The 55,854-nt window shown below is 60.1% G+C and carries 52 protein-coding genes and 2 pseudogenes (2 of these 54 only partly in view); 29 read left to right on the top strand and 25 right to left on the bottom strand.

The genetic code is table 11. The annotated features are described in order from the left end of the window. Positions 1 to 214 carry the 5' portion of an SDR family oxidoreductase gene (locus CLU84_RS04195; RefSeq protein WP_233210074.1) on the bottom strand. The gene continues 662 nt to the left of window position 1, outside the view, so the window shows 214 of its 876 coding nt (coding positions 1–214); it begins with the start codon at positions 212 to 214; its stop codon lies off the left edge, out of view. A 169-nt stretch (positions 215 to 383) separates the two neighbouring features. Here CLU84_RS04195 and CLU84_RS04190 point away from each other — a divergent pair, with 169 nt between their 5' ends. Then, on the top strand, positions 384 to 1,430 hold the full coding sequence (locus CLU84_RS04190; RefSeq protein ID WP_099736076.1) for a CDP-6-deoxy-delta-3,4-glucoseen reductase: 1,047 nt from the start codon (positions 384 to 386) through the stop codon (positions 1,428 to 1,430). Positions 1,431 to 1,550: 120 nt separating this feature from the next. Beyond that, positions 1,551 to 2,519 (top strand): tripartite tricarboxylate transporter substrate binding protein, encoded by a 969-nt coding sequence (locus CLU84_RS04185; protein WP_199173683.1) that lies wholly within the window; start codon positions 1,551 to 1,553, stop codon positions 2,517 to 2,519. A 117-nt stretch (positions 2,520 to 2,636) separates the two neighbouring features. On the opposite strand, the gene folK is transcribed toward CLU84_RS04185, so the two are convergent. The 4 genes from folK to hda are packed head-to-tail and all read right to left on the bottom strand — an operon-like array spanning position 2,637 to position 6,170. Continuing rightward, positions 2,637 to 3,152, bottom strand: a complete 516-nt coding sequence (gene folK, locus CLU84_RS04180; RefSeq protein WP_099736074.1) for a 2-amino-4-hydroxy-6-hydroxymethyldihydropteridine diphosphokinase — start codon at positions 3,150 to 3,152, stop codon at positions 2,637 to 2,639. Continuing rightward, on the bottom strand, positions 3,145 to 4,713 hold the full coding sequence (gene pcnB / locus CLU84_RS04175; protein WP_099736073.1) for a polynucleotide adenylyltransferase PcnB: 1,569 nt from the start codon (positions 4,711 to 4,713) through the stop codon (positions 3,145 to 3,147). The genes folK and pcnB overlap by 8 nt, the downstream gene beginning before the upstream one ends. After that, positions 4,710 to 5,414, bottom strand: coding sequence for an HAD family phosphatase (locus CLU84_RS04170; RefSeq protein ID WP_099736072.1), 705 nt, complete (start codon positions 5,412 to 5,414; stop codon positions 4,710 to 4,712). The genes pcnB and CLU84_RS04170 overlap by 4 nt, the downstream gene beginning before the upstream one ends. Positions 5,415 to 5,471: 57 nt before the next feature. After that, positions 5,472 to 6,170 carry a DnaA regulatory inactivator Hda gene (hda, locus tag CLU84_RS04165; RefSeq protein ID WP_199173682.1) on the bottom strand — a complete coding sequence of 233 codons (699 nt, stop codon included), beginning with the start codon at positions 6,168 to 6,170 and terminating at the stop codon, positions 5,472 to 5,474. Positions 6,171 to 6,530: 360 nt separating this feature from the next. Between hda and purM the strand changes: the two genes are divergently transcribed. After that, entirely contained in the window at positions 6,531 to 7,583 is a 1,053-nt protein-coding gene (gene purM, locus CLU84_RS04160; protein WP_099736070.1) for a phosphoribosylformylglycinamidine cyclo-ligase, read from the top strand. A gap of 37 nt (positions 7,584 to 7,620) precedes the next feature. Continuing rightward, on the top strand, positions 7,621 to 8,679 hold the full coding sequence (locus tag CLU84_RS04155) for an AI-2E family transporter (protein WP_099736069.1): 1,059 nt from the start codon (positions 7,621 to 7,623) through the stop codon (positions 8,677 to 8,679). Between the two features lie 4 nt (positions 8,680 to 8,683). Here the strand turns inward: CLU84_RS04155 and CLU84_RS04150 are convergent, their stop codons facing one another. Together CLU84_RS04150 and murJ are read right to left on the bottom strand one after the other, a co-directional pair. Then, positions 8,684 to 9,532 (bottom strand): SirB1 family protein, encoded by an 849-nt coding sequence (locus CLU84_RS04150; RefSeq protein ID WP_099736068.1) that lies wholly within the window; start codon positions 9,530 to 9,532, stop codon positions 8,684 to 8,686. A 104-nt stretch (positions 9,533 to 9,636) separates the two neighbouring features. Continuing rightward, positions 9,637 to 11,202 carry a murein biosynthesis integral membrane protein MurJ gene (murJ, locus tag CLU84_RS04145; RefSeq protein WP_099736067.1) on the bottom strand — a complete coding sequence of 522 codons (1,566 nt, stop codon included), beginning with the start codon at positions 11,200 to 11,202 and terminating at the stop codon, positions 9,637 to 9,639. Positions 11,203 to 11,464: 262 nt separating this feature from the next. Between murJ and rpsT the strand changes: the two genes are divergently transcribed. The 3 genes from rpsT (at position 11,465) to CLU84_RS04130 (ending at position 15,272) form a co-directional block, all read left to right on the top strand. Continuing rightward, complete coding sequence (rpsT, locus tag CLU84_RS04140; protein ID WP_099736066.1) at positions 11,465 to 11,758, top strand: 30S ribosomal protein S20; 294 nt, start codon at positions 11,465 to 11,467, stop codon at positions 11,756 to 11,758. 321 nt (positions 11,759 to 12,079) lie between these two features. Further along, a complete protein-coding gene (mqo, locus tag CLU84_RS04135) occupies positions 12,080 to 13,780 on the top strand; it encodes a malate dehydrogenase (quinone) (protein ID WP_099736065.1) in 1,701 nt (566 codons plus the stop codon). 115 nt (positions 13,781 to 13,895) lie between these two features. Next, positions 13,896 to 15,272 carry an MATE family efflux transporter gene (locus tag CLU84_RS04130; protein ID WP_099736064.1) on the top strand — a complete coding sequence of 459 codons (1,377 nt, stop codon included), beginning with the start codon at positions 13,896 to 13,898 and terminating at the stop codon, positions 15,270 to 15,272. An 86-nt stretch (positions 15,273 to 15,358) separates the two neighbouring features. On the opposite strand, the gene CLU84_RS04125 is transcribed toward CLU84_RS04130, so the two are convergent. Then, positions 15,359 to 15,685 carry a DUF3579 domain-containing protein gene (locus CLU84_RS04125; protein WP_099736063.1) on the bottom strand — a complete coding sequence of 109 codons (327 nt, stop codon included), beginning with the start codon at positions 15,683 to 15,685 and terminating at the stop codon, positions 15,359 to 15,361. 238 nt (positions 15,686 to 15,923) lie between these two features. On the opposite strand from CLU84_RS04125, the gene CLU84_RS04120 reads away from it, so the two are divergent. The 5 genes from CLU84_RS04120 to CLU84_RS04100 all read left to right on the top strand — a co-directional run bounded on the left by CLU84_RS04120 (position 15,924) and on the right by CLU84_RS04100 (position 19,555). After that, a complete protein-coding gene (locus CLU84_RS04120; protein ID WP_099736062.1) occupies positions 15,924 to 17,120 on the top strand; it encodes an aspartate aminotransferase family protein in 1,197 nt (398 codons plus the stop codon). 18 nt (positions 17,121 to 17,138) lie between these two features. Continuing rightward, the gene (gene argF / locus CLU84_RS04115; RefSeq protein ID WP_099736061.1) at positions 17,139 to 18,062 is read left to right on the top strand and encodes an ornithine carbamoyltransferase; all 924 of its coding nucleotides are present in this window, start codon (positions 17,139 to 17,141) and stop codon (positions 18,060 to 18,062) included. A gap of 38 nt (positions 18,063 to 18,100) precedes the next feature. After that, complete coding sequence (locus CLU84_RS04110; RefSeq protein ID WP_099736060.1) at positions 18,101 to 18,355, top strand: hypothetical protein; 255 nt, start codon at positions 18,101 to 18,103, stop codon at positions 18,353 to 18,355. Positions 18,356 to 18,478: 123 nt separating this feature from the next. Next, complete coding sequence (locus tag CLU84_RS04105; RefSeq protein WP_099736059.1) at positions 18,479 to 18,844, top strand: YkgJ family cysteine cluster protein; 366 nt, start codon at positions 18,479 to 18,481, stop codon at positions 18,842 to 18,844. A gap of 147 nt (positions 18,845 to 18,991) precedes the next feature. Continuing rightward, a complete protein-coding gene (locus CLU84_RS04100; protein ID WP_099736058.1) occupies positions 18,992 to 19,555 on the top strand; it encodes a dihydrofolate reductase family protein in 564 nt (187 codons plus the stop codon). Between the two features lie 62 nt (positions 19,556 to 19,617). Here CLU84_RS04100 and CLU84_RS04095 read toward each other — a convergent pair whose 3' ends face one another. The 3 genes from CLU84_RS04095 to CLU84_RS04085 are packed head-to-tail and all read right to left on the bottom strand — an operon-like array spanning position 19,618 to position 22,148. Continuing rightward, positions 19,618 to 19,812 carry a hypothetical protein gene (locus tag CLU84_RS04095; RefSeq protein WP_099736057.1) on the bottom strand — a complete coding sequence of 65 codons (195 nt, stop codon included), beginning with the start codon at positions 19,810 to 19,812 and terminating at the stop codon, positions 19,618 to 19,620. Between the two features lie 27 nt (positions 19,813 to 19,839). Continuing rightward, entirely contained in the window at positions 19,840 to 21,816 is a 1,977-nt protein-coding gene (locus CLU84_RS04090) for a ferrous iron transporter B (RefSeq protein ID WP_099736056.1), read from the bottom strand. Continuing rightward, positions 21,813 to 22,148 carry a FeoA family protein gene (locus CLU84_RS04085; protein ID WP_099736055.1) on the bottom strand — a complete coding sequence of 112 codons (336 nt, stop codon included), beginning with the start codon at positions 22,146 to 22,148 and terminating at the stop codon, positions 21,813 to 21,815. Before CLU84_RS04085 ends, CLU84_RS04090 begins: the two co-directional genes overlap by 4 nt. Positions 22,149 to 22,389: 241 nt before the next feature. On the opposite strand from CLU84_RS04085, the gene CLU84_RS04080 reads away from it, so the two are divergent. Then, a complete protein-coding gene (locus CLU84_RS04080; protein WP_099737851.1) occupies positions 22,390 to 22,710 on the top strand; it encodes a YkgJ family cysteine cluster protein in 321 nt (106 codons plus the stop codon). A gap of 31 nt (positions 22,711 to 22,741) precedes the next feature. On the opposite strand, the gene CLU84_RS04075 is transcribed toward CLU84_RS04080, so the two are convergent. Beyond that, on the bottom strand, positions 22,742 to 23,473 hold the full coding sequence (locus tag CLU84_RS04075; RefSeq protein WP_099737850.1) for a Stp1/IreP family PP2C-type Ser/Thr phosphatase: 732 nt from the start codon (positions 23,471 to 23,473) through the stop codon (positions 22,742 to 22,744). A 231-nt stretch (positions 23,474 to 23,704) separates the two neighbouring features. On the opposite strand from CLU84_RS04075, the gene CLU84_RS04070 reads away from it, so the two are divergent. The 5 genes from CLU84_RS04070 (at position 23,705) to kynU (ending at position 28,698) form a co-directional block, all read left to right on the top strand. Further along, a complete protein-coding gene (locus tag CLU84_RS04070; RefSeq protein ID WP_099736054.1) occupies positions 23,705 to 24,328 on the top strand; it encodes a LysE family translocator in 624 nt (207 codons plus the stop codon). A gap of 9 nt (positions 24,329 to 24,337) precedes the next feature. Next, positions 24,338 to 25,129: an AraC family transcriptional regulator gene (locus tag CLU84_RS04065; protein ID WP_099736053.1), complete on the top strand. Its 792-nt coding sequence runs from the start codon at positions 24,338 to 24,340 to the stop codon at positions 25,127 to 25,129. Between the two features lie 99 nt (positions 25,130 to 25,228). Further along, positions 25,229 to 26,608: an amino acid permease gene (locus tag CLU84_RS04060; RefSeq protein ID WP_099736052.1), complete on the top strand. Its 1,380-nt coding sequence runs from the start codon at positions 25,229 to 25,231 to the stop codon at positions 26,606 to 26,608. A gap of 78 nt (positions 26,609 to 26,686) precedes the next feature. Next, entirely contained in the window at positions 26,687 to 27,319 is a 633-nt protein-coding gene (gene kynB / locus CLU84_RS04055; protein WP_099736051.1) for an arylformamidase, read from the top strand. Positions 27,320 to 27,390: 71 nt separating this feature from the next. Then, entirely contained in the window at positions 27,391 to 28,698 is a 1,308-nt protein-coding gene (gene kynU, locus CLU84_RS04050; RefSeq protein WP_099737849.1) for a kynureninase, read from the top strand. 70 nt (positions 28,699 to 28,768) lie between these two features. Here kynU and CLU84_RS04045 read toward each other — a convergent pair whose 3' ends face one another. Next, positions 28,769 to 30,169: an L-lactate permease gene (locus tag CLU84_RS04045; RefSeq protein ID WP_099736050.1), complete on the bottom strand. Its 1,401-nt coding sequence runs from the start codon at positions 30,167 to 30,169 to the stop codon at positions 28,769 to 28,771. A gap of 108 nt (positions 30,170 to 30,277) precedes the next feature. Here CLU84_RS04045 and CLU84_RS04040 point away from each other — a divergent pair, with 108 nt between their 5' ends. Continuing rightward, positions 30,278 to 30,853 carry a helix-turn-helix domain-containing protein gene (locus tag CLU84_RS04040; protein WP_099736049.1) on the top strand — a complete coding sequence of 192 codons (576 nt, stop codon included), beginning with the start codon at positions 30,278 to 30,280 and terminating at the stop codon, positions 30,851 to 30,853. Here the strand turns inward: CLU84_RS04040 and CLU84_RS04035 are convergent, their stop codons facing one another. Continuing rightward, complete coding sequence (locus CLU84_RS04035; protein WP_099736048.1) at positions 30,854 to 31,828, bottom strand: DNA-3-methyladenine glycosylase 2; 975 nt, start codon at positions 31,826 to 31,828, stop codon at positions 30,854 to 30,856. It lies immediately after the preceding gene. Positions 31,829 to 31,936: 108 nt separating this feature from the next. Beyond that, complete coding sequence (locus tag CLU84_RS04030; RefSeq protein WP_099736047.1) at positions 31,937 to 32,809, bottom strand: methylated-DNA--[protein]-cysteine S-methyltransferase; 873 nt, start codon at positions 32,807 to 32,809, stop codon at positions 31,937 to 31,939. Between the two features lie 145 nt (positions 32,810 to 32,954). On the opposite strand from CLU84_RS04030, the gene kynA reads away from it, so the two are divergent. Continuing rightward, positions 32,955 to 33,830, top strand: coding sequence for a tryptophan 2,3-dioxygenase (gene kynA, locus CLU84_RS04025; protein WP_099736046.1), 876 nt, complete (start codon positions 32,955 to 32,957; stop codon positions 33,828 to 33,830). A 187-nt stretch (positions 33,831 to 34,017) separates the two neighbouring features. Then, on the top strand, positions 34,018 to 35,211 hold the full coding sequence (locus CLU84_RS04020; RefSeq protein ID WP_099736045.1) for an MFS transporter: 1,194 nt from the start codon (positions 34,018 to 34,020) through the stop codon (positions 35,209 to 35,211). A gap of 73 nt (positions 35,212 to 35,284) precedes the next feature. Here CLU84_RS04020 and CLU84_RS04015 read toward each other — a convergent pair whose 3' ends face one another. The 3 genes and pseudogenes from CLU84_RS04015 to CLU84_RS04005 form a co-directional block, all read right to left on the bottom strand. Further along, complete coding sequence (locus tag CLU84_RS04015; RefSeq protein WP_099736044.1) at positions 35,285 to 36,475, bottom strand: FAD-dependent monooxygenase; 1,191 nt, start codon at positions 36,473 to 36,475, stop codon at positions 35,285 to 35,287. A gap of 122 nt (positions 36,476 to 36,597) precedes the next feature. Continuing rightward, a complete protein-coding gene (locus CLU84_RS04010) occupies positions 36,598 to 36,888 on the bottom strand; it encodes an H-NS family nucleoid-associated regulatory protein (protein ID WP_099736043.1) in 291 nt (96 codons plus the stop codon). A 1,351-nt stretch (positions 36,889 to 38,239) separates the two neighbouring features. After that, positions 38,240 to 39,158 (bottom strand): annotated as a pseudogene (locus CLU84_RS04005) (IS5 family transposase). Between the two features lie 138 nt (positions 39,159 to 39,296). On the opposite strand from CLU84_RS04005, the pseudogene CLU84_RS04000 reads away from it, so the two are divergent. Beyond that, positions 39,297 to 40,150 (top strand): annotated as a pseudogene (locus CLU84_RS04000) (symmetrical bis(5'-nucleosyl)-tetraphosphatase). 59 nt (positions 40,151 to 40,209) lie between these two features. Here CLU84_RS04000 and CLU84_RS03995 read toward each other — a convergent pair. The 3 genes from CLU84_RS03995 to CLU84_RS03985 all read right to left on the bottom strand — a co-directional run bounded on the left by CLU84_RS03995 (position 40,210) and on the right by CLU84_RS03985 (position 43,195). Continuing rightward, positions 40,210 to 41,631, bottom strand: coding sequence for a DEAD/DEAH box helicase (locus CLU84_RS03995; protein ID WP_099736042.1), 1,422 nt, complete (start codon positions 41,629 to 41,631; stop codon positions 40,210 to 40,212). A 211-nt stretch (positions 41,632 to 41,842) separates the two neighbouring features. Further along, a complete protein-coding gene (locus tag CLU84_RS03990; protein ID WP_099736041.1) occupies positions 41,843 to 42,724 on the bottom strand; it encodes a neutral zinc metallopeptidase in 882 nt (293 codons plus the stop codon). A gap of 141 nt (positions 42,725 to 42,865) precedes the next feature. Next, entirely contained in the window at positions 42,866 to 43,195 is a 330-nt protein-coding gene (locus CLU84_RS03985) for a hypothetical protein (protein WP_099736040.1), read from the bottom strand. 167 nt (positions 43,196 to 43,362) lie between these two features. Between CLU84_RS03985 and CLU84_RS03980 the strand changes: the two genes are divergently transcribed. The 3 genes from CLU84_RS03980 to nadB all read left to right on the top strand — a co-directional run bounded on the left by CLU84_RS03980 (position 43,363) and on the right by nadB (position 47,229). Then, positions 43,363 to 44,322 carry a delta(1)-pyrroline-2-carboxylate reductase family protein gene (locus CLU84_RS03980; RefSeq protein ID WP_099737848.1) on the top strand — a complete coding sequence of 320 codons (960 nt, stop codon included), beginning with the start codon at positions 43,363 to 43,365 and terminating at the stop codon, positions 44,320 to 44,322. Between the two features lie 225 nt (positions 44,323 to 44,547). Beyond that, positions 44,548 to 45,693 carry a quinolinate synthase NadA gene (gene nadA, locus CLU84_RS03975; protein WP_099736039.1) on the top strand — a complete coding sequence of 382 codons (1,146 nt, stop codon included), beginning with the start codon at positions 44,548 to 44,550 and terminating at the stop codon, positions 45,691 to 45,693. 9 nt (positions 45,694 to 45,702) lie between these two features. Then, positions 45,703 to 47,229 carry an L-aspartate oxidase gene (nadB, locus tag CLU84_RS03970; protein WP_099736038.1) on the top strand — a complete coding sequence of 509 codons (1,527 nt, stop codon included), beginning with the start codon at positions 45,703 to 45,705 and terminating at the stop codon, positions 47,227 to 47,229. 67 nt (positions 47,230 to 47,296) lie between these two features. Here nadB and dcd read toward each other — a convergent pair whose 3' ends face one another. The 3 genes from dcd to CLU84_RS03955 form a co-directional block, all read right to left on the bottom strand. Continuing rightward, on the bottom strand, positions 47,297 to 47,863 hold the full coding sequence (gene dcd, locus CLU84_RS03965; RefSeq protein WP_099736037.1) for a dCTP deaminase: 567 nt from the start codon (positions 47,861 to 47,863) through the stop codon (positions 47,297 to 47,299). Between the two features lie 63 nt (positions 47,864 to 47,926). After that, the gene (gene guaD / locus CLU84_RS03960; RefSeq protein WP_099737847.1) at positions 47,927 to 49,219 is read right to left on the bottom strand and encodes a guanine deaminase; all 1,293 of its coding nucleotides are present in this window, start codon (positions 49,217 to 49,219) and stop codon (positions 47,927 to 47,929) included. A gap of 340 nt (positions 49,220 to 49,559) precedes the next feature. Then, positions 49,560 to 50,456 carry a LysR family transcriptional regulator gene (locus CLU84_RS03955; protein WP_099736036.1) on the bottom strand — a complete coding sequence of 299 codons (897 nt, stop codon included), beginning with the start codon at positions 50,454 to 50,456 and terminating at the stop codon, positions 49,560 to 49,562. 109 nt (positions 50,457 to 50,565) lie between these two features. Between CLU84_RS03955 and glaH the strand changes: the two genes are divergently transcribed. After that, a complete protein-coding gene (glaH, locus tag CLU84_RS03950; RefSeq protein WP_099736035.1) occupies positions 50,566 to 51,489 on the top strand; it encodes a glutarate dioxygenase GlaH in 924 nt (307 codons plus the stop codon). 100 nt (positions 51,490 to 51,589) lie between these two features. After that, positions 51,590 to 52,831, top strand: coding sequence for an alpha-hydroxy acid oxidase (locus tag CLU84_RS03945; RefSeq protein ID WP_099736034.1), 1,242 nt, complete (start codon positions 51,590 to 51,592; stop codon positions 52,829 to 52,831). Positions 52,832 to 52,877: 46 nt separating this feature from the next. Here the strand turns inward: CLU84_RS03945 and CLU84_RS03940 are convergent, their stop codons facing one another. After that, the gene (locus CLU84_RS03940) at positions 52,878 to 53,777 is read right to left on the bottom strand and encodes a LysR family transcriptional regulator (RefSeq protein WP_099736033.1); all 900 of its coding nucleotides are present in this window, start codon (positions 53,775 to 53,777) and stop codon (positions 52,878 to 52,880) included. A gap of 150 nt (positions 53,778 to 53,927) precedes the next feature. On the opposite strand from CLU84_RS03940, the gene dkgB reads away from it, so the two are divergent. Together dkgB and CLU84_RS03930 are read left to right on the top strand one after the other, a co-directional pair. Beyond that, the gene (dkgB, locus tag CLU84_RS03935) at positions 53,928 to 54,731 is read left to right on the top strand and encodes a 2,5-didehydrogluconate reductase DkgB (RefSeq protein ID WP_099736032.1); all 804 of its coding nucleotides are present in this window, start codon (positions 53,928 to 53,930) and stop codon (positions 54,729 to 54,731) included. Positions 54,732 to 54,760: 29 nt separating this feature from the next. Further along, positions 54,761 to 55,854, top strand: partial view of an MFS transporter gene (locus tag CLU84_RS03930; protein WP_099736031.1) — the 5' portion only. Its footprint extends 79 nt past the window's final position; 1,094 of the gene's 1,173 nt are visible here — the first part of the coding sequence; its start codon is at positions 54,761 to 54,763; the stop codon falls past the right edge of the window.

Raw genomic sequence — 55,854 nt, 5'->3', positions numbered from 1 at the left:
GCGCAGGCGGAGGAGCCAGATGCAGCACCCGCGTGGCGATGCCAGCCAGCCGGCGCAAGCTACTCATGTCATCCAGATCACCCCACAGCGGCAAGACGCACTGCGCCCGCAACTGAGCGGCACGCTCTGGATTGCGGCTCAACGCCAGCACCTTGACTCTGCTGCCGAGCAGCCGGGCCGCCCGCTGGCCGACATCGCCATAGCCAGCGATCAATACACGTTCACGACGAAAGCGCGCTGGTAGCGCACCCAATGGGCTTTGGTTTGAGGGCAAAATCGGGGCCTGCTGCGTACACGAATAGAGGGTCATCCACGCTGCTGCGAATGCAGCAACGCTGGGCAATGACTGCCAGTTACGCCTTCAAGGATACCTATAAAACGCCATGACCGAGATTGCCAACGCTTCGTTTGAAATTACCGTCCAGCCCAGCGGACGCTCTTTTGCCACTCAAGGCGCTGAAACCATTCTGGCCGCAGCGATCCGCACCGGCGTCGGCCTGCCCTACGGCTGTAAAGATGGTGCCTGCGGCTCCTGCAAATGCAAGAAGATCAGCGGCGATGTAAGCCACGGCACGCATTCTGACAAGGCCCTGAGCGCCGATGAAGAAGCCAGCGGCTATGTGCTGACCTGCTGCGCCACGCCCCACAGCGATGTGGTGCTGGAGTCGCGCCAGGTGACCGATGCCAGCTCTTTCCCCATCAAGAAAATGCCCGTGCGCGTGGCCGCGCTGGAGAAAAAATCGCACGACGTGATGCAGGTTCGCCTGCAACTGCCCGCCAGCGAAAAATTCCAGTACCACGCCGGTCAGTACGTCGAATTCATTTTGCGCGACGGTGCCCGCCGTGCCTATTCCATGGCCACCGCCCCTCATGTGCAGGAAACCACGCCCGGCCTTGAACTACACATTCGCCACATGGAAGGCGGTAAGTTCACCGACCATGTCTTTAGCGGCATGAAGGAAAAAGAAATTCTGCGCGTGGAAGGCCCGTTCGGCAGCTTCTTCCTGCGGGAGGATTCAGACAAGCCCATCATCTTGCTTGCCTCTGGCACCGGCTTTGCCCCCATCAAGGCACTGATCGAGCACATGCGCCACAAGGGCATCAATCGCCCCACCACGCTGTACTGGGGTGGTCGCCGCCCTGCTGACCTGTATGACGCCAGCTGGATTGCCGAGCACACTGCCGCCATGTCGCAGTTCAAGTACGAACCCGTGATCTCGGACGCTCTGCCTGAAGACGCCTGGACGGGCCGCACCGGCTTTGTGCATCAGGCTGTAATGGCCGACTTTGCCGATCTGTCCGGTCATCAGGTCTACGCCTGTGGCGCTCCTATCGTGGTGAATTCGGCCCGCGCCGCTTATACCAGCGAACGCGCCCTGCCTGCCGAAGAGTTCTATGCGGATGCATTCACCTCCGAAGCCGACAAGTAAGTACCTTTAATAGCGCGAACCCCGATGCTTTCCATCTTTCATCGGGGTTTACGCGCAAAATTCCTGTTTGAATAACTACCTTGTCTGACAGGGTTGCAATTTTTTGCACAATAGTGAGCTATGAACCGTAGAAACAGCCTTCTCTCGGTCATGGCGGCTGTTGCTGCCATGACCTCCCCCCTCTCCCAGGCCCAAGAAACCATTCGTCTGATCGTGCCTTATGCGCCCGGTGGTCCGCTGGACATCACCTCTCGCGCACTGGCGGAGCGCGTGCGTGATTCGCTGGGCGTTGTCGTCATCGACAACAAGGCTGGCGCGGGCGGCAACATCGGTGCCGACGCGATTGCCAAGGCCCTGCCTGATGGCCTGACCATCGGTCTGGCAGCAACCGCCACCCATGCCGTCAACCCCTGGCTCTATGCCAAGATGCCCTACGACGCAGGCAAGGACTTTGCCGGCATCACCCAGATGGTGCGCGTGCCCAATGTGCTGGTGATGAATGCCGCCAAGGCTACCCAGCTCAACATTCACAACATGGCTGACCTCATCAGCTACGCCAAGAGCCACCCTGGCAAGCTGAACTACGGCAGCGGCGGCAATGGCTCTGCAGGCCATCTGGCCGGTGAAATGCTCAAGCAAAAGGCAGGCATTTTCGCCCTGCACGTGCCTTATCGCGGTGCCAACCCTGCCCAGCTGGCCTTGCTGTCGGGTGAGGTGGACTTCAATATCGACAACCTGGCTGCCGCCGCCCCCAATATCAAGAGCGGCAAGCTGGTAGCGCTGGCCGTAACATCGCTCAACACCTCGCCCCTGCTGCCCGGCGTACCCGCTCTGTCCAAGACCTACCCCGGTTTTGCGATTGACACCTGGTGGGGTCTGGTGGCACCCGCAGGCACACCCAAGCCCGTACTGGACAAGCTGAGCAAGGCCTTCAACGACGCCCTGCAAGCCCCAGAGACCAAGACGCGCTTCAGCACACTCATGGCTGAACCCGTGGGCTCCACGCCAGCCGAGTTCGACAAGTTCATGGCCGCAGAGCGCGCCAAGTATCAGCCCATCGTCAAGGCCTCTGGCGCCAAGGTTGACTGAGTCAATCTAGCGATACGTTGATACAAAAAGCCCCGGCAGCAGCGATGCTCCGGGGTTTTAATGTTTCAGACCTCTAGCGCTTAATAAATAAGCGCTAGCAGCTATCAAAACAGTAGTTTATTTTTGCCACCAGCCTTGCGACTGGCTGCGTTCAATACCCTGATCGGCCACGGCCTGTAGCTGCTCGGCGCTCACACACTGAGGTGCAATTTCAGCCAGCGGCACCAACACAAAAGCGCGCTCCCACATGCAGGGGTGGGGCACGATCAGCACCGGATCCTCCGAGCGCCATTCGCCCCAAAGCTCGATATCCAGATCCAGCGTGCGTGGCGCGTTGCGGTAGGGACGCTCGCGTCCGGCCTGCAACTCAAGTGCTTGCAGCGCTTGCAAAAACGCCAGTGGTGCCTGCTGGGTACGCACCAGCGCCACAGCGTTCAGATAATCCGGCCCTGACGAATCAATGGGCTTGGTGCTGTAGAGCGAAGAAACGGCCAGCAACTGCGTCTGCGCCAGTTGGGCCAGGGCTTGCACGGCCCAACTCAGCGTTTGCTGCGCATCCCCCAGATTGGCCCCCAGACCAATGGCCACCGTATCAGCTGCCAAGGCAGCCAAAGCGGAGTCAGGCTTATTCATCACCACCGGTGGTTGCGCTGCCTGCTGCGGGCTTGCGGCGGCGACGGCGGCGCTTTTTAGGCGCATCGCCCTCATTGACTTCACTCGCGACTTCTTCCAGCGGACTGCTCGCGGCCTCGCCTTCGGCTTTTTTCTTCGCCACTCGGTGCACCTTGGGCGCTGCCTGCTGCTGGGTACGCTGGCGGGCACGCTGCTCATCGCGGGCCTGAGCAATCAAGTCAGCGCGGCGGGCATCATCGGCGTGCTGGAATTCCTGCCACCAGCTGGCCAGGCTCTCTTCCACCTCACCAATGTCGGCACGCAAGCGCATAAAGTCAAAACCAGCGCGAAAGCGCGGCTGCGCCACCATGGAGTTAGGCGTTGCACCTGTGCGCTTGTCAAAGCGGGGCTGCATGACCCAGATTTCGCGCATGTCCGCAGCCAGCTTGCCGCGGCCCGACACATCGCCAATGCGCTGGTCAAACACTTCGTCAATCGACTCCTGCAGCGCGGGGAAGGGGTGATAGCCCTTACCCAGTCGCTTTTCCCAGCCTTGCTTGACGTCTTGCCACAGCACGCAGGCCAGCAAGAAGCTGGGGGCCACCGGCTTGCCTTCGGCGACACGGCGGTCGGTATCCATCAGCGCGGCTTGCACAAACGGGTGGTCGGCACGCTCCATCACCACATCCAGCAGCGGATAGATGCCGCGCGACAGGCCCAGCGCCTTGAGCTGCTCCACCGATGCAATGGCGTGGCCAGTTTGCAGCAGCTTGAGCATTTCGTCGAACAAGCGGCTTTGCGGCACTTCCTGCAGCAGCGGCTCGCATTCAACCAGCGGCTTGGCGGTCTTGGCTTCAAGCTTGAAGTCCTTGCTGCTCAGCTTTGCGGCAAAACGCACCGCGCGGATGATGCGCACCGGATCTTCGCGGTAACGCGTAGCCGGGTCGCCAATCATGCGCAACACCTTCTTCTTGGCGTCTGCAATACCGCCGTGATAGTCGACCACGATTTGTGTCTCGGGGTCGTAATACATGGCGTTGATGGTGAAGTCACGGCGCGTGGCGTCCTGGTCCTGCGGACCCCAGACGTTGTCGCGCAGCACGCGGCCGCTGGCGTCCACGGCATGCTTCATGCCCGCCAGCTCGTTCTTGCTGGTACGTTCATTGCCGCTGACTTGCTCGGCCGCGCTGTTATCCAGAAAGGCGCGGAAGGTCGAGACTTCGATAACCTCGTTTTCACGACCACGGCCATAGACTACGTGCACGATGCGGAAACGCTTGCCGATGATGAAGGCTCGGCGAAACAGGTTTTTGACCTGCTCGGGCGTGGCGTTGGTCGCCACGTCAAAATCCTTGGGACGCAAGCCCAGCAACAGATCGCGCACGGCACCGCCCACCACATAGGCTTCAAAACCTGCATGTTTGAGGGTCTGCACGACATCTACGGCGCGGCGATCCACCAGGTTAGGGTCGATGCCGTGCACTTGCACCGGCACTTCATCACGTTTGCCAAACTTGGGCTTGCGCGAACGGGGGGCCGCCGGGGCTTTGCCCAGGAGCTTGTCAATAATGGTCTTGATCATGGTGCTTCGCTAAATAGGTCCACGATGCGCCAGCCGCGTTCCTCGGCCAGGGAACGCAAGCGCGCATCGGGGTTGGTGGCCACAGGGTGATCCACTTTTTCAAGCAGGGGCACATCGTTCATGGAGTCGCTGTAGAAAGTCGCTTCCACGTCTTCCCAGCGCAGGTTTCGCTCTGCCAGCCATTCGGTCATGCGCACAACCTTGCCTTCGCGCATATTTGGAATGCCGGCAATTTCGCCCGTAAACCAGCCCTTGGCATCGCGCACCAGCTCGGTGGCAAGCAGGTGCTGCACGCCAAAAGCCTTGGCAATCGGGCCAGTCACAAACTCATTGGTGGCCGAGGTAATGACCACGGTATCGCCCGCATTCAGGTGTTTTTGCACCAGTTCAATGGCAGCAGGCTTCATGGCTGGACGGATCACTTCGTCCATAAAACGCTGATGAGCGGCAGTCGATTCCGCTTCGCCATGCTCGACCACGGCAGCCGTGGCAAAGCGCACATAGTCGGGAATATTGAGCTGCCCAGCCTGATAGTCTTCAAAAAAAGCATCGTTCTGGCGACCAAAGGCCTCCTGATCGCACCAGCCAATAGCGATGGAGAACTCGCCCCAGCCGTGGTCAGAATCCAGCGGCAGCAAGGTGTGGTCCAGATCAAAAAGGGCCAGCTTTGGCTTGTTCGGCAATTCAGAAGCAGTCGACATGCAAATCCAACAAAAAGGGCTGTGGCATGGCCAAAGCGGGGAGCAAGGCACTCGGCTTCACTCAGTTTCCAGCATGGTTTTGAGCAGCGGGATGGTGATGGCGCGTTTGCTGCGCAATGCAAAGCCGTCCAACATGTCCAGCAGTTGCATCAAAGATCCCAGATCGCGTGAGAAGCGCCTGAGCATGTAATCCATCACGTCGTCACTCAGAAACACACCGCGGGCATCGGCTTCCTGTCGCAGCACGGCGCGGCGTGCGGGTTCATCGAGCAAATGCAGCTGATAGACATGGCCCCAGCCAAGGCGGGTGCGCAGGTCTTCACGCAGTTTGAGGTCAGCCACTGGCAATTGTCCGGCACCCAGCACCCAGCGCGGCAAGCCGGTCGCAGGGCTTGTGGCATTCACAAACCAGTTGAAGGCCCGCGCCTGCTGAAAAGGGGTGTAGATGTCCACATCATCCATGAGCACGGCAATCCAGCGCTCATCAAACGCTGGAGGAAATGGAGTGGAGGCATCCATCCAGCCCACCATGGCGCCCTGCTCGCGCAGCGCTTCACGCACAGCCTTGAGCAAATGACTTTTTCCTGACCCCGCCTCACCCCAGAGGTAAGTGGGTACTGGCGTTCTTGTTTTTTGAAGCTGACCATCGCCCACCCAGTGACGCAGATGGTCAATCAGGGCAGCGTTGGGGCCCACAAAAAAACGCGACAAGGTCGGGCCGGGAGCCGTGCTGATATCCAGAGCCAGTTGCTTCATCTGCGGCATACGCGCAGCGCCCCCTTTCCTGGGCATTCAACAGCCCATGCGGCGAAATCTGGCAGGAGATTTATCAGCATCAATGTGAAGGAGACGGTGGCCTGGATATGCACTCCAATCAAGCCCCGCAAAAATGCACTGGCCCGATCGCGCGGTAACAAAAGCACTAATTTTAGTCTGCACTGGCAGCCCCTGAGCCAGTTCAGGCTGATTTTGCCTACTGCCGTTGTTGTAGTCAGGCTATGAATGCTCCAGCAAAACCCTTTGGCGCATGTCGGCCCGCACCCGAGAACAAGGTAAGCGCCGTAGAATCCCGGGGTTTCCCGCCCATGCAGGGCGCTCCCCGCACCGGACCCATCGATGAGCTCTTCAGCATCCTCCTCTACCCCCATTTCCTACAAAGACGCAGGCGTTGATATCGACGCTGGCGACGCACTGATTGAGCGCATCAAGCCTCTGGCCAAGAAAACCATGCGCGATGGCGTGATGGCTGGCATCGGCGGCTTCGGCGCGCTGTTTGAAGTGCCCAAGCGCTACAAGGAACCCGTGCTGGTCTCCGGCACCGACGGCGTGGGCACCAAGCTCAAGCTGGCCTTCGAGTGGAATATGCACGACACCGTGGGCATCGACTTGGTGGCCATGAGCGTGAACGACGTGTTGGTGCAAGGCGCCGAGCCCCTGTTCTTCCTCGACTACTTTGCCTGCGGCAAGCTGAATGTGGATACGGCTGCTGCCGTGGTTGGCGGTATCGCCAAGGGCTGCGAGCTGTCTGGCTGCGCACTGATCGGCGGCGAAACCGCTGAAATGCCCGGCATGTACCCCGACGGCGAATACGACCTGGCAGGTTTTGCGGTTGGCGCTGTCGAAAAGTCCAAGATCCTGACCGGTCAGAACGTCAAGCCTGGCGACGTGGTGCTGGGCCTGGCCTCGCACGGCGTGCACTCCAACGGTTTCTCGCTGGTGCGCAAGTGCATCGAGCGCGCTGAAGCCCAAGGCTCCGTGCCCGAGACTCTGGACGGCAAGTCTTTCAAGGCCGCCATCATGGAACCCACCCGCCTGTACGTAAAGAACGTGCTGGCGGCGCTGGACAAGCACCCCATCAAGGCGCTGGCCCACATCACCGGCGGCGGTCTGCTGGAAAACATTCCCCGCGTGCTGCCCGAAGGCACTGCCGCTCACCTGACAGCCGGTAGCTGGCCCCAGACTGAGCTGTTTGCCTGGCTGCAAAAGACAGCTGGCATTGACGATATCGAAATGAACCGCACGTTCAACAATGGTATCGGCATGGTGGTTGTGGTGGCCGCAGAAGACGCAGCCGCTACAGCAGCCACTCTGGCCGAGCTGGGCGAGAAGGTCTACACCATCGGCGCCATCGCAGAAATTGGTGCAGGCAAGCCGGTTGAAGTACGCTAAGCACATCTTCAATACAGCCCCTCTACCCCGAGCTTGAATGACGCAGCATTTGCCAGCCCCCATCACGACGCAACCGGGTCCTTCGCCCAAGGTCATATTGGCCAGTTACTTGTTGATGGGAGCGGCACTGCTGCTCGTCATGCATCAGGGGATACTCCCCGGCCTGCTGTGCGTGTGCGTGGGCTTCATGCTTACCCGCGCACTGTCTCGCCTGCTGTCTCGGGCCAATCCTCGCGCCTTTCACAGCAACCAGCTCCCTCGCTGGACCCAGGTGGTCGCAACCACCATCGTGATTCTGGCGCCGCTGGCCTTGCTTAGCGGCGCCCTGTCACACACCCGCACCTACATCACCGAAGCGCCAGCCCAGTACAAGGAACTACTGGACTACCTGGCAACCACGGTGCTTGAGCTGCGCGAAAAGCTGCCTTCAGACATTGCTGATCAACTGCCTGACGGCGCCCAAGACATTCAGCGCAAGCTGGCCACTTACCTGGCCGCCAAAGCCGGCGTGCTGGCCAATGCGGGCCGCGCCTGGCTCACCGGCCTGCTCTACGCCTATGTGGGCCTGATCATTGGCGCGCTAGCCGCCGTACGCCCCATTACCGCGCGCCGCCCCCCACTGGTCTGCGCGCTGCAGCAGCGCATAGGCCACTTTGCGCTGGCCTTCAAGCAAATCGTGGCGGCCCAGTTCTGGATTGCGGCCTTCAACACTTTGCTTACCTCCATCTTTCTGCTGGTCATCCTGCCGATCTGGAAGCTGCAACTGCCCTACACCCCGGCCCTGATCACCCTGACGTTTGTAGCCGGACTGATTCCCATCGTCGGCAACCTGCTGTGCAACGCCGTGCTGACGCTGGTGGGCTTGTCGGTCTCGCCCGTTGCTGCTGCAGCATGCCTGGGCTTTCTGATCCTGATTCACAAGGCCGAATATGTCATCAACGCCAAAGTAGTAGGCACTCGCACCCATATGGGCGTATGGGAGCTGCTGGCCGTGATGTTTGTGGCTGAATCCGTTTTTGGCCCCGCTGGGCTGGTGGCTGCCCCGCTGTTCTACGCCTACCTCAAGAAAGAGCTGGAAGCTGCGCAGCTGGTATGAGCCATCAACCCGCTTGACGCAGTCTGGCAATAGCCTTGGCGATCAAATCAGCCTCCAGCCCATGCGCAACAAGCGCATAGCGCTCCAGATCCAATAGCGCTCTTGCAGGCACTCCCCATTGGGCATACGCCATACCCCGGTCTCGGTACAGCTCATCGCGCTCAGGCTGCAGCAAGATCAGGCGATTGAGCACAGCCACCAACATGGCCCAGTCTTTTTGGGCATGGTGAATTTCCTGCAAATTGCGCAACATGCGCCCCATCACATCGCGCGGGTGGGCAGCCTGTAGGTACAGACCTAGCGGCGGCGCATCTTCAGGCGTAATGCCTGTTTGATCGAGAAAGGGCTGCAGCCGCTCTGCCAGCGCATTGGCTGAATAAGAGTCGCCCGTCAGAGGGTCTTGCACCACCTGCCCCTGCGGCAAACGCACCTTGACCAGAAAGTGACCGGGAAAGCTGATGCCTTCTACCGGTAAATCAATGCTGTTCGCCAGCTCCAGCCAGATCAGCGCCACACTGATGGGAATGCCGCGCCGCGTTTGCAACACATGGTGGATATAGCTGTTGGCGGGGTCGTAATAGTTATTGAGGTTGCCCGCAAAGCCCAGCTCACCATAAAAGAATTTGTTGAGTGCACTGAGCTTGCGCAAGCCATCATCCTCGCCAGCCAGACGCTGCACCAGCCGCACCTGCAGGCGGTCTAGCTCGGCCTGCGCGGATTGCAGATCCAGGTCAGGCTCGGCATCTTGCGCAATGCTGATGGCCGCCTCCATCAATGCAAAGTTATCGTCGCTTTGCACCAGAGACGCAAAATAATTCAGGGCAGTGGGGTACTCGTCAATCGTCCAGCTCATAAGCGGCTTTGTAAGCCGCTTATGAGCGAGTTGCAAGCGAAATTCCCTTGATACGCCGATAAACCGTGCGCAAGCCGCTCACATTTTCATGGACAGCTGAACCTTTAACGGCGCAGCAACTGGCGCAGATTCAGCCCCGACAGCATCAGCACGCCAAAGTACAGCACGGCAGCTCCAGCCATCAGGGCGGCCAGCAGGCCAGCACGCAGCAAGCCATTGCTGCGCAGACCCACCCAGTCAAAATGCTGGCTGCCCCAAAGCAGCAGCACAGCCAGCAGCACGCTGGCAGCAATCACCTGTGCAATAAACTTCAGCCAGCCGGGCTTTGGCTTGTAGGTGCCGCGGTGCAGCAGGCCGATCAGCAGCCAGGTGGCATTGATCAATGCCGCAAGGCCAATGGACAAGGCCAATCCCGTGTGCTTGAGCCAGGGCACCAGCGCCAGATTCAGCAGCTGGGTGATGATCAGCACCACCACCGCAATCTTCACGGGGGTGCGAATATCCTGACTGGCGTAATAACCTGGCGCCAGTACCTTGATGGCGACCAGACCCAGTAAACCAGCTCCATAGCCCATCAAGGCCAGCGCAATCTGCCCCACATCGCTGTCATGCAGCGCACCGCGATGGAACAGCGTGGCCACCAGCGGCGTTGCAAACGTGAGCAAGCCCACTGCGCAAGGCACGGCCAGCAACACGACCAGACGTAGACCCCAGTCCAACATATTGGAGTAACGCTCGTCATCGCCCGCAGCCTTGGCAGAAGCCAGCTGCGGCGTCAGCACCACGCCCAGCGCCACGCCCAGCAAGGCCGTGGGAAATTCCATCAAGCGGTCCGCGTAGAACAGCCAGGTCACGCTGCCCGGTGCCATATAAGAGGCAATCTGGGTGTTGATCATCAGCGAAATCTGCGCCACGCCCACACCCAGCAAGGCCGGTCCCATCAGCGACAGAATGCGGCGCACACCGGCTTCATCCCATGCGGCGCGAATAGCCGCAGGCGCAAAACCAATGCGCGGCATGAGCGACATGGCGCGCAGCGCAGGAATTTGCACCGCCAGTTGCAGCACACCGCCCAGCATCACACCGCCAGCCATGGCATAAATCGGCTCAATGCCCTGCTTTTGCAACCAGGGCGCACCAATCAGCGCTGCCGCAATCATGCTCAGATTCAGCAACACAGGCGTAGCCGCTGGCACGGCAAATTTCTTCCACGTATTGAGAATGCCCGCCGAAAGCGCCACCAGTGACATGAAGCCGATATAGGGGAACATCCAGCGCGTCATCACCACGGCAGCGTGATAACCATCAGGGGACTGACGCATGCCGCTGGCCAGCAGCCACACCAGCAGTGGAGCACCCACCACGCCAAGCACGCAGACGACGAGCAGCGACCAGAACAATATCGTGGCCACATGCCCGATCAGCTGGCGCGTAGCCTCCTCGCCATTTTTGGTCTTGCTGGCGGCCAGCACAGGCACAAAGGCCTGACTGAAAGCACCTTCGGCGAACAGACGCCGGAATAGATTGGGAATTCTGAAGGCGACATTGAACGCGTCTGTGAGCGCATTGGCTCCGAACATGGAGGCCATGAGCAGATCACGCACCAGCCCCGAAATACGGGAGGCCAGCGTCATCAGGGATACGGTGGAGGCGGCTTTGAACAGTGACACGCAGCGAAGTGTATGCGTTCACGCCAGCGACTGCAGGCCGATTTGTGGTGCTTTTCACTCTGTAGCAAACATGCAGATCCGAAGCAGACGACATCTCGCCAGTCAGACATGCCGCAAACCAGTGATGCCAAGCAAGGGCCGCCTCGTAACGATGACATTGCCCCTCCCGCGAAGCAGGAGGGGAAGAAGCCGCGAAGCGGCACAGGGAGTGATACAATCCATGGCTTTGCTGACATCATCCTCAGACACAAGGAAATAAATCATGGCAACTAAAGCCAAAAAGAACCCCCGCCTGGCTTCTGGCCGCAAGCGCGCCCGCCAGACAGTCAAGCTGAACGCTGCGAACACTTCGCTGCGTTCCAAGTACCGTACTGCTGTCAAGAATGTCGAAAAGGCTGTTGTGGCCGGCGACAAGACCAAGGCAGCTGAACTGTTTGCCAAGGCTCAGTCCGTGATCGACCTGATCGCCGACAAGGGCATCTTCCACAAGAACAAGGCAGCTCGCGATAAGAGCCGCCTGTCCGCCAAGGTCAAGACCCTGGCTCTGGCTGCTTAATACCAGCCTCCCCCAAGCACGGATGACTTCGGTCATCTGCCGTTTGTAATGGGTGCGCTGTCAGCAAAAACATCAAAACCGCCTTCGGGCGGTTTTTTTGTTGCCCGCAATTTTTCTGCTTTTCAGACGCAGTCATCACTCTCTTCTCCGCCCCTGGCTGACGCCTCTAATACCAATTGATTAGCGTCAATTTTCGACTTCCCTAGGACAATCCCTAGCTCGGAGAGTCTTATGTCTTCTACAGGAATTGCTCTCCACACCGCCGCAAAAAGTCTGCTGCCTGCCCGCAGGCTTTTTCTGTAGTCAAGCCTAGAAGAAGTCATGAAAAAATCGATCAAAGCAGGACTAGGTGCCGTCGCGGCCCTGGTTCTGGTCACGCTATTATTTTTATTTTGGCCACTGTTCCCCCGCTCGGTCCCCAAGGCCGAGAACGAGCAACCCGTGGATGTGGTGATGGTTGGTGCCGGCGTGATGAGCACTACGCTGGCCACATACCTGCAGGAGCTGCAGCCCGACTGGAAAATCGAGGTCTTCGAGCGCCTGGACGGTGTGGCCCTGGAAAGTTCCAATGGCTGGAACAACGCTGGCACGGGTCACTCGGGCTTTGCCGAACTGAACTACACCCCCCAGCTACCCGACGGCAGCGTGGAAACCAAGCGCGCAGTGGGCATTGCCGAGCAGTTTGAAGTAACGCGTCAGTTCTGGGCTCACCAGGTCGGCCGCGGCTTCCTGCAATCACCCGAGACCTTCGTGAATGCCACGCCGCACATGAGCTTCGTCTGGGGTGACGACAATATCGCCTTCCTGAAGAAGCGCCAGCAGGCCCTGATCCAGAACCCCTTGTTCTACGGAATGCAGTATTCCGAGGACCAAACACAGATCAAGAAGTGGGCCCCACTGATGATCGAAGGGCGCGACCCAAGCCAAAAAATCGCCGCCACCTACATGCCTCTGGGCACCGACGTGAACCACGGCGTCTGGACCGAGCAGCTCATGGCCTCGCTGCAGAAGAGCCCTAACTTCAGCCTGCACCTGCAAAGCGAAGTCACGGCCCTGCGCCAGAATGCAGACAAGACATGGAACGTGACCGTGGCCGATCTGGCCAACGGCCGCAAGGAAAAGACCGTCAAGACCAAGTTTGTGTTCGTGGGCGCCGGCGGTGCCGCACTCAAGTTGCTGCAGGCCTCGGGCATCCCCGAATCCAAAAACTACGCCGGTTTCCCCGTGGGCGGCCAGTTCCTGGCCATCGAGAACCCCGAGCTGGCAGCCCGCCATGACGTGAAAGCCTACGGCATCGCCTCTACCGGCTCCCCTCCCATGTCGGTGCCTCACCTGGATGCCCGCAAGCTCGACGGCAAGCCCGTGGTGCTGTTTGGCCCGTTTGCACTCGCAACGACCAAGTTCCTCAAGAACGGCTCCTGGTGGGATCTGTTCTCCTCGGTCAATCATGACAACCTGATGGGCATGCTGCGCGTGGGCATCCACAACCTGGACCTGGTCCAATACCTGATGCAACAGGCCGAGCTGACCGACGAAGACCGCCAGGCCGTGCTGGCCCAGTACTTCCCCCATGCCAAGCGCGAGGACTGGAAGCTGGTCACCGCTGGTCAACGCGTGCAGATCATCAAGCGCGATTCCGAAAAGGGTGCCGTGCTGCAGTTCGGCACCGAAATCGTGGGCTCCGAAGACGGCAGCATCGCCGCCTTGCTGGGTGCCTCGCCCGGTGCGTCGACCGCTCCCCACATCATGCTGAACCTGCTCAAGAAGTCCTTCCCCGAGCAGATGGCCAGCGCCGACTGGAAGAGCCACATCCAGCAGATCGTCCCCTCGTATGGCCGCAAGATCAATGAAGACGCGACTTACACCAACGAGATCCGCCGCATGACCAGCTCGGCCCTGAAGCTGCCTTATGTGGACGTGCCTGCCGATCTGGGCAAGAAGGCCGAAGCGGCTACCGCTCCCGCCCCTGCCGCTGCCCCCCAGAACCCCACACAGCTGAACAAGGAAATGCAGGCGCTCTAAGCCCTGCTCCTACCGCACCGGCCCCGCCGGTGCCAACCCCGCCGGCCCGTGCCGTGCGGGGTTTTTTCTTGGGGCATAGCCTCCGCCCCTTGGCCAAATCGGCCTTCCCGCCCTCATGATCCGCCCTCTGACCCACGCCCCCATTGGCCGCACATTGCTGCACTTTTCCCTGCCCTTGTGGGGCGGGTACGTGCTGCAATCGCTCAACACCTCGGTCAATGCGTTCTGGATCGGGCACCACCTGGGCGAAGCCGCCTTGTCTGCGGCCGTGCATGCCAACAACCTGCTGTTTGTGTTGATCGCTCTGGTCTTCGGCATCAGCCAGGCTACCAATTTACTGGTGGCCCGCGCCGTGGGTGCAAACCGTTGGTCACTGGCGCGCCGCATCACAGGCACCAGCGCCAGCCTGTTTCTGGGAGCCTCCCTGATCATGGCAACCCTTGGCTGGCCTCTGGCTACACCCCTGCTTCACATCCTGGGGGCTGAACCCGCCACCGCAGCCCTGGCCGTGGACTATCTTCGTGTGTTGTTTCTGGCACTGCCGCCCATGCTGCTGCTGATCTTCGTGGCTGCCGTGCTGCGTGGCACCGGCGACAGCCGCACGCCTTTTTTAGTCCTGCTGGCCGTCGCTCTGGGCGATGCTGCACTCAACCCACTGTTTATCTTCGGCACAGGCCCCCTGCCCGGCATGGGCATGGCTGGCTCGGCTCTTGCCACCCTTGTAGCAAACAGTGTGGGCCTGCTGGGCCTGCTGGCCTGGCTACGCAGGCAGAAAATGCCGCTGTGGATAGGCTGGCACCAGCGCCGCCACCTTTGGCCCGTACCGGCCCTGCTGCGCTGCCTGCTTGTCAAGGGACTGCCCATGGGTCTGCAGATGCTGGTGGTCTCACTCTCCCTGGTGCTGATGTTGAGCCTAGTCAACGCCCATGACGCCCAGACTTCCGCCGCCTACAGCGCAGCCCTGCAGCTGTGGGCCTATGTGCAGATGCCGGCCATTGCCGTGGCCTCGGCCTGCTCCACCATCGCCGCTCAGAACCTGGGGGCAGGCCACTGGTCGCGCGTAGCACGCACGGCGCGTGCCGGCGTGGCCTTCCAGTTGTTGTTGACCGGGGTCTGCGCAGCCCTGATCCTGGCCTTCGAGCGTCCGGTGCTGGCCCTGTTCCTACCCGAAGGTAGCGCGGCCTTGGAGCCCGCACGTCACATCAACCGCATTGTGCTGGGCTCGTTCATGCTGCTGGGCGTGAGCAACGTGCTGGCCGGAGTCGTGCGCTCCACAGGTGCAGTGCTGGTACCTTTGGCCATCATGGTTGCAGCGCTGTGGTGTGTGCGCCTGCCCTTGGCCTGGGCGCTGCAACCCCTTTTGGGGATTGATGCGCTATGGTGGAGCTTTCCGCTCAGCGCCCTGGCATCCATGCTGCTGTCCCTGGCCTATTACCGCTGGGGATCGTGGCGCCAGGCTCGAATGCTGGACGCAGCCACCGCCTCCCATTGACCCCTGTCACCATCAGGCAGATACAAAAAAAGCTTCTCATGGAAGCCTTTGTCGTTTGCGCGGCACCTCTGGGCACCAGAAAGAATTCACCCCTTGTCGGCTTGCGCCTTGTCTGGCAACAGACAGGCTTCAGCGACTTGCAGATCGTTGTCCTTGGCGAAGTTCAGACAGAAGTCCCAGGCCATGGGCTCATAGTCGCGCAGGTCTCGGTTAATCACCACGCATTTGGTGCCGTTCATCACTGTGGGCACGCACCAGGGTGAATAGCTCAGATGACTGCCTGCGCAGGCTCCGCCGGGGCGGAACTGACTCATGACCCCAGCCAGACGCTCGGCCCAGTCGCTGGGTCGAAAAGTTTTGCCGGCATGGGTCATACCCATGATGAACAGTTCTTTGCTGGAAGGGGTAACCATCAAATATTCGCTAAATAAAACCGGGCAACCGGGCAGGATCTCCGCCAACATACCCAAAGAACCATTCTAACTCTTGTATAAGAGACGTGCTGTCAACCCCACAATGACCTAGGCTCATTGCATGGCAACGATGCGTAATCCGCAATGTTGGGGTTATCAGGGCACCCTAAAATCAAGCCTCGCATTTTTAAGGTGCCAATGCGCACCATTGACCTTCCTTTTCCAGGAGATTCTTGCAATGACCGCTTTCATCGAGGCAGCTTCGCCCCACGTTATGCCCACCTACGGCCGCGTTCCTATCGCGCTGGAGCGAGGCCAGGGCTGCCGCGTATGGGATGTAAACGGCAAGGAATATCTGGACGCGCTGGGCGGCATTGCCGTCAACACGCTGGGCCATAACCACCCAAAGCTGGTGCCCGCCCTGCAAGATCAGGTGGCCAAGCTGATCCACACCAGCAACTACTACCATATCCCCGGCCAGGAAACGCTGGCCAAGCTGCTGACCGAGCGCTCGGGCATGACCAATGTGTTCTTCTGCAACACGGGTCTTGAAGCCAATGAGGCTGCTATCAAGATCGCTCGCAAGTACGGCGTGGACAAGGGCATTGCCAAGCCCGAAATCGTGGTATATGACCACGCCTTCCATGGCCGCTCCATCGCTACCATGAGCGCCACCGCCAACCCCAAGGTTCGCAACGGCTTTGGCGATCTGCTCGACGGCTTCACCCGCATTGCCCCCAACGATTACGAAGCCCTGATCGAAGCCACCGAAGGCAACCCCAACATCGTCGCCATCCTGATGGAACCTATTCAGGGCGAAGGCGGCCTGCACCCAATGCGCGCCGACTACCTGAAGAAGGTGCGCGAGTTGTGCGATGCCAAGGGCTGGCTGCTGATGATGGACGAAGTGCAGGCCGGCATGGGCCGCACCGGCAAGTGGTTTGCCCACCAGTGGGCAGGCATTACGCCCGACGTGATGACACTCGCCAAGGGTCTGGGCTCTGGCGTGCCCGTGGGCGCCGTCGTGGCGCACAATGCAGCCGCCAAGGTACTGACTGCCGGCAACCACGGCTCCACCTTTGGTGGCAACCCCCTGTCCATGCGCGCTGGTGTTGAAACCATCCGTATCATGGAAGAAGACGGCCTGCTGGCTCACACCACGGAAGTGGGCGAGTACCTGAAGGCTCAGCTCCATGCAGCTCTGAGCAGCCTTGACGGCTATGTAGAAGTGCGCGGCCAAGGCCTGATGATTGGCGTAGAGCTGACCAAGCCCTGCGGTCAGCTGATTGGCCAGGCGGCCGAAGCCGGCCTGCTGCTGAGCGTGACCGCCGACACCGTGATCCGTCTGGTGCCCCCACTGATCCTGAGCAAGGCCGAAGCTGATGAAATCGTCGCTAAGCTCAAGCCATTGGTTCAAGCCGTACTGGCTGCCTGATATTCCAAGGAATTCCGCATGAAGCACTACCTGCAATTTAGCGACTTCACGGCAGATGAATACGACTACCTGCTGGAACGCGCTGCCCTGATCAAGAAAAAGTTCAAGGCTTACGAGAAGCACCACACGCTGTCCGACCGCACCATGGCCATGATCTTCGAGAAGGCTAGCACGCGCACGCGCGTCAGCTTTGAAGCCGGCATGTACCAGCTGGGCGGCTCCGTGGTTCACCTGACCACGGGCGACAGCCAGTTGGGCCGCGCCGAGCCGATCGAGGACAGCGCGCGCGTCATCAGCCGCATGACCGATCTGGTGATGATCCGCACCTTCGGCCAGGACAAGATCGAGCGCTTTGCCGAGTTCTCGCGCGTGCCCGTCATCAACGGCCTGACAAACGAGTTCCACCCCTGCCAGATTCTGGCCGACATCTTCACCTTCATCGAGCACCGCGGCTCGATCAAGGGCAAGGTCGTCGCCTGGGTGGGCGACGGCAACAACATGGCCAACACCTGGCTGCAGGCCGCCGATCTGCTGGGCTTTACCGTCCACGTCAGCACACCCGGCGGCTACGAGGTGGATGAGCAACTGGCCTTCAACGGCAAGCCCGTCAATCCCGGCTGCTACAAGGTCTTCAAAGACCCGCTCGAAGCCTGTAAGGGCGCTGATCTGGTCACCACCGACGTGTGGACCAGCATGGGCTACGAGGCCGAGAACGAAGCACGCAAGAAGGCCTTTGCCGACTGGTGCGTAGATGCCGAAATGATGGCCGCCGCCCAAGGCAACGCCTTGTTTATGCACTGCCTGCCCGCCCACCGCGGCGAGGAAGTGGAAGCCGACGTCATCGACGGCCCGCAATCTGTGGTCTGGGACGAGGCTGAGAACCGCATGCATGTGCAAAAAGCACTGATGGAATATCTGCTGCTGGGTCGCCAGCCAGGCTGATCCCCCACGCCCTGGCTCATCTGCATACCTACACACCCATGCACCTGAGCCATACCCCATTCAAACACCGCCTGCTGGTACCGCACCCGCAGGCGGTGTTTGCGTTTGTGCACCGCGCAGCCTCGGGGTTCAGGCACAGCTTTGGGGCCAGCGCCCTGCGCCAGCCCCACGTGGCACGCCACTGGAGCGTGCCCTGCTGCTACGGACCGCGCAAACGCTTTGCGGCCCGGGTGCGCGCGCTTTATGTGCGCATACATACCTTCTATCTGAAGTTTCTTCAGGGCCACACCTAGTGGCTCAGGCACCAGGTTTTGCGCTTGCGCAGACCCCCTCCTCATCCCTGACCGAGCACAGCCCCTTTCCTCAAGGAGAGCAAGGGCTGTCGTTGCTGATGCCTGAAAAATCGAAGAAACCCGATGACCGAATCTGTTCACCCCTGTCTGACCTGCGGCGTTTGCTGCCAGAACTACCGCGTTGAATTCTCTATTTACGAGCTGCAATCCATGGGCGGCACCGTGCCTGACGAGCTGGCCCATGAAGTCCCCGGCAAGGGCAACCGTGCCCGCATGAATGGCACGGAACGCCACCCCGTGCGCTGCGTAGCCCTGCGCGAGTTGCCTGAGGTGGGCGAAGGCTGCATGGGCTGCGGCATTTACGAGCAGCGCTCCAAGCCCTGCCGCGACTTTCCGTTTGCATCCTACGGTTGCCACGATACCCGCGAGAAATTTGGCCTGCCCGTGCTGCTAGAGCGAGAAGTGGAGCAGTGGCAGGAAACGGCGTAAGCCGTTCGAGACAGCTATAACACTCAAGGGCCGGCTCCCGTATTTTGATAGCTGCTTGCGCTTGCTTATCAATGGTTATAGCGCCATTGAGGGCTGAAACTATCTATAAACAAGCGCCATCAGCTCCTGTTTGAATGGAATCACACAATGCCCTGCTACGCCTATATCGCCACCAGCCTTGACGGTTTTATCGCCCGCCCCGATGGTGGACTCGACTGGCTTGACGCCGCCCAGGCCCGCATTACCCCGCCCGAAGACTGCGGCTATGCCGAATTCATGCAAGGCATTGATGCCTTGGTCATGGGTCGCAACACCTATGAAAAAGTACGTGGTTTCACGCCCTGGCCGTATGACAAGCCGGTCTATGTGCTGAGCCGCAGCTTAAAGGAATTGCCCGACGCGCCTGCTGGCGTGCATCTCTTCAAAGGCACTCCTGCAGAACTCGTCGCTCATGCCGCGGCACAGGGTCAGCCGCGCCTGTATGTGGATGGAGGCCTGACCCTGCAGTCTTTTATTGCTGCGGGCTTGCTCGATGAAATCACCATTACCCGCATCCCCGTGTTGCTGGGCGAGGGCTTGCCGCTGTTTGGCCCGCTGGGCCCCGGGCAAACCGCGGTGCAGCTGCGCCACCTAGTCACGCGCAGCTGGGACTTTGACCTGGTGCAAAGCCACTACGCGCTGGAGAACGCGCCAGGAAATAAAAAGGCCTGAGGCACCGCAAAGCGCCTCAAGCCTTATCTGACTACCCCGCCTGCCTTGGCGGCTCTCAAGCCTCAGGGCTTTTTAGCACTGGGCGCGCAGCTATCACCCCCGCAAGCGCTGCAGCCGCCGCAGCCGCTGTCCTTGTTGATACCCGCCAGCGCGGGGTGCGACTGTGCCAGCTTTCGCTTCAGGGCCGAAGGCATGAGCCGCCAAACCAAAGCCACGGCAGCCAGCGCCACAATCAGTCCCACAATGATTTCCTGCATTTGCTGTTTCCTTTCTTCAGGCTAGGCTTAGCCCGCACCGAAGGCCACGGCCACACGGTAGGTGATAAAGCTGCACAAATAGGCCAGACCAAACATATAGCCGGTCATGATCAGCGGGTAGCGCCAGCCATTGGTCTCACGCTTGACGATGGCCAGCGTGGAGATGCACTGGGGCGCAAACACAAACCACACCAGCAGCGACAAGGCCGTTGCCAGCGACCAGCTGTGCGCAATCAGCGGGCCCAGTTGCTGGGCCATGGCGTCATCGCTGGAGGCCGACAGTGCGTATACCGTACCCAATGCACCCACAGCCACCTCACGCGCGGCCATGCCGGGCACGAGTGCAATGGCGATCTGCCAGTTAAAGCCAATCGGTGCCAGCACCACTTCCAGCCAGCGGCCGATCTGGCCGGCAAAGCTGTAGCGGATCGCGCCTTCTGTCACGCCTTCCGGTGCACCCGGGTAGCTGGCCAGGAACCACAGCACGATGCTCACCGTCAAGATGATGCCGCCCACGCGGCGCAGGAAGATGATGGCGCGCTCATACAGGCCCAGGGCCAGACTGCGGATGCTGGGCCAGCGGTAGGCTGGCAGCTCCATCATCAGCGGTGTACGCGCCTTGTTGGTTCTGAACAGTTTGGCCACCCAGGCCACCGCCATGGCGCTGACGATACCGCCCACATACAACGCAAACAGCACCAGACCTTGCAGATTGAACAAGCCACCCACGGTTTGCTCGGGGATGAAGGCACCGATCAGCAGCGCGTACACGGGCAGGCGCGCCGAACAAGTCATCAGCGGCGCAATCATGATGGTCAGCAGCCGGTCACGCCAGCTGCTGATGGAGCGCGTGGCCATGATGCCGGGCACGGCGCAGGCAAAGCTGGAAAGCAGCGGAATGAAAGAGCGCCCCGACAGACCCACAGTGCCCATGATGCGGTCCAGCAGAAAAGCCGCACGCGGCAGATAGCCCGAATCTTCCAGCACCAGAATGAAGAAGAACAGAATCAGAATCTGCGGCAAAAACACCAGCACCGCGCCGGTTCCGGCAATCACGCCGTCCACCAGCAGGCTGCGCAGCACGCCGTCTGGCATGACATTGCCAACCCACTGACCAAAGCTGGCAACCCCGCCTTCAATGCCTTCCATCAATGGCTCGGCCCAGCTGAACACCGCCTGAAAAATCAGAAACAACGTCACCAGCAGCAGCAGCGTGCCCCAGACGGGATGCAGCACCACCGCATCAATGCGGTCTGCGCGCTGGTTGTCCACCTGTGGCTCCTGCACGGCTTCGCGCATCATGTCTGCCACCTGCTGGTGCAGGCTCAGCAATTGCTCCTTGGCTCCCAGCCCGGCCTTGGGCTTCCAGCGCCCTTCCATGGACGGTGCCTTGAGCGAGCGGGCCTGCTCGCTGTCCAGCCAGTTCAGCAGCTCTTTGCCGCCGTCCAGTCGCACCCCCACGCTCTCGATCACGGGCATGCCCAGTGCCTGGCTGAGCTTGGCCTTGTCCACCACGATGCCCTGGCGGCGCGCCATATCGCTCATATTGAGCACCAGCAGCATGGGCAGGCCCAAGGCACGGGCTTCCAGTACAAGACGCAGATTCAGACGCAGGTGCGTGGCATCGGTCACGCAGATCAGCAGCTCGGGCGGTGCTTCGCGCCCATGCAGGCCACTGACAATGTCGCGGGTGATGCGCTCATCATCGCTGTGCGCATGCAAGCTGTAGGTGCCTGGCAGATCCAGCAGGCGCACGCGGCGCTTGCCCGGCGTGCTCAGCCAGCCTTCTTTGCGCTCTACCGTCACGCCTGCGTAGTTGGCAACCTTCTGGCGTGCGCCAGTCAACAGGTTGAACAGCGCAGTCTTGCCACAGTTGGGATTGCCCAGCAAGGCGGCGCGCAGTGGCGCATTCGGGTCTGCAGCAGTGGCAGAGCCGGCATTCAGATTCTGAAGAGAGATGTTTTGCACGAGCTGCTCTGTTTTCGGGTTGTCACGCGCGTTCATGGCTTTGCCTCCACCGCCACCATGACCCGCGACGCTTCATAGCGGCGCAGTGCAAAAGTGGCCGCACCGACGCGCACGGCAAGTGGGTCGGGGCCGGGAAAGCCGGTGGCCACAATGCGTACATGCTCGCCAGGCAGGAAACCGATTTCCATGAGGCGCAGCATCAGCTCTTGCTCCTCCGCATTGCTGGCGCTGACCAGATCCACCACGCGGGCAGAGGTGTTGACAGCCAGCGTGTCGAGGCTGATCGCAGCCTGCGCGGTCACTGGTGCGTCATCCGACGCAAAAACGGGGGCCGCGCTATCCGAGGCCAAGGACTGCAAGATACTCATGGGCGCTATTTTATTGAGTTTAATTCTCATTATGGTTCAGGCGTCTTCAGAGTCCCAGTGCGCCGCAGTGCCGCAGGCATGTGGCTTTCAGCCCTAAAGAGGAACATTAGTCTGCACTTGCTCTACCTCTAAGCCTTGAGAGCTTTGTTTCCCTGCAGCACAGTCGGATTTTCAAAACGACGCCTTGCCGTGCGTCATTCAGCAGAGAAAATTCCGCCCCAGCTCTTTTTCTGGCCCAGCCATGACCCATCCCTGCCTGACCTGCGGTGCCTGCTGCGCATCATTTCGCGTGGACTTTTCCGTCCATGAATCCCAGGAACAAGGGGGCAGTGTTCCTTCGGGGCTGTCCGAAGAAGTCACCGACTACACCTGCCGCATGCGCGGAACGGACTGGGCCAAGCCGCGTTGCGCGGCCTTGATCGGCAAAGTGGGAGAAAAAGCCAGTTGCGGCATTTATGAATGGCGGCCCTCGCCCTGTCGCGAGTTTGCTGCAGGCTCGGACGCCTGCAACCGCGTGCGCCGCCGCAATGGCATGACGGCACTGGAAAGCGGACTGCTTTAGACCACTCTACGCGCTCTAATTAGATGAAGGCTTAGGCATCTTCCTCGATCAGCACCACGCCGATATTGTCCTTGCCGCCCGCCGCATTCGCTGCTGCGATCAGCGAGAGCAGCAACTCCTGCAGCGGCAGGTTTTCCTCAAACAAGGATTGCAGGCAGGCATCGGGCAGCATATCGGTCAACCCGTCTGAGCAGAGCATGATGCGGTCGCCATGGTGCAGTGGCCAGTGCGTGAGTTCTGGCTCGACCAGCGACGTGACCCCCAGAGCGCGGGTGACCAAGTGGCTGTAGCGGGAATGCAAAGCTTCTTCGGCCGTGATCAGGCCGGCATCAATCTCTTGCTGCACCAGAGAATGGTCGCGCGTCAGGCACTGCAACTGTCCCTCGCGCCAGGCGTAGGCACGGGAATCGCCCAGGTGAGCCACCAGGAGTTCATCCTCCAGCACCAGGGCAGCAACAACGGTGGTGCCCATGCCGCGGCATTCAGGCGCAGATTGCGCGGCCCCGAAGATGGCTAGGTTTGCCATGTGAAAGGCATCGGTCAGCTCGCATTGCGCTACCTTGGCAGAGCTGTCCGCCCAGGCTTCATTGCGCACCGCAGCCGTAATCAGGTCAACCGCCATGGCGCTGGCCACCTCGCCCGCGTTATAGCCCCCCATGCCATCAGCCAGCACGGCTACAGGCCAAGGCTCAGCCAGGGGCTGGATGCCGACCGCGTCTTCATTGTTATGGCGCTTCATACCCATATCGGCACACGCAACCATGCGCACCGCTGGCCAGACACGGGGAGGAGGAGAAGCTTGAGCGGGAGACATGGAAGACGGAGATGGTAAGCAGATGGGCAAAAAAGAATCCAAGCGTAACGCAAGTTGCCGTGATGGCTTATCTGAAAAGACGCCGTTTTGCAGTTGTTCACGGGTCAAAGGCGCAATTTTGTTCAATACCTCGCAGTACAGATAGTCCAGACTTGCCAGCCTTGTACTTCGGGCTTTCTCATGTTTTCTTCATTCTTGGCCATGGCCGGATTTGCACTGGCGGGAGCCATTACACCCGGCCCCGTGAACCTGATTGCCCTGCGCCACGGTGGCGGCCGCTGCCGGATCACCGCTTTTGTTTATGTGCTCGGTGCCAGCCTCGGTTATGCAGCCATTGTCTGGCTGATGGGACAGAGTGGCCATTGGTTGCTCAAGCAGCCTGAAGTGCTGCGATGGGCTCCGCGTATTTGCGCCGCCTATTTGCTATGGCTGGCATGGCAGCTGGCATATAGCCCAGTCGGCTCTTCAGCTGAAGCCAATACCTCTGCAACTTTGCCAATGGGTTTAGCCAGAGCATTTGTGCAAGGTGTGGCGATTCAGAGCCTCAACCCCAAGGCATGGCTGGTAGCGCTGTCCGGTGTGGGCATTTTTGTCGCGCCACTCGCGAGCCCTCATATGCCACTGGAAACCGCGCTGCTGATGTTCTGCACCATCTCTTTGCTGGCGTGCTTGCTGGGAATCGGCTTCTGGGCCGCGCTGGGCCGCACTCTTACCCAATGGCTAAGCACTCCCAAACGCCAGCAACGCCTGAATCAAACACTGGCCCTGCTGCTACTGATTAGCGTGGTCAGCATGCTGGCATGATGAAGCGCCATGCCAGCTCCCAGCCATCAATTCCACCGCCACCCAGCCACGCCCTGGGCTGAGCTGCGCATCAGCCATCAGTCCTGCTACAGCTACCGGCTGCATGCCCACGCCCAGTACTCCATAGGAATCGTGGATGAAGGCGAGACCCTGTTTCTCCATGACCAGGGCCCCGAAGCGCTGAAAGCCGGCAACGTGGTTTTGATCGAACCCGGCCACTGGCACGCTTGCAACCCCGAGACCTCGCAGCCCTGGTCATACCGCATGCTGTTTGTGCAGGCCGACTGGGTGCATGAGCAGCTCGGCGTCAGCGCCCTGCACTTTGCGAAGCACGCTCTTGATCAGCCCGAGATTTCACGCTGGGCCGACCAGCTCTGCCGCCCGCTTGCCAGCGACAGCACAGCCTCAGACATGCAAAGCCATACGCAGTCATTGACAGAATTTCTGCGCCTGCTGGGCAGCACCGACCAGCCGCGTACCGACCCGCCCCATGCCATGCTGTCTGTACTACAGCATCTACACAGCAACCCCGAAGATGAAACCAGCGTGCAGGCCCTAGCGCTGCGCTGCGGCATGAGCCCCAGCCGATTTATTCGCCGCTTCACGGCCATCACCGGCGTCACGCCGGGGGCCTACCGGCTCAACCTGCGACTGAATGCGGCACGCCACCTGCTGGCTCAGGGCCAGCCATTGGCAGCGGTCGCCCACCAGATGGGCTTTGCCGACCAGTCCCATATGCAACGCACCTTCAAAGCCCACCACGCACTGACGCCCGGTAATTACGCGCAGGCAATGCGCTGATCAGCCAGAACAGGCTCCGGGGCATTCGGCCAAGCATCACCTGGCCTGAGTATTCGCGGGATACTTGCTCCTCCCATTTTCAGAGCCCGCAAGTAAGCAATGGCCAACTTTGACAGTATTCAGCAACGCGAGACCGGGTTGCAGCCGCACCTGAACTCGGCCCAGATGACCATGATTGCCATTGGTGGTGCCATTGGCACCGGCCTCTTCATGGGCAGTGCCTTTGCCATTGGCTTTGCCGGCCCCAGCGTGCTCATCAGCTACGCCATCGGCGCCTTCATCGGCCTGCTGCTCATGGGCTGCCTAGCCGAGATGACGGTAGCCCACCCTACTTCCGGTTCCTTCGGTGCCTATGCCGAACACTACATCAGCCCCCTGGCCGGCTTTGTGGTGCGCTACGCCTACTGGGGCGCCGTGGTGCTGGCCGTGGGCATGGAGGTCACGGCCGTGGGCAAGTACATGGCCTACTGGTTCCCTGCCGTCGATCAATGGGTGTGGGTGCTGCTGTTCTCCGTACTGCTGGCCGCCGTCAACGCCACCAGCGTCAAGGCCTTTGGTCAGGTGGAGTACTGGTTCTCCATGGTCAAGGTCATTGCCATCGTGGCCTTTATCCTGATCGCCGCCTATGTGGTGTTTGGCACGCGGCCCGCAGGCGTGGGCTTTGACAACTACTTTGTCGACGGCGGCTTCTTCCCCAATGGCTGGTGGGGCACCTGGGTGGGTGTGATCGTGGCCATCTTCAGCTACCTGAGTCTGGAGTCCATCGCCATTGCAGCGGGTGAAGCCCAGAACCCCAAGCAAGCCGTCACCCGTGCCTTCCGCAGCACGGTCCTGCGTCTGGTGCTGTTCTATCTGCTGTCGCTGGCGCTCATGCTGGCCATCGTGCCCTGGAGCCACGCCAGCACAGACAAGAGCCCGTTCGTGAAGGTGATGGAGATTCTGCAGATCCCCGGCGCGGCGGCTGCTCTCAACTTTGTAGTGCTGCTGGCCTCTCTTTCGGCCATGAACAGCCAGCTCTATGTCACCTCGCGCATGATGTTCAGCCTCTCTCGTGGCGGCTATGCGCCCAAGCGCTTGAGCCGGCTCAGCAAAAGCGGCGTGCCACTGGGCGCGATTGCCGTGTCTTGCCTTGGCATGGCCGTGGCCATGGTGCTCAATGTCTTCAAGCCAAAGGAGTCGCTGGAGCTGATGATGTCCATTGCCATGTTCGGTGCCATGTTTGCGTGGTTCATGGTGTTTGTGACGCACCTGTTCTTCCGTCCTCGCTGGCAGCGCGAGCACCCAGGCCAGAAGCTCGAATTCCGCATGTGGGGCTTTCCGGTGCTGACGCTGATCGGCGCGCTTCTGATGGCGGGCGTGATCGTCACCACGCTGTTTACCAAGGAGTTCCATACGACAACGCTGGTGGGTGTGCCGTTCCTCATCGTCCTCATCCTCATCTATGCTTTGTGGTACAGAAAGAAGAAAGTTAGCCCCTGAGGCCCTTGCTGGGTGTCTCTGGCTAAAGCCACGCCACTTGCCAGCCTGTCGTAACTATTCAAAGTGCTAGCCTTCACCATGACACGCCAACTCTGGGACATTTCCCCCGCCATTCACCCTGCCGCGCCGGTCTTTCCGGGTGATACGCCTTATAGCCAGGAATGGGTCGCCAGCATTGGCCCGGGTTGCCCAGTCAATGTCAGCGCCATTCACCTCTCGCCCCATGTGGGTGCGCATGCCGATGCACCGCTGCATTACGACCCACAGGGCACCGCCATTGGCATGGTGGATCTGGATGCCTTTCTCGGCCCCTGCCGCGTCATTCATGCCATGGGCTGCGGGCCGCTGATCGAGTGGCAGCATATTGAACATGCCATCAACGCCAGCCTGCCCCAGCGCGTGCTGGTACGCACCTATCAGCAGGCCCCCACTGGCTGGGACCCTGATCTGGCCGCCTATGCACCTGAGACCGTGCAAAAGCTAGCCGACCTGGGCGTCCAGCTCATCGGCATCGACACCGCCAGCATCGACCCGGCCAGCAGCAAGACGCTGGACAGCCACATGGTCATCCGCCAGCGCAATCTGCGCGTTCTCGAAAATCTGGTGCTCGACGATGTGGCCGAAGGCGACTACGAGCTGATCGCCCTGCCCCTCAAACTCACCGAAGCCGATGCATCGCCGGTGAGAGCCATTTTGCGGGCCTTGGCGTGAATTTGCATAAAAACTGCCCGCAAGCCCAATCAGAATAAGCGCTTGCAGCTATTAAAAACACAAGGATGACAATGACTACTTTGCAAGACTGCCAGGCGCTGGACACCCAGGACACACTGCGCCCGCTGCGCGAGCGCTTTGCCCTGCCCGAGGGTGTGATTTATCTGGACGGTAACTCTCTGGGCGCCCAGCCCAAGAGCGCTGCCGCCCGCGCTGCAGAAGTGGTGATGCAGCAATGGGGCCAGGACCTCATCACCTCCTGGAACAAGGCCGGCTGGATCACCCTGCCCGAGAGACTGGGCAACCAGTTCGCCCCTTGGCTGGGCGTGGGCGAAGGTGAGCTGGTGTTTACCGACACCACCTCCATCAACCTCTACAAAGTGCTCAGCGCTGCAGCGCGCATTGCCCGCGAAGATGCGCCTGACCGCAAAAAACTCATTAGCGAGCGCAGCAACTTCCCCACCGACCTCTACATCGCCCAATCCATCTGCCAGGAATATGGGCTGGAGCTGGTGCTGCTGGAGCCCGAAGAAATCGCCGCTGCGCTGCAAACCGATGTGGCGATTTCCATGCTCACCCATGTCAACTACCGCACCGGTGCCATGCATGACATGGCTGGCGTCACAGCTGACGCGCATGCCAAGGGCATTCTCTGTGTCTGGGACCTGTGCCACAGCGCAGGTGCCGTGCCAATCGACCTCAAGGGTGCAGACGCCGACTTTGCTGTCGGCTGCAGCTACAAATACCTGAACGGCGGCCCCGGCTCGCCCGCCTTTGTCTGGGCGCACCCCCGCCTCATCAACCGTTTCTGGCAGCCGCTGTCGGGCTGGTTCGGCCATGCCGACCCCTTCAAGTTTGTGCCCGACTACCACCCGGCCCAAGGCATTCAGCGCTACCTGTGCGGCACGCAGCCCATGATCAGCATGAGCGTGCTGCAGTGCGGAATCGACATTTACACCGAAGCCGAACAGTTCGGTGGCATGGCAGCGCTGCGCGCCAAGTCTCTGGCCCTGACCGATCTGTTCATCAAGCTGGTTGAAGAACGCTGCCAAGGCTACGGTCTAGGTTTAGCCACCCCGCGCGACCATGCACAGCGCGGCTCGCAGGTCTGCCTGACACGCGACGAAGGTCTGGGTGTAGATGGCCAGGGCAGCGGCGCTTACGCCATTGTTCAGGCCTTGATTGCCCGTGGCGTGATTGGCGACTTCCGCAAGGGAGACGGCGGTACCGGCAAGCACAAAGACATTCTTCGTTTCGGCTTCACGCCGCTATACGTGGGCTTTGAAGATGTCTGGCACGCCGTCGAGCATCTGCGCCAGGTGCTGGAATCGGGCGAGTGGAAGAAGGCCGAGTTCAACACCATCAATGCGGTGACCTGACCCTCTCGCTGCCACGCCGCCGCCTTTTGACAAGGACGGCGGCCAATGCTGCGCTACCTCACTTGCTGCCTCAAACCCTGGCCCAGACCAGGTTGAGCAGCCCCATCAGCGCCACAGCGACCAGATCCACGGCCAGCACGCTTTGCTGCACCCAGCGCCGCTGGGCAGTGCCCTCGGGCACCAGTTGCACCGCCATCTCCACCTTGCCGGGCGAAGCCATGAGCAATAGCGAAGCGCTGACGTTATGCACGGCCATAAAGGGCAACAGCGGTGCATTCAGCGCACGGGCGATCTCAGCCTGGGTAGCGGCAAACATGGCATTGGCACCGGTGTTGGAGCCGGTCACAAAACCGCCCAGCGCCCCGACAAAAGGGGCGGCCAGCAGGTACAGAGGTCCGCTCTGAGCCAGCGCATGCGCCAGCTGTGCGGCCATGCCCGAGACCGCCATCAACACCCCCAATGTGATGAACAGCGCCGTCACCGGTGCGACCTGAGCCCAGGAACGCCAGACGCGCTGCAGCGATTCGCGCTCCGGCAAACCCCGTGCGAAAAAGCCAGCGGCCAGCAGCAGCCACAAGCCCGGTGAAGCCAGTCCATGCCAGAGGCCGGGCAAACCCAAGGCTCGCACCAGCACCCCGGCCACCAGCACCCCACCCAGAAGCAACACATAGGCCGCCAGCGCACGTCGCCCCAAGGGATGCAAGGGCTGAGCCTGCTGAGGCCGGCGCATGCGCAGCAAATGAAAGCCCACCACAACCAAGGCCCCCAACGCACCCGCAGGTGCCGTACCGGCCACGGCATTCATCAGCGCCACCGCCGCCGTCAGCAACAGGCCGGACAGCAGGCCCTGCAGCAATGCAAGGCTCAGGCGACCGGGTGCACTGGCCAGCCCGGAGGCCACCATGCCAGTGATGACAAACGGAATCATGCTGACCAGCGCCGAGGCTTGACCCAGATCCTTGAACGACAGATCGGCCATGGTGGCCGCCACCAGAGTGCCCGGCCCCATTGATCCCCAGGGCACGGCGCACAGGCCCAGCAGGCCGATGAGAGCCACCTTGCGTGCCGGCAGGCCGAAGTGCGCCAGCAGCGGAATGCCGATGGTCACGCCCACGCCAAAGCCGGTGACCGACTCGGCAAACGGCGTGATGCCATGCACCACCAGCAGCACGGCCCCTGTGCCGCTGCCCGCGCGCAGTAGCAGCCAGTCGGCCAAGGCCTTTTGTGCGCCCGACTGGCGCAGCACCTCGGACAGCAGCAAGCCGCCGCCCACAATCAGCACCACCTCCAGCAACACCGGTGACCAGTGAATGGCAGCCGCCACCCAGGTCGATGCAGGCTGTGCAAATGCCATGGTAATGGCCAGAAGCGCTGCCGCCACACCCACCAGGGCGGCATAAAGCGATCGCCATCCCGCCAGCAGCGCGGCAATGACGCTGACCACGGGCAAGGCGCTCAGAAGCATGTACATTGCATTCATCCTTGAAAAATAATTTCCTATACGCAAAATTATTTTCTCATAGGAAATTTATTGACGCAATCGTAAACGTACCCACTGACCCAAGACAAGGAGCGAGGCTTGAACTCCACCACCGCATCGGAAGCATCGGAGCAGGATGCGCTTTTCGGCGCCGCCGTACGCGCGCGCCGCGCGCAGCTGGGCATCACGCTGGACCAGCTGGCACAGGCCTGCGGTGTCTCACCGGGAGCCCTTTCACGCGTGGAACGGGGCCTGCTGGCCACCAGCTTGCGAAATGCCATGGCCATTGCGCGCGGTCTGGGCTGCGAGCTGGGCGAGCTGGTCCAAAGCACGCCGACCGCACATATCACGCGCGCCGGCGAGAACCTGCGCTTTGTCGATGAGGCCAGCGGCGTAGAGCGCCTGGCCCTGGCCAGCCCCAGTGCAGGCGTGAGCCTGGTGCATTACCGCTTTCCGCCGCGCGCCGTCTCCAGCCACTTCGCAGCCCACCGCGCCGGCACGCGCGAGGTCTTTCATGTGCTGGAAGGCAGCATCGAGGTCTTTACCGCGCAAGAGCAGGTGCTGCTGCATGCAGGCGACACCGCCACGCTGGTGGTGGACAGCGAGCATCGCCTGGCCAATGCCGCCGACACTACCGCGCGCCTGCTGCTGCTGGTGCTTTCGCCCCTGGCCTGATCAGTAGGATTTGTCAGCCAGCGAAGCCCACAGGTGCGCAGCCACCAGCGCGCGCCAAGGCTTGAATTGCTCCAGCCAGTCGCTGGCGGCGCGGGCATCGGGCTTGTCGGTGCAGGTCAGCAGCCCGATGGCGCGGCGCACGGCCACATCGCCATGCAGGCTGCCGTCGGGCCAACCGTAGCCACGCAGCAGGCAGTAATTCACCGTCCACGGGCCAATGCCTTTCATGGCCAGTAACTGCTGGGCCACGACCTCTACGGTTTGCCCATTCCACAGCCCCTGCGCGCTTTGCTGCGCCCAGTCATCCAGCGGCAGCAAGCCCTCTTGTACCGCCCGCGCCACGCTTAGCAGCGTCTGAGCCTTTGCCTGGGAAAAGCTCAAGGCCCTCAGCTGATCCATACTGAGCTGTATCACTTGCTCCGCATCGGGATACGCCAGCAGATGCGCCGCTTCTGGCACTTGCTGCTGAATCAGTGCATCCAGCGGCAAGCCCGCTGCTTCGATCAGCTTGCGCCGCAGGCTGACGGCGACCGCTACCGATATCTGCTGACCCATGATGGCCCAGCTCAGCGCCTCAAATGGTGTGTGCGATGCTGGCACATGCAGCCCGCGCTGCCGATCCAGCAGCGGCCCCAGCTCGGCATGACGACCATGGGCTTGCAGCAATGCGCTGGGCGGCCAGGTCAGACCTAGCATGCGCTGCAACAGGGCTTGAAATTGCTGGTGCTGGTGCTGACTGTGCGCATCCGTGTCTTGCACCACACTTTCGGGCCAGTGCAGCCGTGCCTGGACTTGGCGCTCATCCCACTGCAGCACCAGCAAGGCGGGCTGGCCATGCCAGATCAAAGCTTTGAACAATCGCCGCGATTGGGGCTGCAGCAGCTCGGAGCGCTGCTGCACATCCCGTCCGTGAAAAGCCAGAAACTCATGCCAGCGATAGGGCTGAGGCAGGCTTTGTTGGCATTCGATCTGCATGCAGTTCCTATGATTTTGAGAGCTGCCAGCGCTTGATATTCATAGATATTGCATTTAAATCATTCTGAAATGCATATCTATCAAGCGCCGCCAGCTATGCTTTTCAGATCAAACCGGGCTGCACTGCTGCGCTTCCCGCAGCAGCAATGCACGCTTGCGCTCCACGCCCCAGCGGTATCCGCTGATGCTTCCATCATTGCGCAGCACGCGGTGGCAGGGCACGGCCACCGCTATCGGGTTGGCCGCCACGGCACTGGCGACGGCGCGGGCGGACTGCGGCATGCCCATCTGTCGCGCCAGCTCTGAATAGCTAAGGGTCTGACCCGCCGGAATCCTCTGCAAGGCCTGCCAGACCCGCTGCTGAAAAGCTGTGCCTTGAATATCCAGCGGCAGGGCCAACCCCAGCCGGGGCTGCTCGATCAGGCTCACCACCTGGGCCACGGTCTGCTCGTACTGGTCGTCCGCCCCGATCAGCTCTGCCGCCGCGAAGCGCTGCTGCAAATCCTCAATCAGCATTTGCGGATCATCGCCCAGCAGCACGCAGCACACGCCCTGCGCCGTGCTGGCCACCAGCAGGCTGCCCAGCGAGCATTCAGCCAGTGCGAACCGTATCGTCTGATGCTGCCCGCGCTGACGATAGGTTTTTGGTGCCATGCCCAGCATGGCGGGGGCATCTTTATAAAAACTGCTGCTGGCCTCATAGCCACTCAGGTACGCAGCATCCGTGACCGACTGGCTGGACTCTGGCGTCATCGCCGCACGCAAATGCTTGCCGCGGTTCGCTTTGGCGTAGGCCTTGGGCGTGAGCCCCGTTGCGCGCTGGAAGCTACGATGCAGCTGCCAGGGGCTGAGCCCTAGGCGCTGCGCCAGCTCTTCCAGCGCAGGCATGGGCTCTTCGGCCTCCAGCCAGCGACAGCATTGCGTGATGCGCTCATCTATTTGAAGGTCGGCAGCAGAGTGGGAAGGCGAAGGGCTGGGCATGGCTTGAATCTGGGCAAGGGTTTGACGTCAACAGCAGGGATGACTTTACGCAAAGCTTTTGCATCTTGCATCCACGTTCTTGCAGTCTTTATGCGTCTGGATTCGGTTACGCTGCCGACACTGACCTATTCAGAAAAATTCCACCATGACCACCGAATCCTCTGGCTGCCCCATGCATGGCGGCGAATCCATCGTCCGCGACGAGAAGGCCCAGCTCGACTTCAGCCGCGACATGAGCTATGGCGACTATTTGCATCTGGACCAGATTCTGACGGCCCAGCACCCGCTGTCGCCCGCACATGACGAAATGCTGTTCATCATCCAGCACCAGACCAGCGAGCTGTGGATGAAGCTGATGCTGCACGAGGTGCGCGCGGCCACGGCGGCGATTGCCAATGCCTCGGGCGATACCCGCCCCGATGCTTTCAAGATGCTGGCCCGGGTGAGCCGCATCATGGAGCAGCTGGTCAGTGCCTGGACCGTGCTTTCGACCATGACGCCGCCCGAGTACACGGCCATGCGCCCCTATCTTGCCAACTCCAGCGGATTTCAAAGCTACCAGTACCGCAGCATCGAGTTTTCGCTGGGTAACAAGAATGCCGCCATGCTCAAACCCCACGAGCATCGCAGCGATCTGCTGGCCCAGGTGCAGGCCGCATACGAGTCGCCTTCTTTGTATGACGTGTCCCTGCAACTGCTGGCCCGCGAAGGCATTGAGGTTCCCGCCAACAAGCTGCAGCGCGACTGGACGCAGCCGTATGAGGCTTGCGAAGGCGTGAAGCAGGCCTGGATTACCGTGTACCGCGACCCGCACAAGCACTGGGATCTGTACCAGCTGGGCGAGAAGCTGGCCGATATTGAGGATGCCTTCCGCCTGTGGCGCTTCCGCCACCTGACCACGGTGGAGCGCGTAATCGGCTTCAAGCGCGGCACCGGCGGCACCGGCGGCGTGAGTTATCTGAAGAAGATGCTGGATGTGGTGCTATTCCCCGAAATCTGGAGCCTGCGCACCGAGCTGTAAACAGCCCCTCCTCGCCATCGCCAATCAGGCTGTCCCTGCTGCTCTTAAGTGACAGCGCGGGCAGCCTGAATTCTTTAGGCTGAGGGAAAAACCTAACATCGCAACAAAATCCCCCCATGCCTTCCGTTCAGAGCGCCTCTCCCGCCCCCCTGCCAGCAAACAAGCGCCCTCCTCCGCCGTCTGGGCCATGCTGGTCTGCCTGCTCACCGGCTTTGCACTCAGTCAGGCGTTTCGCACAGTCACCTCTATCATTGCCGATGGTCTGCGCAGCGACTTTGGGCTGTCTGCCCAGTCTCTGGGCTCGTTTGCCGGGCTGTTTGCGCTGTCCTTCGGTGTGGCCCAACTGATCATGGGCATTGGCATGGATATCTACGGCTTGCGCCGCACCGTGCTGATGACTTTTCCGCTGTCAATTGCCGGTGCTGTGCTGTCGGCCATGGCACCCAGCTATTCCTGGCTGATGCTGGGTCAGCTGCTGATTGGCATTGGCTGCTCGCCCGCCTTTCTGGCCAGCACCATGTTTATTGCACGCCACTTCCCGGCAGATAAATTTGCCTATATGTCCGGCATTGGTCTGGGTCTGGGCGGGCTGGGGCTGCTGTTTACCGGAACCCCCATGGCATGGCTGGTGCAGCACATGGGCTGGCGCGCAGGGTTTGCGCTGCTGGCGGTGCTGAGCGTGCTGTCCTGGCTGCTGATTTTCTTCAAGGTGCATGAGCCCAAGATAGCCAGCGATTCCCAGCCCAAGCCCGGCTTTATCGAAGCGCTGCAAGGCTTTGGCAGCCTGCTGCTGCTGCCCCACACCTGGGGCATTGTGCTTCTGGGCATGGTCAGCTATGCATCGTTTCTGACGGTACGCGGCCTATGGCTCAGCCCCATGCTGATGGATCGATACCAGTTCTCGCTGGTCACCACCGGCAATGTGGCGCTGGCGTCTTCCATCATTTCGCTGTTCGTGCCATCCATGTTCGGCCGCCTTGACCCCGGTCCCGCCTTGCGCCGCCAGCGCATTGCACGCTTTGCGCTCCTCATGGCGGCCACTTTTGTGGGTCTGGCTCTGGTTCACCACCCTGTGTGGAGCGTGGTTCTGCTGCTGGTCATGAGCACGCTCTCGGGCTACGGCACGCTGATCTATGCCGATGTGCGCTCGTCCTACCCGCCCGCCACAACAGGTCGCGCTCTGTCCATCTTCACCATGGCCATGTTTCTGGGGGCGGCGCTCATGCAGTGGCTGTCAGGCGTTGTTGCAGGCGTTGCGGAGCGTCAGGGCTCGGACATTTATCAGGCCGTGATGCTGATGGTGGCCTCCATGCTGGGCATGGGTGTACTGGCCTACAGGGTCATCAAACCCTCGCCGCTGCTGCAGAAGGTCATGCATTAAAAATCGGCTCTAGTGCAATATCCATATGCGCTAGCAGCTATTTTTTAGATAGTGGCTAGACCTTAGTCGCTGTCTACAACGCTCCCTCATAAAGCCAGGGCACATCCATGATGCGCCCGCCCAGCGCGCGCAGCGACAAATCCCGGCCCCAGCGTACCAAGCCTGTAGCGTGGAAGATGCGTCCATTGCGCAGCGACCTTTCCTGCACCCGCGCATTGCGCTGCCAGCGGTTCAAGGCATAGCGGCGCAGCCGCAGGCTGACGTCCAGGTCATGCATGGACAGCGCGCTCTGCAGCTCTGCCGCATCTTCAATCGCCATACCCGCCCCTTGGGCCAGATAAGGCCGCATGGGGTGGGCCGCATCACCCAGCAAAGCCACCATGCCTTGTGCCATCTGCGCCTCAGAGGCCACAGGCACCCGGTCAGCCACTGGCCACAGACGCCATTCGCCCCCCAAGTCCGGCACATGCTGCACCAGGTCCTGCAGATAGCTGCAAGTGCCCTTCAGATGCTGCATCAAGTCGGGCAGGTTAGCGGAATGATCCCAATGATCCAGATCGGCAGGCGGCGGGCCTTGCACAATCACCACCAGATTCTGTAGCTCCCCCCGGCGCACCGGGTATTGAATAGCATGCAGATGCGGACCCAGCCAAGCCGTCACCTCGCTGGTACGCAGACGCTTGGGCAACTGAGCCTGATGCACCATGGCGCGATACGCCAGATGCCCGGTTACGCGCGGCGGACCATCGCCCAGCATCTGGGCACGCACAGCGCTGCGCACACCATCTGCGCCAATCAGTGCATCACCTTCAATCAGCTTGTTCGCACTGGTGCGAATGGTGACCACGCCATCTTGCTCGGTGTAGCTATTAACCGTCTGATTGAGGTTGAGGTGTACCTCTGGCAAGTTTTGCGCAGCCTGTAGCAAGATCTCGTGCAGATCGGCACGGTGAATGGTGGCGTAGCTTGCGCCATAACGTTGCACCATATCGCGACCCAGCGGCAAACGGCCTAACTCTTTTCCCGTTACAGCGCTACAGGCACGCAGGGCGGAAGGCGAAGCCACCACCTGCTGCAAAGGCCGCTGCAAGCCCCAGGCCTGAAGCCTGCGCACCACATTCGGGCCGAGCTGAATACCGGCCCCGACTTCAGAGAATTCTGTGGCTCGCTCAAAAAGGCGCACATCCCAGTCTGCCCGTGCCGCCGCAATAGCCGCCGCCAGACCACCGATACCGCCCCCCGCAATCAACACCTGCTTATTCATGGACTCTGATTGTGCCGCTTCAATACCGTAATGAAGGAGAACTTTGATTTGCGCTGGCGCAAAACAGTCACCATGAAAAAAGCCCGCCAAGGCGGGCTTTTTCAACGTGCGCAATCCACAGGTTAGATAACGAACTGTTCGCGATCCTGGTCTGCAATCCACTTTGGCGGCTTGCCGCGGCCAGTCCAAGTCTGACCCGTGACTGGATCACGGTACTTGGGAGCGACCTTGGCACCCGCATTAGCGGAAGCACGCGCACGAGCAGGAGGAAAGACATCCTCAGCAGTCAAACCGTATTCAGCAATCAGGCTACGAACCTTGCCCACCGCGTCAGCGAGTTCTCGCGTACGGGCTTCGTTGATTTGCTGCTCCAGGTCTTCTCTCTGCTTCAGGAGTTCCTTGTAAGTGCTCATGATTTGCGCTTCTTAGTTGATTAAAGTGAAATCATTATAAATGCTTGAATCTCAAATGCATGAATTAACGAGTAAGCAATAACCACAATTAAAGATGCTCATGAAATGTAACTTCATGTTAATAATTTAATACATCTTGATCTGAAATTTCCAATATCCTATGGATACACAGTCCGTCAAAATCGATCAGAAAAAATATCGATTCCCAACAAAGACCTTCTCACAGGCAACAGGCAAATGTCTGCTGTCGGCCAGAAATAATCCCGCAAGGGTGTTATCGCCCCCTGTTCTCTTCACCCTGAAAAGCGAGAACCCCAACAAGCCTTTCCACTCTAGGCAGGTATCAAGCCGCCAGAAACCATCAAAAAGATGGGTCTTTCAGGCTTGGCTTGCTTCCATCGGTAGCAGCTCTACGGCATGAATCCCTAAAAATCATGCGATGTCATCGCTCACCCTGAACGACAACGCACTCATCCACAATAAAAACCATTCCAGCTGTTTGGGAGCGCAATGGAACCCGCAACTTTAATGGCCTCAAGGTTTAGGGAAAAATTAAGAAGCTAGCACATGCTCTCAGAAAAATTCTTGTGATTCTGAGTCTGCTACCAGAATTTCGGAAACATTGATGACGCCCAGAAGCTCACCCAGCAATCCCTTGCTGGCTGGCGGAAGACCAAAAATAACCACCCATCTCACCTCTTCAGCACAGAGCCTAAAAAGCCCAATCTATCGTCATTTTGACATCTAGCGAATTCATATCAGAGCACAGAACAACCAAAGGTGTCTAAGGTCTTCGTCCAAATGTAATAGGTTCTGCAGCATCTTGTCTTCACTGGTCTCAATCGAACACGCTTTACACCTATCTAAAAGCCCGCAACTATTTCCTCTTCGACCACAGTGCAGCTCGCTGATTCATTAATTTTTAGCAAGACAAAAATGGCATTTATTGAACTGTCTGCAAATAGTAAGGAGGTGCAGTGAATGTAAACAAGGCCATAGGTCGCGCAACAAAGGGGAAAACCGGCGCCGTATAGAGTTACCCCACTCGCATCGAAGCCTGCCTCATAAGTTAATCGTTATAAATGTAATAGCAGTCACAGCCATAGCAGCTAGTGAATTAAAAGCGGTCTCCTCAGATATTTTCATAAAATTCAACTATACAGCCTAGTCAAAATACCGCTCAGCAGACCCATCGAGATAATTACCAGTTGAAGTAAACAAAGGAATTGAGCCAAATTTTTACGCTTAGCCTACGCCTTCTTGTCACCGTTTTACACCAGTGGGCGAGCCTCACAACGGCGCTGTTGCATAAATCCTGCTTGAAGCGAGCTGCCCCAAACCCTAGCCGTGGCTATGCCACGGCTGCCGTCTGAGGACGGCCCAGTTCAGTAAATCGATTCAATATCGCTGCACGGATATGAAGCTCATTCACTTGGCGCTCAAAGGTGCGAGACATCACTCGCTCGCCCAGTCGCTTGATGCAGTTCATCTCGGTTTCCACCAAGCTGCGCCGGTGATAGCCACTCCAGCACTTCCAGATACTTCGCCCCAACCGCCTGCATGCGGCAATCGCTGCATTGCGATGAACAAAGACACTGCCTTTGCAGTATTCGAGCATTCTTGCGAGGAGGAATGATTGGAATAGATCCATACTCAATCACGGCCTCATGGGCTGGCTACGTGTCATACGCTCCATCGCCCGCCAGGCTCTCAAGCGCTGGTAACTGCTGCAGCAAGTCAGGCAACACAGCAGCATCGCTGACATTGTTGGAAGTAACGCAGATGGCCCTGATCTGCAATGTCTGGGCATCAATGCCAATGTGCAGCTTGCGCCACTGAAGGCGACGTTCAGGCCCATGCTTTTTGCACTTCCACTCGCCTTCGCCCAGGAACTTGATTCCTGTCGAATCCACCAGCAGGTGCAGCCCACCTTGGCTGCGTGTGTACGGCACCTGAACGTTCACCGCTAATTGGCGTCTGCACAAAGTACTGCAGTCAGGGACTGGCCAAGCAAGCCCCGACAATTGCAGCACAGACTGCACCAGTCCCGTGGTCTGCCGCAGGGCCAGGCCAAACAGATTCTTGAGCGTCAAACAAAACTAGATAGCAGCATCCGAGAACTTCGGGCTACGCCCGCGTTTGCAGCTGGCAGCGGCAAACCAGCACATGCGCTTGTCCAGCCATACTGTCAATGAACCCCGTGCTTTGAGTGAGGCGTTGTATTGCTTCCAGTTGGTAGTGCGCTAGCGGGGCTTGCTGGGCTGGCTCATACCTTGAGCCTACCGCTTACGACACGGCGATTTCTGCAACAACGCCCATGCCCATGCCAAGCATCGGAAAACACCGTTCGGCAGCGTAAGCCATGCGATCCGCAGAAAATCCATGGATCGTTCATAAGAAAGAAGATCATGGCTCTTTACTGTATCGGTGATATTCAGGGCTGCGACGACGCCTTCGAGCAACTGCTGCAAACCGTGGATTTCTCTGCCAGCCGGGATACGCTTTATGTGCTTGGTGATCTGGTGAATCGCGGCCCCAAGTCAGCCGAAGTATTGCGCCGCTGCATGCTGGCCGGAGACTCCATGCGCGCCCTGCTGGGTAACCATGACCTGCACCTGCTTGCCGCCGCCCAAGGCCTGCGTCGCCAGAGCAAGCGCGATACGCTGGGCCAGGTGCTGGATGCACCTGACCGTGATGCCCTGCTGGGCTGGCTGCGCCAGCAGCCTCTGAGTCGCCTGCACACCAATCCCAGCGGAGAGAACCTCCTCATGGTGCATGCAGGTGTACTACCCCAATGGAGTCTGCAGGACTGCATGGCATTGAATGCAGAGGTGCAAGCAGTTCTGCAACGCGCTGACTTTGCGCACTTTTTGCAGAATATGTACGGCAATCTGCCAGACCGCTGGTCAGCCGACTTGCAAGGCGATGATCGCCTGCGCTGCATCGTCAACGCCTTTACTCGGCTGCGTTTTTGCAGTGCAGAAGGCGTGATGGACTTTGAAAGTTCAGAATCTGCCGATCAGGCCCCTGAGGGACTGACACCCTGGTTTGATGTTCCAGGGCGGCTCACTGCCGTCACGCCCATCGCATTTGGTCACTGGTCCACACTGGGTCATATCAATCGCCCCAACCTCATGGCCATGGATACCGGCTGTATCTGGGGGGGTGCCTGAGCATGATGCGCATTGGCGAAAACATGAATGAACGCGAGCTGATTCAGCTGCAATGCCCTCAGACGCAAGTGCCGGGTGGCAAGGGCTAAACTGCCCCCACCAACAAAAACGCCTGCAATCAGCAGGCGTTTTTCAATGCAGCTCTTGCTTAAGAGACGGCTGCTTGCACCGGAGCCTTGAACAAGGCCGCAATCTTGCGCTTTGGCTTCATGCCAGCGATCTTGACCGGGGCCGTACGGCTATCCCAGGCAGCAGCTTCAGCAGCAGCACTTGCTTCATAAGGCTTGTCGAAGAACGGATCAGCGGATGCGCGAGGTGCCATACGCGATGGGCGATGAGGATGGCTGGTACGGGGAGCACTGTCAAACTCACGCTCACGACGGGGGCGGAACTCCTCAGCGCTACGGCTTTGGCGCACAGGGCGGAAGTCAGCCATAGGCGCTGGTTCCACCGGAATCTTCTTTTTGATGAGCTTTTCAATCTCGGCGACCTGACGGCTGTCATGGTCAGTGACCAGCGTTACCGCCAGACCCGATGCGCCGGCACGACCGGTGCGGCCAATACGGTGCACATAGTCTTCGGCATTGAAAGGCACGTCGTAGTTAAAGACCGCTGGCACATCCTTGATGTCCAGACCGCGAGCCGCCACATCCGTACAGACCAGGAGATCGACTTCACCGGCCTTAAAGGCTTCGAGCGCTTTCAGGCGTTCGTCCTGGCTCTTGTCGCCATGCAGGGCAGCGGCGCGTAGACCATCACGCTCCAGAGCTCGAGTCAGGCGCGCACAACCGAGCTTGCTGTTGGAGAAGATGAAGGCCTGACGAATCTCGCGCTCTTTCAGTACGGAGCGAATTGCGTAGCGCTTGTCGTCGTCCGTCACCTTGTAAAAACGCTGCTCCACAGTGGAAGCGGTTTCATTGGGGCGAGCAACTTCAATCGTGACGGGGTCTTGCAGGTAGCTACTGGCTAGGCGCTTGATCTCAGGCGAGAAAGTCGCCGAGAACAGCAGCGTGGTACGCGTCTTGGGTAGATGCGACAGGATGCGCTGCAGATCGGGCAGAAAGCCGATGTCCAGCATGCGGTCAGCTTCATCCAGCACCACATATTCCACCTGATTGAGCACCACATTCTTGGCTTCGATGTGATCCAGCAAACGGCCCGGTGTTGCCACCAGCACTTCGACGCCCTTTTTGAGCTCGAGGGTCTGAGGCTTCATGTCCATGCCGCCAAACACCACGGTGCTGCGCAGCTTGGTGTGCTTGGCATACAACGCAATTTGCTGCGCCACCTGATCGGCCAGCTCACGCGTAGGCAACAACACCAGCGCACGCACCGGATGGCGGGCAGGGGACGCAGAAGCATTTTCGTGGCGCATCAGTCGCTGCAGCAAAGGCAGAGAGAACGCCGCTGTCTTGCCTGTACCCGTCTGGGCAGCGCCCATGACGTCCTTTCCGGTCAGTACAACCGGAATGGCCTGCGCCTGAATCGGAGTCATGGACTCATAGCCCATGTCGGCAACAGCGCGAGCCAGGGGCTCAGCCAAGTGAAGATTGGAGAAAGAGCTTGTCATTGAGGGCGTTATTGTCGCACCGAGTGGGTTTTTCGCGTTGGCTTTGTGATTTTTTGGCGTCCGATCAGCTTTGCGCCCTGTGTTTACAGAGACACGCAGGCCGTTCAATACCCCGTGCAATTTACCGGGATAACCCGGATTTCAGCAGGGTAACTCCCCAAAAAGAAAGGCGTGTGACTCAACACACGCCTTTGTCAGACAAGCAGAAAGTTTAAAGCGACTGGGCAGCGAAGGTGTCGCAGGCCTTGACGCTGCCGGTTTTGTAGCCCTGTGTGAACCAGCGTACACGCTGAGCGCTGGAGCCGTGGGTGAAGCTGTCAGGACGCACGGTGCCAGTGGCTTCGCGCTGCAGCTTGTCGTCGCCAATCTGCTGGGCGGCATTCATGGCCGACTCGATATCGCCCTGCTCAAGCCAGCTCTTGGCCTGCTGCGACTTGTTGGCCCAGATGCCCGCCAGGCAGTCTGCCTGCAGCTCAAGGCGCACAGACATGGCGTTTTGCTCACGCTCGCTCACGCGGCCTCGCATGGCATCGACCTTGCCAGAGATACCCAGCAGGTTCTGCACATGGTGGCCCACCTCATGGGCAATCACATAGGCGCGGGCAAATTCGCCAGGAGCGCCCAGCTGGCGACTCATGGTGTTGAAAAAGTCCATATCCAGGTAGACTTTGAAGTCACCGGGACAGTAAAACGGGCCCATGGCAGACTGGCCTGTGCCGCAGGCCGTGCGCGTCACACCGGTGAACAGTACCAGTCTTGGGCTCTGATACTTTGCGCCGCCATCACGAAAGATCTGACTCCATACATCTTCGGTCGAAGCCAGCACGGTAGAGACAAACTTGGCGCCCTGATCATCCGCCGCCGGGCGCTGCGCAGGCGCTTGCTGCTGCACCTGGGGCGAGCCACCGCCAGAGAGCATGCCAATCGTCGTCAGCGGGTTGATGCCAAAAACACCCCAGCCGACCAGCGCCAGCACCACGGTGCCGATGCCAATGCTTCGGCCTCCAATGGGAAAACCACCACCGCCACTACTACCACCGTCACCACGGCGGTCTTCAACGTTATCTGACTCGCGGTTGCCTTCCCATTTCATGGTGCTTACTCCTTTGTTGTCTTGCACATGGCCTGCGCCGGGTGGCGATATTAAGGGCTCCCGCTCAAATTTGACGTATCAGGCTGTGCTTTTGTCACTTGGAAAAACTTTGCCCACCATTGTTTACCTTTGGCGCGCTATTCAACGCCCGGCTGGGCTTGAAACCAGCGTCATACCCGAAGGACTTTGCGCCGCATCGGGCTGGTTGCGCGCCATCTGCTCTTCCACCACATTCACCATGCTCAGCAGCAGATAGGCCACGGCCAGCAGGCCGACGATGGCGAGGATGACAGAAATCCATAATTTGCCGGACGAAGACTTGCGCACTGCAGCCGTCTGCTGCTGGGTCGGCTCATAGGCCTGCGCAGCGCCGCCCTCTCGCCAGACTGGCTCGGACTGCCCATGGCTCGAAGGCGCCTGTGTCCAGGAGGGGTCTTTGCGTTGTTCTGTTCGAGAAGATGAGCCAAACATATGTGCAAAAAATCAATCAATAAAACAGACGATATTGTGCGCGCAGGTCACGCCTTCCCAAAGCGTTGATGCAGTGATCTCATGTCGGCTAACACCGGGCCCGGCTTGCACTTTTGTAAGCTCTGCCTCTACCTCCTTCCCTTCTTTTACCTCTGGCCCGCATGACCATGAATACTCACTCCCAGCCCCGCTCTGCATTTCTCGATGCCAAGGCCACTGCGGCACTGCTGCCGTGGACGGCTCTGGCCGACGAGGTAGAAGCACTTTTGCGTCAGCTGCAAAACAGCTCCAGTGTGTCGGTTCCGCCACGCATCGTCATGCCGACTGCGCCCGGAAACTGCCTTTTCTGCATGCCCGCCACCGATGGGCAGGTGGTCATGACCAAGCTCATCAGCTTCACGCCCGGCAACGCACAGGCGGGCAGGCCCACCATTCAGGGCGACATCGTCGTCTTTGATGCCGCGACGGGAGAGCGCCAGCTGATTCTGGATGGCCCCACCATCACCGCTCGCCGCACAGCCGCCGTGTCTTTGCTGGCCGCGCGAAAGTTGGCTGCGCAGCCGGATGGCCCTTTGCTCATCATCGGCGCGGGTGTGCAGGGCAGCGCGCATTTGCAAGCCTTTGCCCAAGGGCTGGGCACGCAAGAGGTCTGGATTTACTCGCGCAGCCACAGCAGTGCACAAAGCCTGCTGACGCAGGCACAGGCGATGGGTATGCGTGCGCAGATTACCGATGATCTGGCTCTGGCCGCACGCCACTGCCCTCTGATCGTGACCTGCACACCCGCACAGGCCGTGGTCTTGCACGAAGCGCCCCGCCCCGATGCCTTTGTCTGCGCTGTGGGCGCTTTTACGCCGCAGATGGTCGAGCTGGCCCCCGAGCTGTGCCAGCGCTTTTTGCAGCAGGGCCAGATCGTGGTCGACACCGAAGATGCCGAGCACGAAGCGGGCGACCTGCTGCAAGCCGGCATTGATGTCGCCGCCCTGCCCAATCTGGCCACCATAGTGCAGCAAAACTGGATGCGGCCGACTGGCCCTGTGCTCTTCAAATCCTGCGGCTGGGGCGGGTGGGACCTAGCTGCCACGCGCCTGGCCCTGCGACAACACCAGTCTGCGCAAGTGGCATAAACACTGAAGTGGCTTGGCGCAACGCTCCTTTTTCAGAAGCGAATAGCGCTTTATACATAAGCGCTACAGCCATTTCTCATTGAAATATTGCCCCTCATACGACTGCATCGTCAGCCAGTCAAATCAGCCCTGACTTTCAGCGCAGATGACAAATTCTGAAAAACACGCTTTAATAATACTCAAATTGAGTATAAATATTTAACAGAACAACTCAGGATGGAGACAATGCCAATCAAGACCGTGGAATTCGACCAGCCCGCCCTGGGCGCCAATGCCAATGGCAGCGCCCAGTGCAGCATCGGTCAGGCCTGGGCCAGAGTGCTGCCCGAGCAAGATCAGGCGCAGCAGCGCCAGACTGCCCAGCGAATCAAAGCCTTGCTAAAGGAGCGCAACGCCGTCATGGTGGCCCACTATTACGTGGATGGTGCGCTGCAAGATCTGGCCCGCGAAACCGGTGGCTGCGTGGGCGATTCACTGGAGATGGCACGCTTTGGTGCCGAGCACCCCGCCACCACTTTGATAGTGGCAGGCGTACGCTTCATGGGCGAGACGGCCAAAATTCTGAGTCCCGAGAAGAACGTACTCATGCCCGATGGGGACGCTACCTGCTCCCTCGATCTGGGCTGCCCGGCCGATGAATTCAGCCAGTTCTGCGACGCCCACCCCGACCGCACCGTGGTCGTCTACGCCAATACCAGCGCCGCCGTGAAGGCACGGGCCGACTGGGTCGTCACCTCATCGGTGGGGCAAGACATCGTGGCTGCCCTGCATGCGCGCGGCGAAAAAATCCTCTGGGCACCTGACCGCCATCTGGGCAGCCATATCCAAAAGCAGACCGGGGCCGACATGCTGCTGTGGCAAGGCAGCTGCGTGGTGCACGATGAATTCAAGGCCGATGAACTCCAGGCGCTGGCCGACCAGCACCCCGAAGCTGCCATTCTGGTGCACCCCGAATCGCCTGCCGAAGTCACCGCACTGGCCGATGTGGTGGGCTCCACCACCCAGTTGATTGCCGCCGTGGGCAGCCTGCCCACCAGCATCTTTATCGTCGCCACCGATCTGGGCATTCTTCACGATATGCGCCTGCGCTATCCCGGCAAGACCTTTCTGGCCGCGCCCACCGCAGGCACGGGCGGCAGCTGCAAGAGCTGCGCCTTTTGCCCGTGGATGGCCATGAACAGCCTGCACGGCGTGGAGCAGGCACTGCTGCACCGCCAAGGCGTGATTGAGCTGGATGCGACCCTGGGACTTGCCGCCCGCAAGCCCATTCAGCGCATGCTCGACTTCGCCGCCGCCCAGCGCCAGCGCGTGCAGGCAAGCGGCGACATGGTGCAAGACACCGCCCTGTTCCAGAACTTCGGCCCCGCCTGAGAGCCCGCCATGCCCTACTCCAAAACTTGCACCGATGTGCTCATCATCGGCAGCGGTCTGGCCGGCATGTCGCTGGCTCTGAGCCTGCCCGCCACGCTGCGCATCACCCTGCTCAGCAAAGGCCGTGCCGATGAATGCGCCAGCGCATGGGCTCAGGGCGGCATTGCCGCCGTACTGGATGCCAGCGACAGCCTTGAAGCCCATGTCCAAGACACGCTGATCGCCGGCGCAGGCCTGTGCGATGAAACCGCCGTGCGCCGCATTCTGGAGCAAGGGCCGGACGCCATTGCCTGGCTGCAGCAGCATGGCGTGCCTTTCAGCACTCAGGCCAATGGCCAGCTGCACCTGACCCGTGAAGGCGGCCACCGCGCGCGGCGCATCGTCCACGCCACAGACCGCACCGGGCTGGCCGTTCACCAGCGCTTGCTACAGGCCTGCCAGAGCCTTGGCCACATCACCCTTTTACAACACTGCACCGCCATTGAACTGCTGCAAGACGCCCAGCGCCGCTGCGTGGGTGCCACCGTGCGCAATGCCGATGGCCGCCAGCAGCGCATGCTGGCCAGCCATACCGTACTGGCCACCGGCGGCATGGGGCAGATCTACCCCAGCACCACCAACCCCGCCGGCACGACGGGCGATGGGATTGCCATGGCCTGGCGCGCAGGCTGCGCGGTGCGTGATCTGGAATTCATGCAGTTCCACCCCACGGCTCTGCACATCAATGGCAAGGCTGTGGGTCTGGTGTCTGAAGCCCTGCGCGGCGAAGGTGCGCTGCTGCGCCTGCCCGGCAAAAATGGCAACCCCGGCGAACGCTTCATGCTGCGCCATGACTCGCGGGCCGAACTGGCGCCGCGCGACATCGTGGCCCGCGCCATTGATACAGAAATGCGGGTGCACCAACTGTCCCATGTGCTGCTGGACATTACCCAGCAGAGCCGCGACTGGCTGGCCCAGCATTTCCCCGGCGTCATGGCCTTGTGCGTGGCTCACGGCATTGACATTGCCACCCAGCCCATTCCTGTCGCGCCCTGCGCCCACTACACCTGCGGCGGCGTGCAGGCCCATTTGGATGGGCGCACCAGCGTGGCCGGGCTGTGGGCGATTGGCGAAGTAGCCCGCACCGGCCTGCATGGTGCCAACCGGCTGGCCAGCAATTCCCTGCTGGAATGCGTGGTCATGGGCCGCGCCGCTGCGCTGCGCATGGCCGATCTGCCCTTGCTCAAACACCCCACAATTCATAGCAATCAGCGCAATGAGAGCAGCGGGTTCAGCCCGATCAGCCAGCAAGAAATGCAGCTCAATCTGCAGCAGCTCATGCAGCAAAACGTGGGCATTGTGCGCAGCAACCACAGTCTGATTGCCGCCGCCAAGCAGCTGGTGCTGTGGCGATCACAGTGGCGTGGTGCAGACCATGCCCTGCGCAACCAGCTCGTGCTGTGCAGCCTGATGGTGGACGCAGCCCTGCAGCGCCACGCCAGCGTAGGCGCGCACTGCAATCTGGACTGGCCCATGCGGGAAGCCGCTGCGGCTTGAGTACCTGCTGAAAACAAAAAAGCCCGCTGCAGATACAGCGGGCTTTTTTGATGAGGCTCTTAGGCCATCAGGCGCGGGGCAATGTCACGCCATGCTGGCCTTGATACTTGCCGTTGCGGTCCTTGTAGCTGGTCTCGCACTGCTCGTCCCCCTGGAAAAACAGCACCTGGGCACAGCCTTCGCCAGCGTAGATCTTTGCGGGCAGCGGCGTGGTGTTGGAGAACTCCAGCGTCACATAGCCTTCCCACTCGGGCTCAAACGGCGTCACATTGACGATGATGCCGCAGCGCGCGTAGGTGCTCTTGCCCAGGCACACGGTCAGCACATCACGCGGAATACGGAAGTACTCCACCGTACGGGCCAACGCAAAACTGTTGGGCGGGATGATGCAGTAGTCGCCTTCCATGTCGACAAAGCTCTTTTCGTCGAAATTTTTGGGGTCGACCACGGTGCTGTGAATATTGGTGAAGACCTTGAATTCACGCGCGCAGCGAATGTCGTAGCCGTAGCTCGATGTGCCGTAGCTGATGACCTTCTTGCCGTCGACCTGGCGCACCTGGCCGGGCTCGTAGGGCTCGATCATTCCGTGCTGCTCCGCCATCTGACGGATCCATTTGTCGCTCTTGATGCTCATTGGAAATCCTGTATCGCTTGGTTTTTGATAGCGCTATATGGCTATGTAACCAGCGCAAGACCGCTATTTTGCTTGAGAAACAATGGTTTGCTCAATCAGGCGGTCATCTCCCAGGATGATCATGGCAAACAGCAGCTCATCCAGATTGCGCGCCTGCGCCGTCTTGCGCGCCAAGAGCGGCGTGCAAGCGGGGTTGATGACCACAAAGTCCGCCTCACAGCCCGGCTGCAGATTACCAATCACGCTCGCCAGCCCCAGCGCCCGTGCTGCGCCCGCCGTGTGCTGCCACCACAGGTTTTGTGGCGACAGGCTCTGGCCCTGCTTGGCGTGGCCCTCGCGCCCCACCACATAGGCGGCCTGCATGGTGCGAAACGGAGAAAAGCTCATGCCGCCGCCCACATCGCTGGCCAGACCGTAGAGCATCTGGGCTTGATCGGCCTTGAGGTAGTCGAAGTAGCCGCTGGACAGGAACAGATTGCTGGTCGGACTCACTGCGGCTGCCGAGCGGGTGCTCTGCATCAACTGGCGATCGGTTTCATCCAGCCAGATGCTGTGCGCGTACACCGCCCGCTCGCGCATCAGGCCAAAGTCGTCGTACACGGCCAGATAGCTGCGCGCCGCAGGGAACAGCTCTTTGACCCAGGCGATTTCGTCCAGATTCTCGGCCACATGGGACTGAATCCAGACATCCGAATATTTGGCCGCCAGCTCGCCCGCACCGCGCAATTGCGCCTCGGTGCTGGTGGGCGCAAAGCGCGGGGTGATGGCGTAGCCCAGGCGATCCACACCATGCCAGCGATTGATCAGGGTTTCAGTGTCGATCAGGCCTTGCTCGGTATCGTCGCGCACGCCGTCGGGGCTGTTGCGGTCTTGCAGCACCTTGCCGGCAATCATGCGCATGCTGCGCTTTTGCGCCGCCGTCATGATGGCATCGACCGATGCGGGGTGCGATGTGGCAAAGGCCAGCGCCGTGGTCACGCCGTTGCGCAGCAGCTCATCCATGAAGAATTCGGCCACGCCATCGGCGTATTCGCGGTCATGAAAGCGCGACTCGTGCGGGAAGGTGTAGTTCTCCAGCCAGGGCAGCAGGCCGGGGGCCGGTGCGCCGATCACATCGGTCTGCGGGTAGTGAATGTGCATATCCACAAAACCCGGCGCCAGCAGCTTGCCGTGCAGGTGAATGACTTCCACCCCTTCGCGTTGAATGTACTGGTCAGCCAGCGCCTGCCAGCTGCCGGCAGCCACTACGCGCTGACGGCCAGAGGCATCTGACGCCACGGCCAGCAGGGCGTCGGAATCATAAACAGCCTGGCCGTCATCGGCAAAGCGCAGCAAGGCACTACGGTAGATTTTCATGAGCAAGAGCTTACGCGCCAGACCCGGCAAGCGGAACACGGCGGCGCTTATAGGGGCTATACGATTGAGCGCAGGCCAGCCTTGATTCGCTATCAAAAACAAAGCTGATTGCGCTTGTAAAACATCGACTTCATGAATATTCATTCATAAAAACAAGTTCTGGCAGACGCCAGCAGCTACGATTTTAAAAGCGCTGCAAAACAGCAATGAGCGCGGCAAGCTGCCGATCGCGCCTTCAGCCAGTTCATCTTCAGAGTCTGTATATCGGTCAGTGCGACTCCGGCAGGGATGCGCACCGCGCCGCAGTTGTCAGGCAACAGAGCTTTGCTACGGCAAATGCTTACTCGATACAGGCCTTGGCCACGGCCAGAAAGGCGCGCACGGCGGGGGAGTTTTCTCGCTCGCGGTAGGCCAGCGCCATATGCACTTGTTCTTTAAAGTCGCGCAGCGGCCTGAAGATGACGCCGGGCTGGTTCACCAGCCGGTTGGACTCTGGCAGCACCACAATGCCGTAGCCCGCAGCCGCCAGACTGGTGGCGGTAATGAAGTCGTTGACACGATACGCCTCGCGGGCTGAAAAGCCTGCCGCCTCGGCCAGCCGCGCCAGCACGTCGGCAAAGCCCTCGCTCTCATTCACAAACTGCGGTGCGATAAAGGTCTGGCCACGCAGGTCGGCGGCGCTGATGGTGTCATTGCGCGCCAGCGGGTGGTTCTCGGCCATGGCGACCATAAAGGGCTCGCTGTGCACGATGATGGCTTTGACGCCCTCTGGGTAGCGGCGGCGCGGGCGCAGCAGCCCTGCATCAATCTCGCCTTGCTGCAGGGCCTGCAACTGGCGCGGTGTTTCCATGGCCAGCACCTGCATTTGCACCTGTTCATGGCCGGGCCTGAACCGGGTCAGCACCCGCGCCAGCATGCCCGAGGTCACGGCCGACGAGATATAGCCCAGCTTGACATGGCCGCTCATGCCCTGTGCGGCCAGCAGGCCGATTTGCTGAGCACGCTCCATGTGGCGCAGCACGGCCACGGCTTCTTCATAAAGCAGCTCACCCGCATCGGTCAGCGTGATGGGTTTGCGCTTGTTGCGCTGCAGCAGACGCACGCCCAATTGCTGCTCCAGCTGCTGCACCTGCACGCTGACGGCTGACTGAGCCACCCCCAGCTTGTCTGCGGCGCGAGAGAAATGCAGCTCCTGGGCCACTGTGACGAAGTGCTCTAGTTGCCTATAGCTGAGCATGAAAACCTTTTAATCTGAATTAATTATTAAAGAATGCATTTCAACCCGTAGATCGTATCAAACAAGAAGTGTTCAATCACACCATTCCTGATTGAAGTAACCACCCGCCATGAACGCTACAACCCCCCAGAACCTGATCCAGCCAGCCAATTACGAGATCGCTCCCCACCCAGAGCACCCTCGCCTGCTGAAGTTGACGCTGAACCCTGAAGCTCTGTCTGCCTACCTCGCCGACGTGAAGAGCATCGACGTGCAGAACCTGGAGTACGTGCCCTTCATGCGCTTTCACATCGCCCGCCGCCTGATTGCCCATCTGGGTCAGGACTTTGCGGACACACTGGTGCGCATCGTCAAAGACCGCAAGCACGGCGGCTTTGTGCTGGGTCTGGAAGGCCTGACACAGGACAGCGACGAATACGTGAAGTTCGGTACTGCCATCGGCCACATCCTTGGCCCAAGCAACCACGACTCCATGTCCAACAAGTACTACGCGCGCTTCCTGGTCAAGCACACGGACGCCAGCGACTCCTACCTGCGTCAGGCCTATCGCCTGTTCACCATGCACACCGACGGCACCTTCGTGACCGAAGCCACCGACTGGCTGCTAATGATGAAATTCGACGAAAAGAACGCCGTGGGCGGCGAGTCGCGTTTCCTGCACCTGGACGACTGGAGCGAGCTGGACCGCTTTGTGCAAGACCCCATGGGTGCCAAGCCCCTGCTGTACAAGGCTCCCGGCTCCAAGAACGTGAACGAGCGTGTGGAACGCCCCGTGTTCTTCCACGGCGAGTTCGGTCTGTCCATGTCTTTCATCGACCAGTTCGTGCAGCCTGCCAACGATGCAGAAGCCAATTACCTGCAGAATCTGTCGGAATCGATGGAAAATTCACCCGGTACCCGTACCGTGAGCCTGCCCGCAGGCGATCTGGTGGTGCTGAACAACTACTTCTACGTGCACGGCCGCGCACCTTTTGAGCGCAACGAGCAACTGCACCGCGAGCTGATGCGCCAACGTGGCACATTTGCTCAGTAACGCCTGACATTTAGATATTTCTGTCACGCCCCCGTGCACCGCAAGTGTGCGGGGGCGTAGCCAGTTAAGACCCCTGACTTTCGCTCTCGAAGCTCCTACCATGGCATCGTCACAAGCCCCCTCTGCAAACCCAGCACCCGCCCCTAAAGCGCAAGCCGCCTACGGCCAACGCGCAGGGCTCCCCCGTCATCTGCAGAACATCTTGTCGCTGCAGGACTTCGAGGCCGCCGCCCGCAAACACCTGCCCCGCCCCCTCTACGGCTATGTCTCGGGCGCAGCAGAAGATTGCGTCTCCTTGCAGGCCAACCGCGACAGCTTTCAGCAATACGGCTTCAGCTCCAAGGTCATGGTCGATGTGTCGCAGCGCAACCAGAAGGTCGAGCTGTTCGGCCAGACCTGGGACTCGCCGTTTGGCGTAGCGCCCGTGGGCATCAGCGCCATCAACGCTTACCGGGGCGATCTGGTGCTGGCGCAAACGGCTGCCGCCAACCGCATTCCCGCCATCATGAGCGGCACCTCCCTCATCCCCATGGAAGACGTGGCCAAGGCCGCACCTTCCACCTGGTTTCAGGCCTATCTGCCCGGCGACACCTCGCGCATTGATGGCCTGATCGACCGCATCGAAGCGGCAGGCTTTGGCACCTTGGTCATCACCGTGGACATCCCCGTCTGGGCCAACCGCGAAAACAATGTGCGCACCGGTTTCTCGATGCCGCTGCGCCCCTCCCTGCGCCTGGCTTATGACGGCATCACCCGCCCGCGCTGGATGGTGGGCACCATGCTGCGCACGCTCATCAACCACGGCATGCCGCACTTCGAGAACTCGTTTGCCACGCGCGGCGCGCCCCTGCTGTCCAACACTGCCATCCGTGACACAGCCGGCCGTGACCACCTGAACTGGAAGAACATCGAGCGCATTCGCCAGCGCTGGAAGGGCAATCTTGTCATCAAGGGCATCCTGAACGAAGACGATGCAGTGATGGCCACGGACATCGGCGCGCAAGGCATCGTGGTCTCCAACCACGGCGGCCGCCAGCTCGACGGTGTGGTCGCCCCGCTGCAAATGCTGCCCTATGTGGTGGACCGCGTAGGCCACCGCACCGCCGTGATGATGGACAGCGGCATCCGCCGCGGCAGCGATGTGCTCAAGGCTGTGGCCCTAGGTGCGCGCATGGTGTTTCTGGGTCGCCCCTTTATGTACGCCGCCGCCGTGGGTGGTGCGCAAGGCGTGGACCACGCCATCACGCTGCTGCGCGATGAAGTCGATCGCAACATGGCCATGCTGGGTGCGACATCCATGGCCGAAATCACCAAAGACTGCTTACGGAAAAAGTCGGCCTGAACTCAAGTCTGAGAGCGTGTAAATGATCTGCGCGATCAGCACGCGCTCAAACCTCAAACCCTGAGGACAAAGCGTCTTTGAGGTGATCTACAAATGACGCAATACGGGACGACAAAGCCGTGTTGCGGTAGTACACCGCATTGATAGGCTGGCGAACCTCCAGAGTCTGGTCCGGAAAAAGCTGCTGCAGTCTCCCCGCTTGTCGCTCGGTCTGAGTCATGAAATCCGACAGGCAAACAATGCCAGCACCTTGCAGCGCCAGCTCCAGCAATGTTTCTCCGCTGCTGGCGCGTACCATCGGCGCTATATGCAGCGCCTGACCATCAGCACCGACCAGCGGCCAGTCATTCAGAGACTCTGGCTGCATAAACCCCAGCAGCGGGTGCTGCGTTAGCTCTTCCACACTGCGCGGCACACCGTGCTCTGCCAGATAGGCTGGGCTGGCCAGCACGCGAATACCGCTGCTGGCAATGGGCGTGGCATGCAGGCTTGAATCTTTGAGGCTACCTATACGAATCGCCACATCGGTGCGCCGCTCCAGCAGGTCAATCACGCCCTCGTTGCTCGTCAGCTCAAGCTGCACCCGCGGGTAACGCGCACGGTAACTGGCCACCAGCGGCACGATGACATGGCGCATGAACGGCGAGGCGGCATCCACCCGCAACCGCCCCTCTGGCTGATTGCGGCGCTCCGTCATCAGCTCCTCGGTCTCCTGCACAGACGCCACGATCTGCCTTGCCCGCGTCAGAAATGTCGCCCCTTCTTCGGTCAACTCCAACCGCCGGGTGCTGCGACGCATAAGCGTGGTACTGAGCTTGGCTTCCAGCCTCGCAAGCGTACGACTGGTGGCCGAAATGGTTTGCCCCAGTTGCTCAGCCGCGCCGGTGATGGAGCCACTGTCCACCACCGTGATAAAGGCCTGCATTTCATCGAGTGTAATTTTCATATTTGAATTTTTATCAAATATTTTTTACCCATACATGTCTTTTTAGTTAATAAACAAAAGAACACACTTGCGCAGTTGTCAGCCCCGCACGGGGTTGATCGTTATCGCAACCGGGGTTCCGCCAAGGAATGCCCTCAAGGAGTTTTTTGTATGAACCATGTTCCAGCTTTCGGCGTGGGCACTTTTCGCCTGCAAGGCCAGGTCGTTGTTGATTCCGTGCGCAAGGCACTCGAAGTCGGTTACCGGGCTATCGATACGGCACAGATCTATGGCAATGAAGCAGAAGTAGGCCAAGCCATACGAGAAGCCGCTATTCCACGCGAGCAGCTCTTCATCACCACCAAGATCTGGGTGGAAAACTTGTCCAGCAGCAAGCTCATCCCCAGCCTGCAGGACAGCCTGCGCAAGCTGGGTACCGAGCAGGTAGACCTGACACTGATTCACTGGCCCGCCTTTCAGAACGTCACTCTGGAAGAGGCCATGACGGCACTGGCCGAAGCCAAGGCTCTGGGCCTGACGCGTCTCATAGGCGTCTCCAACTTCAATATCGACCTGACGCAGCAAGCCATTGCCGCCGTTGGAAAAAGCGAAATCGCCACCAACCAGATCGAGTTAAGCCCCTATCTGCAAAACCCCAAGCTGGTGAGCTTTCTGCAAAGCCAGCAAATTGATGTGACCTCCTATATGACGCTGGCCTACGGCAAGGTGCTGGGCGAGCCTGTCATCGCACAGATTGCACAGAAGCACCAGGCAACGCCAGCACAAGTAGCGCTGGCATGGGCCTTGCAGCGCGGCTTTGCGGTCATTCCGTCCTCCACCAAACGCGAGAATCTGGCCAGCAATCTGCTGGCGCAGAACCTGCAGCTGACAGACAGCGAAATGGCAGAGATGGCCCGACTGGAGCGCAATGGACGCGAGGTCAACCCCGAAGGACTCGCCCCCCTCTGGGACTGAGTCGGCACACCGCAAACAGATCGCCATTTATGCAAAAAAACCTGAATCCACGCTGGCCGCTGCTGGCCTTGGCCGTGGGTGCCTTTGGCATCGGCATGACCGAATTCACCCCCATGGGTCTGCTTCCAGTCATTGCCGATGGCGTGGGTGCCAGCATTCCAGAAGCTGGCATGCTGATTACCGCCTATGCGCTGGGCGTCATGATCGGGGCTCCCATCATGACGCTGGCTTTGGGCCGCATTCGCGTCAAAACCGCCTTGATATCGCTGATGGGCATTTTTGTCATTGGCAACATGCTGGCGGCGGCGGCTCCCGGCTACTCCACGCTGTTGATGGCGCGGCTGGTAACCAGCTTGAACCATGGCGCATTCTTTGGCCTGGGCTCCGTGCTCGCCGCCAGCCTGGTGCCCAAAGACAAGCAAGCCAGTGCGGTGGCTGCCATGTTTCTGGGCCTGACTATTGCCAATATCGGCGGTGTCCCTGCAGCCACATGGGTGGGCCAGCAAATTGGCTGGCGCATGGCGTTTGTGCTGACGGCGGCTCTGGGTGTAGTTGCCATGGCAGCACTGGCCATCACGCTGCCGCGCGGCGAAGTGGGAAAGATGCCGGACGTGCGCCGCGAGTTGCGTGTACTGACCCGGCCCCAGGTTCTGCTGGCTCTGGGGACGACCGTGATGGGCGCAGGCGGCATGTTCACGCTCTATACCTATGTGGCACCGGTGCTGCAAAGCATGACGGAGGCAACGCCCAATTTTGTCACTCTGTCGCTGGTCATCATCGGCCTGGGCTTCACGATTGGGAACTGGCTGGGCGGGCGGCTAGCCGACTGGTCGCTGGATGGCAGCACCAAGCTATTCCTAGCTGCATTGGCGCTCATCATGCTGGCATTGCCCTTTGTCCTGCCCTCAAAGGCCGGAGCGCTGCTGGGCTTACTGGTCTGGGGCATTGCGACCTTCGCCATCGTGCCGCCGGTGCAGATCAGGGTCATGCAGGCTGCGGCAGAAGCGCCTGGCCTCGCGGCCTCAGTCAACATCGGCGCTTTCAATCTCGGCAATGCGCTGGGTGCTGCCGCCGGGGGGGCAGTGATTTCGGCGGGCTGGGGTTATGCATCAGTGAGCTGGGC

This window comes from Comamonas sp. 26, assembly GCF_002754475.1.
GTDB lineage: Bacteria > Pseudomonadota > Gammaproteobacteria > Burkholderiales > Burkholderiaceae_C > Comamonas.
Note: the sequence above shows the minus strand (reverse complement) of the source record. Positions and strands in the feature narration are given on the sequence as shown.

What these genes read in the sequence shown, in the direction of transcription:
- CLU84_RS04190 (WP_099736076.1), top strand. Translation starts at nt 384, where the DNA reads ATGACCGAGATTGCCAACGCTTCGTTTGAAATTACCGTCCAGCCCAGC.
- CLU84_RS04185 (WP_199173683.1), top strand. Translation starts at nt 1,551, where the DNA reads ATGAACCGTAGAAACAGCCTTCTCTCGGTCATGGCGGCTGTTGCTGCC.
- folK (WP_099736074.1), bottom strand. Translation starts at nt 3,152, where the DNA reads ATGAATAAGCCTGACTCCGCTTTGGCTGCCTTGGCAGCTGATACGGTG.
- pcnB (WP_099736073.1), bottom strand. Translation starts at nt 4,713, where the DNA reads ATGATCAAGACCATTATTGACAAGCTCCTGGGCAAAGCCCCGGCGGCC.
- CLU84_RS04170 (WP_099736072.1), bottom strand. Translation starts at nt 5,414, where the DNA reads ATGTCGACTGCTTCTGAATTGCCGAACAAGCCAAAGCTGGCCCTTTTT.
- hda (WP_199173682.1), bottom strand. Translation starts at nt 6,170, where the DNA reads ATGAAGCAACTGGCTCTGGATATCAGCACGGCTCCCGGCCCGACCTTG.
- purM (WP_099736070.1), top strand. Translation starts at nt 6,531, where the DNA reads ATGAGCTCTTCAGCATCCTCCTCTACCCCCATTTCCTACAAAGACGCA.
- CLU84_RS04155 (WP_099736069.1), top strand. Translation starts at nt 7,621, where the DNA reads ATGACGCAGCATTTGCCAGCCCCCATCACGACGCAACCGGGTCCTTCG.
- CLU84_RS04150 (WP_099736068.1), bottom strand. Translation starts at nt 9,532, where the DNA reads ATGAGCTGGACGATTGACGAGTACCCCACTGCCCTGAATTATTTTGCG.
- rpsT (WP_099736066.1), top strand. Translation starts at nt 11,465, where the DNA reads ATGGCAACTAAAGCCAAAAAGAACCCCCGCCTGGCTTCTGGCCGCAAG.
- mqo (WP_099736065.1), top strand. Translation starts at nt 12,080, where the DNA reads ATGAAAAAATCGATCAAAGCAGGACTAGGTGCCGTCGCGGCCCTGGTT.
- CLU84_RS04130 (WP_099736064.1), top strand. Translation starts at nt 13,896, where the DNA reads ATGATCCGCCCTCTGACCCACGCCCCCATTGGCCGCACATTGCTGCAC.
- CLU84_RS04125 (WP_099736063.1), bottom strand. Translation starts at nt 15,685, where the DNA reads ATGGTTACCCCTTCCAGCAAAGAACTGTTCATCATGGGTATGACCCAT.
- CLU84_RS04120 (WP_099736062.1), top strand. Translation starts at nt 15,924, where the DNA reads ATGACCGCTTTCATCGAGGCAGCTTCGCCCCACGTTATGCCCACCTAC.
- argF (WP_099736061.1), top strand. Translation starts at nt 17,139, where the DNA reads ATGAAGCACTACCTGCAATTTAGCGACTTCACGGCAGATGAATACGAC.
- CLU84_RS04110 (WP_099736060.1), top strand. Translation starts at nt 18,101, where the DNA reads ATGCACCTGAGCCATACCCCATTCAAACACCGCCTGCTGGTACCGCAC.
- CLU84_RS04105 (WP_099736059.1), top strand. Translation starts at nt 18,479, where the DNA reads ATGACCGAATCTGTTCACCCCTGTCTGACCTGCGGCGTTTGCTGCCAG.
- CLU84_RS04100 (WP_099736058.1), top strand. Translation starts at nt 18,992, where the DNA reads ATGCCCTGCTACGCCTATATCGCCACCAGCCTTGACGGTTTTATCGCC.
- CLU84_RS04095 (WP_099736057.1), bottom strand. Translation starts at nt 19,812, where the DNA reads ATGCAGGAAATCATTGTGGGACTGATTGTGGCGCTGGCTGCCGTGGCT.
- CLU84_RS04090 (WP_099736056.1), bottom strand. Translation starts at nt 21,816, where the DNA reads ATGAACGCGCGTGACAACCCGAAAACAGAGCAGCTCGTGCAAAACATC.
- CLU84_RS04085 (WP_099736055.1), bottom strand. Translation starts at nt 22,148, where the DNA reads ATGAGTATCTTGCAGTCCTTGGCCTCGGATAGCGCGGCCCCCGTTTTT.
- CLU84_RS04080 (WP_099737851.1), top strand. Translation starts at nt 22,390, where the DNA reads ATGACCCATCCCTGCCTGACCTGCGGTGCCTGCTGCGCATCATTTCGC.
- CLU84_RS04075 (WP_099737850.1), bottom strand. Translation starts at nt 23,473, where the DNA reads ATGGTTGCGTGTGCCGATATGGGTATGAAGCGCCATAACAATGAAGAC.
- CLU84_RS04070 (WP_099736054.1), top strand. Translation starts at nt 23,705, where the DNA reads ATGTTTTCTTCATTCTTGGCCATGGCCGGATTTGCACTGGCGGGAGCC.
- CLU84_RS04065 (WP_099736053.1), top strand. Translation starts at nt 24,338, where the DNA reads ATGCCAGCTCCCAGCCATCAATTCCACCGCCACCCAGCCACGCCCTGG.
- CLU84_RS04060 (WP_099736052.1), top strand. Translation starts at nt 25,229, where the DNA reads ATGGCCAACTTTGACAGTATTCAGCAACGCGAGACCGGGTTGCAGCCG.
- kynB (WP_099736051.1), top strand. Translation starts at nt 26,687, where the DNA reads ATGACACGCCAACTCTGGGACATTTCCCCCGCCATTCACCCTGCCGCG.
- kynU (WP_099737849.1), top strand. Translation starts at nt 27,391, where the DNA reads ATGACTACTTTGCAAGACTGCCAGGCGCTGGACACCCAGGACACACTG.
- CLU84_RS04045 (WP_099736050.1), bottom strand. Translation starts at nt 30,169, where the DNA reads ATGTACATGCTTCTGAGCGCCTTGCCCGTGGTCAGCGTCATTGCCGCG.
- CLU84_RS04035 (WP_099736048.1), bottom strand. Translation starts at nt 31,828, where the DNA reads ATGCAGATCGAATGCCAACAAAGCCTGCCTCAGCCCTATCGCTGGCAT.
- CLU84_RS04030 (WP_099736047.1), bottom strand. Translation starts at nt 32,809, where the DNA reads ATGCCCAGCCCTTCGCCTTCCCACTCTGCTGCCGACCTTCAAATAGAT.
- kynA (WP_099736046.1), top strand. Translation starts at nt 32,955, where the DNA reads ATGACCACCGAATCCTCTGGCTGCCCCATGCATGGCGGCGAATCCATC.
- CLU84_RS04020 (WP_099736045.1), top strand. Translation starts at nt 34,018, where the DNA reads ATGCTGGTCTGCCTGCTCACCGGCTTTGCACTCAGTCAGGCGTTTCGC.
- CLU84_RS04015 (WP_099736044.1), bottom strand. Translation starts at nt 36,475, where the DNA reads ATGAATAAGCAGGTGTTGATTGCGGGGGGCGGTATCGGTGGTCTGGCG.
- CLU84_RS04010 (WP_099736043.1), bottom strand. Translation starts at nt 36,888, where the DNA reads ATGAGCACTTACAAGGAACTCCTGAAGCAGAGAGAAGACCTGGAGCAG.
- CLU84_RS03995 (WP_099736042.1), bottom strand. Translation starts at nt 41,631, where the DNA reads ATGACAAGCTCTTTCTCCAATCTTCACTTGGCTGAGCCCCTGGCTCGC.
- CLU84_RS03990 (WP_099736041.1), bottom strand. Translation starts at nt 42,724, where the DNA reads ATGAAATGGGAAGGCAACCGCGAGTCAGATAACGTTGAAGACCGCCGT.
- CLU84_RS03985 (WP_099736040.1), bottom strand. Translation starts at nt 43,195, where the DNA reads ATGTTTGGCTCATCTTCTCGAACAGAACAACGCAAAGACCCCTCCTGG.
- CLU84_RS03980 (WP_099737848.1), top strand. Translation starts at nt 43,363, where the DNA reads ATGAATACTCACTCCCAGCCCCGCTCTGCATTTCTCGATGCCAAGGCC.
- nadA (WP_099736039.1), top strand. Translation starts at nt 44,548, where the DNA reads ATGCCAATCAAGACCGTGGAATTCGACCAGCCCGCCCTGGGCGCCAAT.
- nadB (WP_099736038.1), top strand. Translation starts at nt 45,703, where the DNA reads ATGCCCTACTCCAAAACTTGCACCGATGTGCTCATCATCGGCAGCGGT.
- dcd (WP_099736037.1), bottom strand. Translation starts at nt 47,863, where the DNA reads ATGAGCATCAAGAGCGACAAATGGATCCGTCAGATGGCGGAGCAGCAC.
- guaD (WP_099737847.1), bottom strand. Translation starts at nt 49,219, where the DNA reads ATGAAAATCTACCGTAGTGCCTTGCTGCGCTTTGCCGATGACGGCCAG.
- CLU84_RS03955 (WP_099736036.1), bottom strand. Translation starts at nt 50,456, where the DNA reads ATGCTCAGCTATAGGCAACTAGAGCACTTCGTCACAGTGGCCCAGGAG.
- glaH (WP_099736035.1), top strand. Translation starts at nt 50,566, where the DNA reads ATGAACGCTACAACCCCCCAGAACCTGATCCAGCCAGCCAATTACGAG.
- CLU84_RS03945 (WP_099736034.1), top strand. Translation starts at nt 51,590, where the DNA reads ATGGCATCGTCACAAGCCCCCTCTGCAAACCCAGCACCCGCCCCTAAA.
- CLU84_RS03940 (WP_099736033.1), bottom strand. Translation starts at nt 53,777, where the DNA reads ATGAAAATTACACTCGATGAAATGCAGGCCTTTATCACGGTGGTGGAC.
- dkgB (WP_099736032.1), top strand. Translation starts at nt 53,928, where the DNA reads ATGAACCATGTTCCAGCTTTCGGCGTGGGCACTTTTCGCCTGCAAGGC.